Origin of the sequence: Psychrobium sp. 1_MG-2023, assembly GCF_030689115.1 — a bacterium.
Lineage (GTDB): Bacteria > Pseudomonadota > Gammaproteobacteria > Enterobacterales > Psychrobiaceae > Psychrobium.
Map to the genome: position 1 here is coordinate 1 of NZ_JAUYVJ010000034.1, position 44767 is coordinate 44767.

Consider the following 44767-nt stretch of genomic DNA (forward strand, 5'->3'; position numbering starts at 1 on the left):
TGCTTTTTTCATGTGAATCTCCTTGCAGTTAGCATACGAGAAAATTCTACGTTTGACTTCGATTATTTTAGGGGAGGGTTACCACATCAGCTCGGTCATTGGAGTAGAATGTAGACTGTTCAGCATGCTTCCAAAGGGTATTTAAATCTCTTAGCTGCGCAGCCTTAAAATAGTTCCCCCCAGCGTTAAGATTACTCATCACATGTGCATATTCATTATAATTATTAATCATTTTTTCTACACAGCGACTCTCATTTGCATTAGATGCAAAAGAAACAATTATTGTCACTATAATTAAAAATTTATTACTAGTTCTCATACTCAAATATTTCACATATTCATGAACATCAGCCACAAATATACTTAATTTTTAATATATTACCAATATCAAAGATCTCTGTTATTTCATAAGAAAACAAAAAAGGCTTTACACAACCACAGTAACTTAAGTAATTAAGCTCGCTATATTGTCAAAAAATTTTCACCTATATTTATCTCGATAGACAGTGAAGACACAGGAATTTACCCCGCCAGTCACACAACTGTAATGACACTGCAACCACACTGCCATCTAAGTGCAGTCTTTTTGTCATCTTGATCCGCTAATTTCTTGCGCTAACAAAACACATTAACTTTTTGCACAAAATTATGCAGTCTCTGGAGAGAACAATGGATTTGAAACACGTTTTTAAATTGGGCGCACTAGCAGCAGCAATGGCATTAGCGGGTTGTGGTGGCGGTGACATCAATATCGACACCAAAGATCAACAAGCAGCACCGGCACCAACGACGCCAACACCTACTACCCCAACGCAAAGTGCGCAGCAAGTTGCCTACAGTGGTTTCGCGACACGTAACACTAGCCTGTCAATTGATGGCAAAGAAGTTTGGACTTTAACAGGGTCGCTAGCTCCATCAACAGCGGCTTCAACCATTGGCAGCGGCGACACGGGCGGTCAAAGCAATGAGAAAATTGTGCTGGGCAACGATGTGGTGTGGGAACTTGACGGCGCGGTTATCGTCGGTGGCGACAAACAAGATTCGGTCGATTTAGAAGTACGCGCTGGCACTAAAATTATCGGTGGCAGCAATGCTTACCTAGTTGTTAGCCGTGACTCAACCATTACTGCACAAGGTTCATCAACTAGCCCAATCGTTTTTACCTCGAAAGAAAGCGCGCTAGGTCAACCTGGCGCAGCGGGTCAATGGGGCGGTTTAGTATTACTAGGTAACGCACCAGTAAATACTTGTCCTGACTTAGCTGCTTGTGACGCATCATTTGAAGTGGGCAACCATAACTATGGCGGTAACGACAGCGACGATAGCTCTGGTTTATTACAATATGTGCGTGTTGAGTTTGGTGGTTTTAAAATCAACGACACCCAAGAAATGAACGGGATTAGCTTTGCCGCCGTTGGTGCTGGTACGACGGTTGATCACATCCAAGTTCACCTCAATAATGATGACGGCGTGGAATTTTGGGGCGGTAATGTTTCAATATCTAACGTAGTGCTGACTGAAAACTTCGATGACAGCCTCGACTGGACCAACGGTTGGACGGGTAGCGCGCAACACGTTTACATCCGCCAAGCAGACAACGGTTCAAACCGTGGTATCGAAGCAGATAGCAACAGCGATGCCGCAGCCTCACCACAATCTAAACCAGCCCTCGCCAATGTCACTATCGAAGTAGCCAATGGCAGCAATAGCGGTGGCGACGATGCCGAAGGCGTATTATTCCGTAAAGGCACTGGTGCCAACGTTTATAACCTATTAGTTAAAGGCGATGTTGACTCTGGCGAATGTCTAGAAATTAACGACGATAACACAGTGATCAGCACCCAAGATGGCAACCTCACGGTTAACAACAGCCTGATTGACTGTGTTGAACCCTTTAAAAACGCCAAAGTGGATGCTGAAGAAGGCCGCACTATGGCGCTAGACGTTGAAGCGTGGTTCCTAGGTCAAGACGGTAACCTAGCGGGTGCCTCTGACTTAAACGGTTACATGCCAAACAGCTCGTCTGTGGCATTAACGGGCGGGGCCGCTGACCTAAATACCATGGATTCACGCTTAACAGATGCTCAATACATTGGTGCATTTGATGGCAGCAATGATTGGACTGAAAACTGGACAACAGCGATTCATGGCGATGTCGCGCCAGCGCCAAGCGCATTACCAACATTAACGTCTTGTCCTGTGGGCACAGCCACTGAAACGGTCACTCCGGGCTTATACAACGATAGCGATGTTACATTAGTTTGTCGCTTAGAAGGCAACATCACTTCAGACATGACGCTACTCGCGGGTGACAACGTGATGTACAAACTAGACGGCGGCGCCGTGGTTGTTGGTGGTGATAACGCTAATTCAGCGACATTAGGTATTCAAGCGGGCGCACAAATCTTTGCTACGGATAATAGCTACATCACGGTCAGCCGTGGTTCAAAAATTATGGCGAAAGGCAGTGAAGCACACCCAATCGTGATGACATCAGAGCAAGATGTTATCGCGGGCGCAACCGGTGAACGCGGTCAATGGGGCGGTCTAGTGCTCCTAGGTAACGGTCTAACGAATAAGTGTGATGACGCGAGTAACTGTGACGTTGCCTTTGAAGTCGGCGACTTACCTTATGGCGGTAACGACAACACCGATAGCAGCGGTCAACTAAGCTATGTGGTGGTGAAATACGCTGGCTTTAAAGTGAATGATACCCAAGAAATGAACGGTATCTCATTTGCAGCGGTGGGCAGTGGTACGCAAGTGGATCACATCCAAGTACATGCTAACGGCGACGATGGCGTTGAGTTCTGGGGTGGCGCGGTTAACATGAAATACGTTTACCTAAGCGACAACTTCGATGACAGCCTTGATTGGACTAACGGCTGGCAAGGTAAAGCACAGTTTGTGTACATCACGCATGAAGACGGCAGCGCTAACCGTGGTATCGAGGGCGACAGCCACAAAGGTACTGGTGATACGCCAATGTCTCAACCAGTTATCTCTAACCTAACTATCTTACCGGGTGTCGACACGGCCAATGCCAGTGGTGATAAAGGTGAAGGTATCTTACTTCGCGTTGCAACTGCGGCATCACTCAACAACGTGTTAGTACAAGGCCGTAAAGGTGCAACAGGCGATACAGAGTCGGGTGAGTGTCTAGAGCTTGACGGTACTTATGCTGACCTTGTTGATAACGTGACTAACGGTAACTTATCCATTAGCCATTCAGTGATTGACTGTAACGAACCATTTAAATACAGCTCTGATAACGCGGCCACAGCCGATGCAGTAGACGTAGCAACATGGTTTGCAGGTCAAATGGGCAACGCCACCACCAGCGTTAGCCTCAACAACGGCATGCCACTAGCCACTGAAACCAAGTTACTGGGTCAAGGTAAAGACATGAGCAGCACGGATTCATTCTTTGAAGCGACTAACTTTATCGGTGCATTCGACGCACAAAACGACTGGCGCAAAAACTGGGTATTCATCCCACAATAATTGCCATCCCGAGCGCTTTGCTTAGTGTTCATCACTGACAAAGCGCTCAAGCACTCTTTACTCTAAAGCCGCATCAAGGCGGCTTTTCAATGCCGATTGTATTAGTTAAATAGTGTAATGGGTATTTAATCACATACAGGATATGTAGGTATGAAAACTAATCCTCACACAGCTGCTTCTAGCAACATTGAGCCTATCAACATTCAGTCTAGAAAAAGTAAGCCAAACTTTAGCCAACACAAACTAAGCCACGCTATCGCCTCAGCGCTCTGTGCAGCAACGCTATTAACCGCGCTGCCAGCCCACGCCACAGAAAAAGACATCGACGAGGCAAAAGAAGACTTTCCTATCGAGTCCATCGCGATTATCGGTCGTCTTAATAGTGCCGCTTCAGAGGCAATGGAAGAGCGACGCGAACAAATCGCCGTGGCGGACATCATGGGCATTGAGCAACTGGCCCGCACTGGTGATAGTGACGCCGCCGCAGCGCTGCGCCGCGTTACTGGCCTCACACTTAAAGATGGTAAATTTATTTATGTGCGCGGTTTAGGCGAACGTTACTCAAGCACCTCGTTAAATGGCGCGATTGTGCCATCACCAGACCCAACCCGAAACGTGGTGCCGTTAGATATGTTCCCTTCATCGGTGATTGAGTCGCTATCAGTACAAAAAAGTGCCACCGCTGATATGCCAGCCGCCTTTGGTGGTGGTCATGTTGATATCCGCACTAAAAGTATTCCCCTTGAACCCTTCTTCTCGGTTGCGGTGGGCACAGCGCATAACACCAATGATAGCAATGACGCCCTAAGCTATCGTGGCGGCAACGACAACAGCGGTAAAGATGATGGCTTGCGCGACCTGCCAAGCAGCATCGAGCAAACTTACAATCAATACGGCGGCATCAGCCCAATCGATATCGTCACTGGCTCGGCGGGTAACATTGACTTTACCGCGGCACAGCAACTTAATCGCGAACTGGCTCTGGATATTTATCGTGATATGGATATCACCAGCGAAGACACCGACCAAGGCGCTAATATTGACCTTGCTGTAGGCAGTAACTGGGATATAGGTGATGAATCGGTATTCGGTGTGCTAGCCGCCGCTTCATACAAGAAACAAGCGAAAAACTACACCAAACGAGAAGTCGAGCTCGACGGCGACGACCAACAAGCCCAAATCGAAAACTCAAAAAATGTTAATGGCACCGACGCCAGCGTGCGTTTATCAGCGATGCTTAATTTAGGTTTTGAATTAAACGATGATCACAAGATAGAAACCTTCACTACCTATCTACGCGACACCTCTGATGATGTATCAATCTCAATCGAAGAAACCGTCGATACCCTCGGTGAACCTAATGCGCTGCAAGTCTATGGCGTTAATTACGAAGAACGCAGCTTGATCAGCAATCAAATTAAAGGGCAGCACTACCTTAGCGATTGGTGGGATCTTGAACTAGCATGGCAATATTCAGATGCGAGCTCATCGCGCGCTGCGCCCAATGAACTGGGTTACACTTACAATGTGCTACTTGATGACAACGACGCCATCACGAGCCGTCACCTTAACACGCAAGATGCCCCTAAATATGTGTATAGCCAATTAGATGATGACACCATCAACTACGGCTGGTCACTGACTCTGCCGCTTGAGTTTGATATCACTATGGTCAACGTGAAAGGTGGTTATCAATATTTTGAGCGTACTCGTCAAAGCAATGCCACCCGCCTAGGTTTTGATGTTGATCTGCGTCCATCGGATAGCGATGGCAACATCTTAGCGCAGTCCTTTGGCGATATCTTTAGTGATGACAACATTACCAATGACCGTTTAGGACTAGAGTTACAAGACGCTTCAACCGATACCGAAGATTATGTCGCAGCAGAAATCATTGATGCCGCCTTTGTCAGTGTTGATTTAAACATCGATGACGAATGGCGTATCTATGCAGGCTTGCGTTACGAAGACTTTAGACGTGTGACTTTACCTATCGATCCTGACGGTGATATTTCTGATGAAGGTGGTCGTTATCAAATCACCGACTACATCATCAAACAAGATGACTGGTACCCTTCCCTGTCACTCACTTGGGTTGAAAGCGATGAAACCCAGTGGCGTTTAGGTTTAAGTAAAACCGTGGTGCGCCCTGATTTACGTGAAGTCTCACCTGTACGTTTCCAAGATCCAGTCACTGGCTTTGACTTTTTCGGTAATCCACAACTTGAAAGCTCTGACATTTACAATCTCGATGCGCGCTGGGAATGGTATGGTGAAGCAGGCAACAGCTTTAGTGTCGGTGCATTTTACAAAGACATCGACGCGCCAATCGAACCAATTCAACGTATCTCAGAAGCGGGTCGTCAGCTTAAATTCTACAACGCCGACTCAGGTAGCATTTACGGTATCGAAGCAGACTTTCTCCAGCACCTTGATGTGTTAGGTGATGATGAAAGCCTGTGGCAATATTTCTTTGTTACGGGTAACGTGACGCTGAGTGACTCTGAAATCAATATCGCCAGCAGTGGCGAAATTGACCCAACTAATCAAACACGCCGCATGACAGGTCATTCACAATGGGTGACTAACTTGCAGTTAAGCTTTGACTCACCAAGTGAAGCCCATAGCGCCACATTGGTTTATAACGTCTTTGGCGAGCGTATCGCCTACGGCGGCCGTGGTGGTCTCGACGATGTTGTTGAGCAACCATTCCACAGCCTCGATTTAAGTTATAGCTACTTCCCAACAGACGCGATGGCAATCAAACTTAAAGCGCAAAACTTATTGGATGAAACCGCCGAATACCTACAGCAAGGACAACAGGTTTACGCCAAAGATCCCGGCTCGCAGTACTCGCTGCAATTTAGTTATAAGTTTTAGGCTCGCAAACAAAACAGCGAGTATTATCGTAATCAAGCTACCTCATGAGCAGGTGGCTTGATTATTTAACTAAACTCACTGCAAGGACATGCTCAATTTTCTGCTTTTTACCATTCCAAAGGTATTTGTAATGGCCACCTTGTACCGGAATAGCCACCGCTTTAGGTTTAAACGCGGCAACACACTCACCACCGACATCACGCACACTGCGATAAATCAGTCCATTACTACCACTAGCGCGTTGTGTTTTAGCAAATTGCTGTGATGGTTCGTAATGCTCTTGATACAAAAAATCGAATTCTTGCCCCCGAACATCATCTAAGGGCAGTGCAACTTTATTAATATAACAGCGCATCGTCATTTCAGTATCAGGCTCATTGGTCGCCTTGTAAAACTGTTCACGGTGATAAATGGTCTCTGCAAATGCCGTCTGTAGAGTTTTAGCACCATAATACACGCCGTATTCAAAACCATCGGTAAATCGCGTTGCTATACCGATGTGAGTAAAGGCCGCCATAATGGGAGTCGTACCAGCACCACTAATGCGCTCTTCTTTAGGCACCAGCGCCAAATCACCCACTTGCTCACGCAATCGGTCATTCGTTAAAGATTCAAGAGCAAACACTATCTCTAAGTCTTGTGGTTTAGTGACATGCTCGAATAAATCAATCGGTGGAAAATGACTAGGCACTAAACGGAATAATTGTTCCCAATCGGGTAAACAAGTTTTAACCTCGTTGTGCATCAAGATACCTGCGCATATCACTGAGGTGGATCATGCTGCCTTTGAGCATAAAAGACAGAGCGGTTTCACCATTAAATGCTTGATTTGGCTTTGATAGCCACGCATCAGCTTGCTCTCGAGTAGGAAATAAAATGCCCAGCGCTTTATATACCCCCATGATGTAAGAAATCCGTTCTAATGTATCAACCGACAGTGTCGATGCTTTACCTTTTTTCCAATTATAGAAAGTCGATTCGGCAGGTTTACCCAGCAAGATAATTTGATCCTTACCCTTAACCCGCCACGCTTTCATGATATTAAAAAAAACCTCTAAAGCCACTTGCGCCACTTGTTGTGGTTGCTGCTCTAAAACAGCCTGTGCTTGCTCTTTCATTACTCGGCTCCCAATTTTCACCTTAACACCAGCATACTCCAGTAATGGACTCATATCAATTTTAACACCACAATTGCAGTACATTAATAAATATCATCAACCGAGTATCAATCCCAATGGAATACCAATCGCCATACCGATCAATATACCTGAAATGAAAAACCTTTGAGGCTGCCTAGTTAATTTTCCTTTGCTTGACCATGCATTTATATTATTTGACATGATTTTTCTCCATTCAATTAAAAAGCACTAAGAACTTCCTCGCTCTTAGTGCAGTGCATTTATCGTGAGCTAACAGCTCGATGTCGATTTCGCCATAAGCTAGCAGCATAAGAGGCTGTTAACGACACACTAACTCCTATCATCAAAACTGGAAACCATACTGGTGCGGAACCTGCTATAGCAACTCCTGCACCAATTGCCACAATAGACAAATTCCCACCTATTGCAGCTTCTTGTGATACACCTCCATTTACTTGATTAACTTCATCAATAGTTAGTTGACGCATAATATTATTCTCCCTATTCGGTTATACCGAGTTAATTTTGCTACTTTTAGCAATGATATAGCAGCTATTTCCCTTAAAGGAACAAAGTCAAGCCGCTTCCTTTTTCTAGTCCCTATGACTTCGTCTACTAGAAATCCTTTAGAATGATGGTTCCACACTGACAATAAGCTCAAGCTAGTTCAGAAAACCCATCGCGTCAAAGAAATAAAAAGGATTTTTTAAGGGCATTATAGAAATTTAAATACTACTGAAATAACAATGTGTAAGAGTAAAACGTCACGATTTAGCTTTGGGTGATAATGGTAGTTTAGGCGAATGGCTCGCCGATGATGCCTATATTTATATGCGAGAAAACCCACAGCAAAACCATTCAAGTCACGACCCCCCGACCCTGATGGCATTTTACGCGGTGGCTGGCGCCAATATGATTGGCGCTATAATCGCTCGACCTCTCGCATCCGCTGTCAACCGCCGATACAGGCTGTAGTGCGCGTTTGGCAATTAGTTTGGAAGAGCTGGCAGCGCTGTAGAAACCTAACAGAAATCCCGGCAAAAACACTGCCGGGATGATAGGTGTTGTAGTGGCAAGAGTGACAGTGTGGTTAGACAACATTTATGACCTCACCACTCGTCGTCCTGAAGCGCTTTTATTCAGGACCTCGCTTTACTGTTGCAACAAAAGCGAGATCCCTGCTAAAAGACTGCAAGATTGATTGTTATAACGATTTGTCACATTATTAAGGCTAAAAGCCTACTCAGTGCGTTTCATCGCTTTATGGTACACATCGCCTCGTTCCCGCTTGCCAACGGCGAACACAGTGACAATAACGATGTCATCTTCAACTTTGTACACTAAACGATAGCCAGATTGACGTAATTTAATCTTATACATGTTGTCAGCACCAGCGAGCTTTGAGACTGGCACATGTGGCACCGCTAGCCGTTCAATTAACTTCTTTTTAAACTGCTGTTGCAGGGTGGAGCCAAGCTTATTCCACTCTTTAAGTGCACTCTTTTTGAATTCGAGTTTATAGGTCATCAATGTTTACCGAAATACTCTCTTCCGATTCGCGCTCCTTGGCAAGAGCAAGTAACTCAAGGTCTTCAAGTCTATCCATCATCATCTCGTATGCTTGCGCAGGTACGCAATAAAATGCAGGCTCATTTCGGTTTAATACAGCAACAGGTTCGCCGCAAGCACTTGTTGCCACTTTCATTGGGTTAGCTTTTAATTCGGTAATACTGGCAGCAACATCAGCTAAAATTCTAGAGGTCATCAATTCGGTCTCTTAATCGATCTTTATATTGGTTATGTTAGTCGCAGCAAAGCGAGATAACAAGAACTAAAAGTGCCGGAATGACAGATTATTAACGCTAGTAAACCCAAATTTAAAGCCATGACGGTATGTTATTAGCAAGCGTTAAACCGCAGGGATGCGGTTTTCGAGCGTGCCATGGATGGGCTTGAGCAACTTGTGGTTAACATGCCGTTGTGGCTTGGCTTAGTGAACAACTTAAAGGTTCGGTAAGCCGTTAGAGATCCCGGCTAAAAGACTGCCGGAATGACGGATTATTAACGCCAGTAAACCTCAACTTAAAGCCATGACGGTATGTTATTAACAAGCCTTAAACCACAGGGATGCGGTTTTCGAGCGTGCCATGGGTGGACTTGAGCAACTTGTGGTTAACATGCCGTAGTGGCTTGGCTTAGTGAACAACTTAAAGGTTCGGTAAGCCGTTAGAAGTTCCGGCTAAAACACTGCCGGAATGACGGGGTTTTAAGGCCATGTCGGTGTGGTTGATTTTCCGGAATGACAGTATTAAATTGCAGGCATAAAAAAAGCACTCCTTAGAGTGCTTTTTATACTTAAAACGTAAGAAATATTACTTCTTAGATTTAAGTGAACCAAAACGTGATTTGAACTTGTCAACACGGCCGCCAGCGTCAGCAACTTTTTGCTTACCAGTGTAGAACGGGTGACACTCTGAACATACGTCTAGTGCTAAATCTTTACCAACTGTTGAACCAACGTTGATTACGTTACCGCAAGAACAAGATGCCTTGATTCCAGCGTATTCTGGGTGAATACCTTGTTGCATTAGAAAAACCTCTAATTAGTTCGCATCGCTATCAAACCCGAAGTCTGACACCATACGAAGATTGTAAAATAATAGGGCGCGAATTATATAGCATTGATTTTGATCATGCTAGTCGATCGAATAAATAATCCGCTTCTATTTCACATATAATCTGATTACACTAACCCTTGTCCTTTAATATAGTCCTCGTTAGTATTGAAAACCAATGACCCACACCACGCTTGTTGAAGTAGCGGTCCCCACGCCATTACGTAGAAAGTTTAGTTATTTATGCCCAAGCGAATTTGCGCTGCCCAGTGTTGGCGCGCGGGTGGAAGTGCCCTTTGGCTCACGCACGTTAATTGCCATGGTCACCGGATTACTCGAAGAGTCAGAGGTTAACCGCGATAAATTAAAAGCGCTCACGCAGGTGCTCGATGATGATTCATTGCAGCCCATAACAATTCATAAGCTCTTAGGCTGGGCGAGTAATTATTATTTATATTCCTTAGGTGAGATTTATCACCAGTCAATGCCAGCGTTATTGCGCAAGGGCGAGGCAGCGACCATAGCCCCCATCTTGCAGTGGCAATTAACTGAACAGGGACAGTCTACCGAGCCAGACAGCTTAGCCCGCGCTAAAAAACAACAACAGTTAGTTAGTCTGCTACACCAAGGGCCGCACACCCCAGCGCAATTAAAACAGCAAGACATTAGCAGCGCGACGATTAAAGCAGTGGAGAAAAAAGCACTTATCGAGCAAGTGGCCAAACCGCTAGCTGCGCCTTGTAGTTGGACTGATGAACAGATTAACCATGATGATCGGTTGGTGCTTAATAAAGAACAAGCGATTGCGGTGGCGGCAATTAATATTGAGCGCGGATATAGCTCCAGTCTCTTATTAGGTATCACTGGCAGTGGTAAAACTGAGGTCTATTTACAAGCCATTGAGCAAGTGATTAATGCGGGCAAGCAAGCGCTGATCATCGTGCCAGAAATAGGCTTAACGCCGCAGACGCTACACCGTTTTCAGAGCCGCTTTAATGTGCCGATTGTGTTTTTACATTCAGGGCTCAATGATAAAGAACGCCTCGACGGTTGGCTTAAAGCACAGCAAGGCCAAGCAGCGTTAATCATTGGCACCCGCTCGGCAATTTTTACTCCGCTTAAACGCCCCGGTATGATCATTGTTGATGAAGAGCATGATAGTTCGCTAAAACAACAAGACACCTTTAGATACAACGCCCGTGATTTAGCCGTAGTACGTGCCAATATTGAACAAATTCCATTGGTGCTAGGCAGTGCGACGCCCTGCTTTGAAACGCTGCACAACGCGAAACTCGGTAAGTATCAACAGCTAACCTTAAGCAAACGCGCGGCCAATGCCAGTGAAGCGAGCCATCAGATCATTGATATTAAAGGGGTGCAGCTGCAAAGTGGCTTATCACCGCAGTTAATTCAGTTAATGGAGCACCACTTATCACGCGGCAATCAAGTGATGCTATTCTTAAATCGTCGTGGCTATGCCCCCGCTTTATTGTGTCATGAATGTGGTTGGCTGGGTGATTGCCATCGCTGTGACGCCCATTACACCGTGCATCAACGTTATCGCTATATTCAGTGCCATCATTGTGGCGATCAGCACGGTATTCCAACTCAATGCCCCGGCTGTGGTAGCACCCAACTAGTCACCGCGGGTGTCGGCACCGAACAGCTCGAACAAACCGTTAATGAATTGTTTCCACAGTATAAAAGTGTGCGTATTGATCGTGATAGTACAAGGCGCAAAGGCTCGCTAGATGAATCGCTTGAGGGGATCAACAACAACGACTACCAAGTATTAATCGGCACGCAAATGTTGGCTAAAGGGCATCACTTTCCCGATGTGACCTTGGTGGCGTTACTCGATGTTGATGGTGCGTTATTTAGTGGTGATTTTCGCGCCAGTGAAAAACTCGCTCAATTATATTTACAAGTCTCTGGCCGTGCAGGCCGCGCCAGTAAACCCGGTCAGGTGGCGCTACAAACCCATCATCCCGAGCATCAACTATTGCAACGCCTCAACAGCGAGGGGTATTCATCGTTTAGTGAAGATGCGTTAACCGAGCGCAAAATTGCCCAACTGCCCCCTTATTGGCACATGGCGCTGCTACGTATCGAGTCGCACAACCCACAACACATCACAGTATTTAATCAAGTCTTGCAGGATATCGCGCAGCTAATTTTGCAACAACTGGTCAGCAAAGAATCCCCGCTGCGCCAAATCGGCCCAATGCCCTCACCGATGGAACGCCGCGCGGGAAAATTCCGCTGGCAGGTGATCTTCGAAGCCAGCAAACGCAGCCAGCTGCATAAATTTCTCACCGTCCTCATCGGCGAACTCGATAAACACAAAGCCAGCCGCTTAGTGCGCTGGTCTATCGATGTCGACCCGATTGATATGGTGTAGGTCATGCTGTCGATAAGTGTCGCGACTTGAATGCCAAGTCGCCGTCAATCCGTCCATGGAGGCTCTGGAACAACATCCCTGTTGTTCAAGCTTGCCTTATCAAATCGCAACACTTTTTAGTCAGTGAGCCGCACTGGCATTTAAGGGAAAATTTTTAAAAGTCAATCACTGGTAGCTACCACCTATCTCCCGTTTTTAGTTGCCTTTTAGGAGTCAGCTGTTAGGAAAAAAATTCAGGGACGAATTTTTAGATTTTTACGCAGGGATGCGTATAAAAATCGGTTCCGTTAAGACAGCTGGCTACTAAAAGAAAAGCAACTAACTTACGGGTCGCCTTTGCAAATAACCCCCCTGTTATTTGTCCTACGGACCAGCTAAGCTGTCTTAAATCGTTCCAGACGATTTAATCTTTTGGTTACTTTTCTTTGGCGAAGCACAGAAAAGTAACTGGTGTGCTTGAGTCAACACAAAATGGATCACAGAACTTAAATAGCACATCAAATTATCAGAGCAATCAATCAAGAAGACACAATAAAAATAATAAAACTATAAAATGTAATTTTTTAGCAAATATGCTACCAATGCCGCTAGAGGCAGGCGCTGATTTACGATAGACTTATGGCTTTATTGTCGCCGAATTGAGGCGATAACGACGATTTAAACAACACTAGTGGTGCAAAACCTGATGAAAGAGAATATCCAACAATTACTTGAACAAACTGTCGCAATTTTAAAGCAAGAAAATATTTTGCCAGCAGAAGCGGCTCCACGCATTCAAGTAGACCGAACTAAGGATAAATCTCACGGCGATTTCGCCACTAATCTAGCGTTAATGACTGCGAAGCCAGCAGGCAAAAACCCACGCGAATTAGCTCAGCTTATTTGTCAGCATTTACCACAGTCAGCCGTGATTGCAAAAACTGAAATCGCAGGCCCAGGCTTTATTAACTTCTTCGTTGCTGATAACGCCTTAACCGACCAGCTGGAAGCCGCTTATCAAGACGCTAACTTAAATGTGAGCCAAGTTGAAACACCACAAACCATCGTGGTTGATTACAGTGCGCCAAACCTTGCTAAAGAGATGCACGTGGGTCACCTGCGCTCTGCGATCATCGGCGATAGCGTAGTACGCACATTAGAGTTTTTAGGTCACAAAGTTATTCGCCAAAACCATGTCGGCGATTGGGGTACTCAGTTTGGTATGCTACTGACCTACATGGAGCGCTTGCAACAGCAAGGCGGTGAGATTTCAATGGAATTGCACAACCTTGAGCAATTCTACCGCGCAGCAAAACAGTGTTTTGATGAAGATGAGTCATTCTCGACCCGTGCCCGTGAAATGGTTGTAAAATTACAGTCTGGCGACGAGCAATGCAAAGCCTTATGGCAGCAATTTATCGATATTTCTTTAAGCCATTGTCAGGAAACGTACGACCGTTTAGGCGTGAGCTTAACTCGTAAAGACGTGATGGCTGAAAGTGCTTATAACGACGATTTAGTGGGCGTGGTTGAATCACTAAAAGAGCAAGGCTTGTTAGTAGAAAATGATGGCGCACAATGTGTTTTCCTTGAGCAGTTTAAAGGTAAAAACGACGAGCCATTACCAATCATTATTCAAAAAACTGGCGGCGGTTTCTTATATGCCACTACCGATATGGCGGCAACACGCTACCGTAATGACGTATTAAATGCTGATCGCGTACTATATTTTGTTGATGCGCGCCAAAGCCTGCATTTCCAACAAATCTTTGCCCTTGCGAAGAAAGCCAAGTTTGCTCGTGAAGAGATGTCACTTGAGCACATGGCGTTCGGTACGGTGATGGGTGAAGATGGCAAACCATTTAAAACCCGTTCTGGTGAAGTAGCAAAACTTGCTGACTTGTTATCAGAAGCACAACAACGTGCCTTTGATTTAGTGAAGTCGAAGAATCCAGACATGGATGAAGCTGAATTAAAAGCCATTGCTGATGTGGTGGGTATTTCTGCAGTTAAATACGCTGATTTATCTAAAGCCCGTACTAGTGATTACACCTTTAGTTTTGATAGCATGTTGAGCTTTGAAGGTAACACCGCACCATACATTCTTTATGCTTACACTCGTGTCGCGAGCATCTTTGCTAAAGCAGGTGTGGATGCTGATAACCTCAGCGGTGAAATCAGCCTAGATACCGAGCAAGAAAAAGCCTTAGGCACTAAGTTAATGCAATTTAACGATGCGCTAGGTAACGTTGCAGCCAAAGGTTTACCGCACGTGATGTGTACTTACCTTTATGAGTTAGCGGGTTCATTCTCTAGCTTCTATGAAGCTTGTCCTATCTTGGTAGGTGATGATGAAGCGGTTAAACAAAGTCGCTTAAAATTAGCGGCATTAACGGCTAAGACGCTACAACAAGGCTTATCATTATTAGGCATCAAGACGCTGGAGCGTATGTAATCAATGCCTGATCACGCAAAGAAAGGCCGCCCGAAAAAGCCTAATCAAGGTAAAAAATCGGGCACTAAAAAAGCAGCTCAAGCGCAACCTTCGCCACGCCCACGTTTATTCGTAATGCTGGCGGCGGTATTGATCATCAGTGCTGCGTTCGGTTACTTCTTAATTAAAATTGATGGTAGTGCTGAAACGGTTGCCATTGAACCTGCACCTGTCGTTACAGCGAAACCAAAACCGGCACCGAAGCAAAGCCAAGAGCCATTACCGCAAGCACCTAGTGGCGGCTGGCAGTATGAGAAGCTCGATCAAAAAGAAGTTGCCGTTGAACTGCCAGAACAACAAGAGTCAACTCGCCCTTATCGCCTGCAATGTGCCAGCGTCCGCTCACGAGCACAAGCTGAAGAGTTAAAAGCGCGAATAGCATTCCAAGGTCATGAGTCGTTTATTAAAGCGGTGCAAGGCTCTAAAGATGTTTGGTATCAAGTGTACCTCGGCCCGTTTGATCGTAAACGTCAAGCCGAAACGGTGCGTCATAAAATGCAACGCGCCGACATCAATCACTGTAAGATCTTTTTCTGGCAGGGATAATAGTAAATACCACCAACGTCGTTCCGGCAGTCTTTTAGCCGGAACCTCTCATTCAACAACAAAAGCGAGATCCTGAATTAAACACTTTCAGGACGACGACATTAGCTTCCCAACACTCTTAGCAACACCGTTCTGGCAAGTCCACCAACGTTGTTCCGACATGTCCACTAACGTCGTTCCGGCAGTCTTTTAGCCGGAACCTCTCATTCAACAACAAAAGTGAGGTCCTGAATTAAACACTTTCAGGATGACGACATTAGCTTCCCAACACTCTTAGCAACACCGTTCTGGCAAGTCCAACAACGTCGTTCCGGCATGCTTTTAGCCGGAACCTCTCATTCAACAACAAAAGCGAGATCCTGAATTAAACACTTTCAGGACGACGACATTAGCTTCCCAACACTCTTAGCAACATCGTTCAGGCAATTCCACCAACGTCGTTCCGGCATGCTTTTAGCCGGAATTTCTCATTCAACAACAAAAGCGAGATCCTGAATTAAACACTTTCAGGACGACGACAGTTATTCATTCTAACAAGCTCACAGGCGCTTAATTTTATTTATCCCCTTGAAAAAACGCCCACTACCCCCATTTCTATTTTAACCCAAGCAAACGATGACTCGATTGTTCAATCGTTTTGCCATTTATTTTTAGGTGGGGCAATAAGCCCAACCGTTTATTATCAAGAGGACAGATAATGACTACGATAGTATCTGTACGCCGTGAAGGTAAAGTTGTTATTGCTGGTGACGGTCAAGTATCACTAGGTAACACTGTAATGAAAGGCAACGCACGCAAAGTACGTCGCCTGTACAACAATAAAGTATTAGCAGGATTTGCTGGCGGCACCGCCGATGCATTTACTTTATTTGAACGTTTTGAAGCTAAGTTAGAAATGTATCAAGGTCATTTGACTAAAGCGGCGGTAGAGCTGGCTAAAGATTGGCGTACCGATCGTGGCTTACGTAAGCTTGAAGCCTTACTAGCGGTTGCTGATAAAGAAGCATCGTTAATAATCACGGGGAACGGTGATGTGATTCAGCCTGAAAATGATTTAATCGCGATTGGTTCTGGTGGACCTTTTGCTCAAGCTGCAGCCACGGCACTACTTGAGAATACTGACCTTGATGCCAATGACATTGCAACACGCGCATTAACCATCGCTGGTGATATTTGTGTTTATACTAATGGTAATCAGACCGTTGAAACACTAGACGCTAACGACGAGAGTAAATAGAGAGAATCCTATGTCACAAATGACTCCAAGAGAAATCGTATCAGAATTAGATGCACACATTATTGGTCAAAGCGATGCTAAACGCGCTGTTTCTATTGCACTGCGTAACCGCTGGCGTCGGATGCAGCTTAACGATGAGCTGCGCCAAGAAGTTACGCCAAAAAATATCTTAATGATTGGTCCAACGGGTGTTGGTAAAACTGAAATCGCTCGTCGTTTAGCCAAACTGGCTAATGCGCCTTTTATTAAAGTTGAAGCGACTAAGTTCACTGAAGTAGGTTATGTTGGTAAAGAAGTTGACCAAATCATTCGTGATTTAGCTGATGTGGCATTAAAAATCACTCGTGAACAACAAATGAGTAAAGTACGCTTTGCCGCGGAAGAAGCCGCTGAAGAACGTATTTTAGATGCTTTATTACCACCAGCACGTGGCGGTTTTGACGAAGAGCCAAACAAAACAGATAGTGGCACGCGCCAAGTATTCCGTAAGAAATTACGTGAAGGCCAGCTTGATGATAAAGAAGTCGAAATGGACATTGCCTCACCGCAAGTGGGTGTTGAAATCATGGCTCCTCCGGGCATGGAAGAAATGACCAATCAATTGCAAGGCATGTTCCAAAACCTGAACACCACGCCAAGCAAAAAGCGTAAGTTAAAGATTAAAGATGCGTTAAAACTAGCGCAGGAAGAAGAAGCTGCTAAATTAGTTAATCAAGAAGATTTGAAAGACCAAGCTATTGAAATGGCTGAGCAGAACGGCATCGTATTTATCGATGAAATCGATAAGATTTGTAAGCGCGGTGAAGCGTCAGGTCCAGACGTATCACGTGAAGGCGTGCAACGTGATTTACTTCCATTAATCGAAGGTTGTACAGTTTCAACCAAGCACGGCATGATCAAAACCGATCATATCTTGTTTATTACTTCAGGTGCTTTCCAAGTGGCCAAGCCATCGGATTTAATCCCTGAGCTACAAGGTCGTTTACCAATTCGTGTTGAATTAAGCGCGCTTTCAAGCGATGACTTTATTCGTATTTTAACTGAGCCGAATGCATCGCTAACTGAGCAACACAAAGCATTATTAGCCACCGAAGGCGTGAACGTTGAGTTTACCGAAGATGGCATTAAGCGCATTGCTGAAGCCGCGTGGCAAGTAAATGAGCGTACTGAGAACATCGGTGCACGTCGCCTACACACGGTATTAGAGTGTTTAATGGAAGAGATTTCATACCACGCTTCTGATCGCAGTGGTGAGAGCATTAGCATTGATGCTGCTTATGTTGATAAGTATTTAGGTGATTTAATTGAGAATGAAGACTTAAGCCGCTTCATTTTATAATTACAGCTACATTAACAAATAATAATAAAAAGCAGGGTTCGCCCTGCTTTTTTATTGCCTTTTTATTGATGATTGCTCTATCATTCTTATACTAAATACATTAAGTGAGTGGTCTTGTTGTTCCTTGGGAAAAGGCGCTCGATTGACTAATAGCTGACTATTGGGATTGAAAGCAACGCCGTTCCAGCTTATTTTAACTGGCACAAGTGGGCAAATATTTAATGCAATTGGTATTACAACAACGGAATGGCGCTAACTATGATATCAATTACTGATGCACAACTTCATTGTGATTCTTCACTTGTAAAGGTTTGCTTTGATGATAACTCTAATCACTTTATTTCATTTGAGCTATTACGAATTTATTCACCCATGGCTTGTAAAGTCCCTGATGGACACCAACAACCACGACTGGTAACAGATAAAGCCTTTGTTAGAGTTGACAAGATGACTCACTTGCCTAAAGGCGGACTCACTATCACCTTTGATGATGGACATTTTAGCGGCATATTTGAGCCACATTACTTATTGAAGTTATGCCAAGAGCAAGATAGTTTGTGGTGTGATTACCTTGCGCGCTTTAAAGCCGCACAACAATGGCGTAACAATACCATTAGCGCGCAAGTGCTGTATTGAACAACAACGTTTTTCCGACAGCTCCCACATCGTCATTTAGGCAGGCCCTACACCGTCGTTCCGGCATGCTGTTAGCCGGAATCTCTCCTTAACAACAAAAGCGAGACCCTGAATTAAACACTTTCAGGACGACGAGGTCAGGCACCTCACATCATCAGGACGACAAGGTGAGGCACTCCACATCGTTGTCGTTCCGGCATGTTGTTAGCCGGAATCTCTCCTTGAACAACAAAAACGAGATCCTGAATTAAACACTTTCAGGACGACGAGGTGAGGCACCTCACATCATTATCGTTCCGGCATGCTGTTAGCCGGAATCTCTCCTTAACAACAAAAGCGAGATCCTGAATTAAACACTTTCAGGACGACGAGGGTAAGGTGAGGCACCTCACATCATTGTCGTTCCGGCATGGTGTTAGCCGGAATCTCTCCTTAAACAACAAAAACGAGATCCTGAATTAAACACTTTCAGGACGACGAGGGTAAGGTGAGGTACTCCACATCATTGTCGTTCCGGCATGTTGTTAGCCGGAATCTCTCCTTAACAACAAAAGCGAGATCCTGAATTAAACCCTTTCAGGACGACGAGGGTAAGGTGAGGCACTCCACATCGTTGTCGTTCCTGCATGTTGTTTGCCGGAATCTCTCCTTAACAACGAAAGCGAGATCCTGAATTAAACACTTTCAGGACGACGAGGTGAGGCACTCCACATTATCAGGGCGACAAGTTGGCTTTCCAACATACTCAACATCGTCATATTAATATGATGACGTTTTACTCTTCAGCCTGTGGCTCACGGCTCGCCTTGCGCATTTGTACTAGGTAATAGATATTCGTTAACGCGATAAAAGCATTCAGTAATAGCACCGGCATAGAACCAATTAAACCGCCATATACTGATAACAGTGATGCACCGAGTAAATTCCAGCTCCGTAGCTTCATTAAATCTTTAAGGGTTAAGGAGTAGGCTATGATCACCGATGCGAAAATTCCAAACCACTCAACCGCATTCATCTCATCCATCTTGCCACCTTCTAGTTCATTAATTATTATTAGTATCAAAACCAGTCTAACCAATGCACCTGAGTCGTAACACTAACGATGATGAAAATTGCGTAACAGCTCAAATTAAAGCGCAGAAACGTGCCCTACATCAATGAAAATAATGCTTCACTTATTCGATACTTAGTCTAGTATTGAACATATACCCAAGCGGAGAATAGCATGCAATATAATACATCTGAACTATGTGATATTTATCTAGAAAGTGTTGATGTGGTCGAGCCAATGTTTGCCAATTTTGGCGGCACTAACTCATTTGGTGGTGAAGTCACCACGGTAAAATGTCATGAGGCAAATGGACAGGTTCGAGATGTGCTTCAGCGCAATGGTGAAGGTAAAGTGCTGGTGATTGATGGCGGCGGTTCACTACGCCGTGCCTTAGTCGATTTTGAGCTCGCTGAAATTGCACTCGAAAATGGCTGGGAAGGAATTATTGTATTTGGCTGCATTCGTGATGTTGATTTAGTCGATGAATTAGATATTGGCATTCAGGCGTTAGCCTCGATTCCTGTATTAGCCAGTGATAGTAATGATGGTGATGCCGACATTCCAGTGAACTTCGGTGGCGTGACTTTCCTACCTGAAGATCATGTTTATGCTGACTCTACCGGCATTATCCTCTCGCCAGAACCGCTTGATATTGAGTAGTTACTCGTAAACTAATCATCAGTTAGGCAATTAAACTTGCCTAACTTGCTTTATAATCACTCCCCATCCCCATTGTTTTATTGTCTAGAAGTATTTATTTATGAAAACTCTTGTTGTTGCCGATCAACCTTACCTTAATCAGTATTTAGCGACCCGCCCTGGCGAGTGCAAAGTTGGTGAGCAGCTGCAGTTGCTACCACAAGGTGAGTTAAGTGGCGGCTTAGCTAAGCTCGCCAAAAAAGGCATACGTTTTGTATTACTTGGTGTGCCGGAAGATATTGGTCCTAGGGCTAATTTAGGTCGCGGTGGAGCTGATAAAGGCTGGGCTGCTTTCTTGTCGCGCTTTGTTAACTTACAGCAAAATGATTTTATCCGCGCTAATGAGATTGCCCTATTAGGTCATATCCACTGTGATGATTTACAGCAACAAAGCAAGTCGCTTGAGCTTAATAACGATGATGATCTAGCCACTATTCGTCAACATGTCGGCACGTTAGATCAACGCTTAGCACCCGTGATTAAAACGATCGTCGAGCAGGGTTTATATCCTATCGTTATCGGCGGCGGTCATAACAACGCTTTTCCGATCTTACAGGGAACGAGTCAAGCCAAGGGCACTGCGATTAGCGCGATTAACCTTGACCCACACACCGACTTTAGAGCACTGGAAGGCCGTCATAGCGGTAATGGTTTTAACTATGCCGCTGAGCAGGGCTATTTAGGCCGTTATTTTTCGTTAGGCATGCATGAGTTAAAGAACTCGGCAGCGAATATTGCCAGCTTAAATAGTAAACACTTTCCATTTATTAGTTACCAACAAATTTATGTACGCCGCGAGATGACTCTGGCGCAAGCGCTGCAAGATGCGCAATGTTATTTAAGTGATGGCAATAAACCAATTGGGGTTGAGCTAGATGTTGATAGCATTTCCTTTATGCCTGCCAGCGCCTATACCAACGCGGGGGTTGATTTAGCCGACGCACAATTTTATGTACATGCCATGGCAAGCATCGAACAAAGCTGTTACTTACATTTAGCAGAAGGTGCACCAATTCAACACCCAGCAGGCATTGACGCTGGTAATAGTGATGTTGGCCAAGGCCTAAGCGCATTAGTGGCTAGCTTTATTCAAGCCAAGCAAGAAATTGGCGAGTAACGACTAATCGACTTGCCATTTCGCTTTAATTTGTTCAAAGATAGGCAAGGTGACAAGACGCTCAAATTGCTTCTGGTAGCGAGAGACTAATGCCGAATCGCTGCCTTTGCTTAATGCAACATAGACATTACTTTCTAGCTCTGTCACCTCAATCAATGGAACCAGTTGTGAAGAATCGATTAACTTCTTTTTTGCTAGCTCGTGTAATACCACAGGCGAGGAAATAATTAAGTCAATTCTGTCTTTAAGCAACATGCCGATGTTTTGTTCGTATTGCCCCGTAAGATATACATGCTTAAAATCATTACGCTCTAAGTAAGCAGCGGTCGTGTAAGCTTGAGGGGTACTAATACGATACTCTTTTGCTTGCTCGATGGAGTCGAAAGGCTGGGGAAACTTTGAACGTAACCCCCAAATATAAATACGCTGAGTAGTTAACTGCCCTACCCAATGAAACTTATCTTCGCGCTCTCTATTACGAATTAATGAGTAAATCAGTACATTGGGCTCAGTGAGCGCCGTTTTATAAGCGCGCGCCCAAGGTAATACCTGTGTTTGAGGCGTGTCTTGAGTGAGCGCAAACAATTGAGATATGACATCCACAGAGTAACCGTCAAGATTACCGTTATTTTTTACTATTTGAAATGGGCTCAGATGCTCTGTGACAACCTTGATCGTTTGTGCTCTAGCCGCGTTAATAAAGCAACTAAAAATGGCAATGACACAGACGGCTAAACGGGAAATAATGACAGGCTCTAAGACTTGAAAAACAAGGGTATTAATATAACATATTACTAATGTACTTCAAGTTTGGAGCACTAGCCCACGAGGTAAGTTCCTGTGCCAAATGCGATATGCTCACCTTGTTCATTATGTAGTTCCATCCGCGCCACAGCCACTTTATTACCCGCCCTAATCACCGTTGCGGTTGCAATAAATTCTTGGCCACGACCCGGCCTGAGGTAATCAATGCGCAGGTCAATAGTGCCTAGATTTTGCAAACGTTGAGTGACTGTTTGCTCGGTTATGTGCTCCATGTTCTCAATCACCTGAGCGAATACCATCATGCCACCCGCGACGTCAAGAATGGTCGCTGTCACACCGCCATGCAAAATACCATGGATAGGATTACCCACTAATTCGGGTTTCATTTGAATACTTAACTCTACACTATCAGCAGTATAGTGGTTGATTTTCAAGCCGATAAGTTGATGGAACGGCATGTTTTGCTGGAACACTTCAGCGATTGTTTGGCGAATTTGAGTCGAAGTAAGCACTTGTTCCATGATTGTCCCTCGTTAAATGAATAGCTTCAGTCTAAAGCAATACAAACAATTTAAACAAGCATTTTAATGAGACAATTGTTGCCCTGTGCATTACACTACACACATTATTTAAGACTCAAAATAAGTTGCGATTACAGTGTCCTCACCTTCTGCACAATTATCTTCTCCACAACAAATACTTAGCCAAGTATTTGGTTATAGTGAGTTTCGTGCGGGACAGCTTGATATAATCAATCATGCCGTTAGTGGTAATGACTGTTTGGTGATCATGCCAACCGGCGGCGGTAAGTCATTATGCTTTCAAATCCCCGCATTATTAATGCCGGGGCTGACCATTGTTGTGTCGCCATTAATTTCGTTGATGAAAGATCAGGTCGATACACTACAGGCCAATGGAATAAATGCGGCTTACCTCAACTCAAGCCAAACTAGAGAAGAGTCTCTCGCGGTGCTTAACGCGATGCAATACGGTGAACTCAAACTCATTTATGTTGCGCCAGAGCGACTGATGCTACCAAGCTTTCTCGATCGCATTCAACAGCTACACATTTCATTAATAGCGATTGATGAAGCGCATTGTATTTCACAATGGGGTCATGATTTCAGGCCAGAATATGCAAGTCTAGGCCAGATAAAGTCCGTTTTACCCCAGCCGCCAATCATGGCATTAACGGCAACGGCTGATGATGCAACACGCCAAGAGATTTCATCGCGCTTGAATTTAAACAACCCGTTTTATCATCAGGCGAGTTTTGATCGGCCTAATATTCGTTATACCTTGTATGAAAAATACAAACCTTTCACTCAGTTATTACAATATTTAAAAACTCAACCGGAGAACTCCGGGATTATCTACTGTACTACGCGTAAGCAAGTGGAAGAAACGGCACTGAAGCTTCAGCAACAGAATTATTCAGTTCTGGCATATCATGGTGGTATGGAGCACAGCCAACGACAAAGCGTGCAAGAAAGTTTTATTCGTGGTGATACCGACATTGTAGTGGCCACAGTTGCTTTTGGGATGGGAATTGATAAACCCGATGTGCGCTTTGTGATTCACTATAACATTCCTAAAAATATTGAGTCCTACTATCAAGAAACGGGCCGCGCTGGACGTGATGGCATGAACGCAGAAGCGGTAATGTTATTCGATCCTAGCGATATTGGTAAGGTACGTTTTTTAATCGAACAAGGCAATAACGAAGCCCAGCAACAAGTTGAGCATCAAAAGCTGAATGCGATGGCTGCATTCGCCGAAGCTCAGACCTGTCGTCGCCAAGTGTTACTCCATTATTTCGGTGAATACGGTACTGAAAAGTGCGGTAACTGCGATATTTGCCTCGACCCACCGAAACATTTCGATGGCACCGTGGTCGCGCAAAAAGCCCTCTCCTGTGTCTATCGTGTTAAACAAAGCTTTGGTGTCGGTTATGTCATTGATGTACTGCGCGGCTCTAAAAATCAACGTATTTTAGAGTATGGTCACGATAAACTAAGTACTTATGGTATTGGTGTTGAGCATAGCAGTGAGTATTGGCTCAGTATTTTCCGCCAGCTAATTCATCTCGGTTATTTGCGCCAAGATATCACCCGCAGTTCAGTATTAGTTCTTAACCCTGACGCGCGTGCAGCGTTAAAAGGCGAACAGCGTATTGAACTAGCCGTACCACGATTACAGGCCATCACTAAGAGCACCTCCAGCAATCGCTCTCGTAAAGATGATTATGATTACGATGAAGTGTTATTTGCCAAACTACGTAAATTACGTAAGAAAATTGCAGATGAGCAAGGTGTTCCACCGTATGTGGTATTTAACGATGCTTCGCTGGCAGAAATGGCCGAGCAACAACCACAAACGCCATTCGAGCTGCTACGAATTAACGGGGTTGGCGAACGTAAATTAGAGAAGTTTGGTGACCCGTTCCTCGATGTGATCCGCAGCTATCAGTTTAATTAGTCCAGTTACATTATTCCTCACCCTATTGAATCTTAAGTTAAATCAAAAAATCATCAGTTAGCTAAAGTTCCATCGATTGGTGGATATGGCTATTTGTAATTATCTGTTACCATAACTAGTATTAAAGTTCTTACCGCTCTCACCAAATAATGGAAAGGTGCTATGTTAAAAAAAATACTCCCTCTAACTACTTTAAGCCTTAGTTTAGTTGCTACATCTGTGTTAGCTGCATCGGATACCCGCTCTCATGCGATGGGCGGCACGTCAGTTGCTTCATCAAATTATTTGTCGGCGACCCTGAGCAACCCATCGCTAATCGCTAAGCAAGCCAAAGCGGAAGATGACTTTGGCATTATGTTGCCAAGCATTAATTTCCAAGTACAAGACAAAGGTGAGTTACTGGATAACATTGATAACTTTCAAGATAGCTTTGATCATTTATCCAATCTATTAGAACAAGCTGAATTTGGTAGTTTCCCATCTCCAGAAGAGCTTACCCGCGCGCGAGCACGCCTAGCGACCGATTTAGCGCGCCTAGATAGCATCGCTTTGATCGAAGGTAACATTGCCGCAGCAATTGCTTCACCAAACCGCTATGGTGGTATGGGGCTTCACTTCAATACTGAGTTTGACTTGTTAGTAAACGTTGATATTGCTGAATCCGATGTAAATACCATCGCCAATTCTAATACACCTGATGAGCTCGACCAACTAGACTCTGAAGCACAAGTCGTTGGCGCTGCGATTAGTGAAATTGGCTTCTCTTACGGCCGCGAAGCTGAAATCAAGGGCACTAAGTTTAACTGGGGTGTCACTCCAAAATTCCAACAAGTTGATCTGTTTAACTACGTTGTTGGTGTACAAAGTTTTGATGAAGACGATTTTGACGCCAATAACTTTAAGACGACTGATGAGCAGTTCAATATCGATATTGGTTTATCAATGGAAGTTTACAAAAACGTGACGATTGGTTTCACCGCAAGCAACTTAATCGAGAATGAGTTCTTAGCCGTTGAACACAATAACCGCCGTCCATTATATGTTGTCGGCCCTGAGTACAAGTTAGGCGCAGCCTATCAAAATGATTTCCTAACCGTTGCAGCAGATATTGATTTAAATGCACCAGAAGGTTTAAGCCTAGAACCTGATAGCCAATATGTTCGCGCAGGCTTAGAGCTTAACGGGTTCGATTGGGTGCAACTACGTTTCGGTTACTCTCATGACCTTGAAGGCGAGCAAGACGATTTCGTTAGTGTTGGTCTTGGCTTCTCACCATTTAACGTGGTTAAGCTTGATTTAACCGCACAAAAAGCCGGTGATAATGAAGTGGGCGTAGGTTTACAGCTGTCTGTAATTTTATAAGCACGTAAAAGTCGTCGCCCTGAAATTTTTTGTTCAGGGCCTCGCTTTATTGTTAAGAGAGATTCCGGCTGAAACACTGCCGAAAAGACGAATAAGTTGTCGTCCTGAAAGGATTTTATGCAGGACCTCGCTTTATTGTTAAGAAAGATTCCGGCTAAAAGACTGCCGGAATGACGAACAAGTTGTCGTCCTGAAAGTGTTTTATTCAGGACCTCGCTTTATTGTTAAGAAAGATTCCGGCTGAAACACTGCCGGAATGACGAACAAGTTGTCGTCCTGAAAGTGTTTTATTCAGGATCTCGCTACCTTGTTAAGAGAGGTTCCGGCTAAAACACTGCCGGAATGACGCTGAGTGGGCACTAATCCCAGTTTAAAATAACTTTACCAGACTGACCTGACCCCATCGCATCAAAGCCTTGCTGGAAATCATCAATGTGGAAGTGATGAGTGATAATTGGCGAGATATCAAGACCCGATTGAATCAAACTAGCCATCTTATACCAGGTTTCAAACATCTCACGGCCGTAGATCCCCTTGATCACCAACCCTTTAAAGATCACCTGATCCCAGTCAATCGACATATCTGATGGTGGAATACCTAGCATAGCAATACGACCGCCATGGTTCATATTATCTAGCATGCTTTGAAAAGCCATTGGAACACCAGACATTTCCATGCCAACATCGAACCCTTCGGTCATGCCAAGCTCATTCATCACATCTTCAAGGTTTTCTTCAGCAACATTAACCGCACGCGTTGCGCCCATTTTTTTCGCGAGTTCTAGGCGGTATGGATTAACATCAGTGATCACCACATGACGCGCACCAACATGCTTACAAATTGCTGCGGCCATAATACCAATAGGGCCAGCACCAGTAATTAAGATGTCTTCACCGACTAAATCAAACGATAACGCCGTGTGAACCGCATTACCAAATGGGTCAAAGACAGCGGCTAAATCATCTGAAATATCATCAGGTAGTTTAAATGCGTTAAACGCTGGGATCACTAAAAACTCAGCGAACGAGCCTTCACGATTCACCCCGACACCTGTTGTATTACGGCACAAATGCGTACGGCCACCGCGACAGTTACGACAATGACCACAAGTGATATGCCCTTCACCAGAAACACGATCGCCAATCTCAAAGCCTTTCACTTCTTGGCCGATACCAACCACTTCACCGACATATTCATGGCCAACAACCATAGGTACTGGGATAGTACGTTGTGACCAATCATCCCAGTTATAAATATGCATATCAGTACCACAAATTGCGGTTTTACGAATTTTAATTAATAGATCGTTGTGACCAAGCTTAGGCTCTGGCACATCAACCATCCAAATGCCTTTTTCGGCTTTTAATTTACTTAGTGCTTTCATAATTAGATAACCTTAAGCTCTTTACCTACCTCAATGAAGGCAGCAATGGCACGGTCTAGTTGCTCTTTGGTGTGCGCCGCAGACATTTGAGTACGAATACGTGCTTGCCCTTTAGGAACTACAGGGAATGAGAAACCAATAACATAGATGCCTTTCTCTAATAACAAATTAGCCATATCAGACGCTAGCTTTGCATCTCCAAGCATCACAGGAACAATCGCGTGATCAGCACCAGCGAGGGTGAATCCAGCGGCTGTCATTTGCTCGCGGAAGTATTGTGCGTTTGATTTAACACGGTCACGAAGCTCTTGGCCTTCAGCCAGCATATCTAATACTTTGATTGATGCGCTAACAATCGCTGGAGCTAATGAGTTTGAAAATAAGTATGGACGAGAACGCTGACGTAACCACGCAACGACTTCTTTACTAGCAGAAGTGAAACCACCCGATGCACCGCCTAGTGCTTTACCCAGTGTACCCGTGATAATGTCAACGCGATCCATCACTTCACAATATTCATGCGTACCACGACCTTCTTCGCCAACAAAACCAACGGCGTGAGAGTCATCAACCATCACTAATGCATCATATTTGTCCGCTAAATCACACACACCCTTAAGGTTTGCGATAACGCCGTCCATTGAGAATACACCGTCAGTGGCGATTAATTTAAAGCGTGCGCCAGCTTCTGTTGCAGCGATTAACTGCTCTTCTAATGCCGCCATATCGTTATTAGCGTAGCGGAAACGTTTTGCTTTACATAAACGAACACCGTCGATGATTGATGCGTGGTTTAATGCATCAGAGATAATCGCATCTTCTGGGCCTAATAAGGTTTCGAATAAGCCTGCATTCGCATCAAAACATGAAGAGTATAGAATGGTGTCTTCCATGCCTAAAAAGTTGCTTAATTTGTCTTCAAGGGTCTTATGAATGTCTTGTGTACCACAGATAAAGCGAACTGACGCCATACCAAAACCATTGTTATCTAAGCCTTGCTTAGCCGCTTCAACTAACTCAGGATGGTTAGCTAAACCTAGGTAGTTATTAGCACAAAAATTCACTACATCGCCCGCAGCAACTGAAATACCAGCCTGTTGCGGCGAAAGCAATTGGCGCTCTTCTTTATATAAACCTTCAGCTTTAACTTGAGTGAGTTGTTGATTAAAAAAATCATTAAATGCGGTAGACATAATGCCTCCTTAAAGAAAATAAGTAGCACAACAACTGTTCAATTTTAGGACAATTGTTGCAAAATATCCTGCTAGTTTAGTTGGAATCAGCAGCTAAAGCAGCTAGAAATGATGTTTTTGAGAGCAATATTAGATTTTCTCAAGGTAAAGATATCCTTACACCCGCAAATAACTGAAAATACTTAATATATTAACAACAACAATATCGATTAATTAGAAAATCTAATCCAAGTGCGTACCGATGCTCTGAGCTTCAACCGATTCTTTATAGTCAGATTCTATTTTTGAGATGGCTTCTAGACCTGATGGGGTTAAATAGCCCTTAAAAATGCCAATCACTTTAAGCACGCCATCGGAGATAGTTGCTTTAGTAATTTCTTGTTGAGTTTGAGTGTGTTGATAACTGATCCAGAAAGTCACCACCAGTTTTAAAGTGTGCGCCAAATCTTCAATCATTTCATCTTCAATCGTCGTATAACCTTGACCACGCATCTCTTTTAAAATACCAACCATACGCTGATTCAGTGCTTTTTGTGCTTCGAGATAGCGCTGATGTAATACATCATCACGAGCCAAAATATCCGGCAAGTTGGCATAAAAGAAACGGAACTGCCACATCGAGTAGAATACACGATCGATGTAAAACAGCATTTCATCCATCCCCACACTACTTGAGTCGCGCGGCTGAAACATTTGTGCGAGGTTTTTTTCATACAATTTGTAGATAGAACGGATGATGTCATCTTTATTACGGTAGTGATAATATAAGTTGCCTGGACTGATCCCGACATGAGCGGCAATATGATTGGTGGTGACATTACGTTCACCCTGCAAGTTGAAAAGCTCAATGCTGCCTTGGATAATTTTATCTTTTGTTTTCATTAGTAGTTTTTCACTATCTTATTATCAATACGTACCGTAATCGACTGTTAGGATCTTTTCTATTTCGAAAGAAACAACGTATTATGAGCGCTATTACCACTCGGTGAAGTCAATGTAACTTGTTATGCGAGACGAAGCAAAATAATGAATCGATTTTTTTATACCCTACTCATCTACTTAGCGACACCGATTATTTTATGTTACTTGGCGTATCGAGCATATCGGAGCAGCGACTACCGTGGGCGTATTGGCGAGCGCTTTGCCTTATCCCCCTTAAAGCCAACTAAACCAGCAATATTGATTCATTCCGTTTCCGTCGGCGAAACCATCGCGGCTACGCCATTAATCAATCAGATCATTAAACGCTACCCAGATTATCAGGTCGTGGTAACGACCAGTACACCCACTGGCAGCGCAACGGTAAAAAAAGCGTTTAGTGACCGAGTTATGCATTGTTACTTGCCGTTAGATTTACCCGGCAGCATGTCACGTTTTCTTGAACAGTTAAAACCTGAGTTGTGCATTATCATGGAAACAGAACTATGGCCAAATCTCATTCATCAATTAGATAAGCGCCATATTCCGACGTTATTAGCAAACGCGCGCATGTCACAAAAGTCCGCCACTGGCTACCTTAAAAAAGCCAAGCCGTTGATGGCAGAAATGCTCAATAAGCTTGATCAGGTATCTGCCCAGTTTGACAGTGATGGTCAGCGTTTTATCGAGTTAGGCCTACCAGCAGAACAGTTAAAAGTAAGTGGCAGCATCAAGTTTGATTTAACCATTAGTGACGAGCTAATCGAGCAACAGCGACAACTTAAACAACAATGGGCCAGTGAGCGACCTGTCTGGCTTGCTGGTAGCACTCACCCGATTGAAGACCAACAACTGTTAGCTTGCCATCAGCAGCTTTTGACCCAGTTCCCCAACTTATTATTGATTATAGTGCCAAGGCACCCTGAGCGTTTTGACGATGTCGCGCAGCATTGTCAAAACACAAGATTTGACTTTGTTCGTCGTAGCCAAGGTATCGCGCCATTGGCGACAACACAGGTTGTAGTTGGTGATACCATGGGGGAGTTATTGCTGTTTTGCGGGGTTAGTGATGTCGCCTTTATCGGGGGCAGCCTAATTGAGCGTGGCGGTCATAATCCACTCGAACCAGCAGCCTTAGGTGTTCCAGTGCTAATGGGACCTCATGTTTATAACTTTAGCGATATCAGCGAACGTTTGGTCACCGCTCAAGGGATGCAGCAAGTCAGTGATAGTGACGAACTAACCCAACGCTTAACAGAATTATTTAGTGATCAAGACCAGCTCGATTGCATGGGCAGAAATGCCAAAGCTTTAGTACAAGAAAACCAAGGCACACTGGAGCGTTTATTAAGCTGGGTGGATAAAAAGCTAACGCGAACCTAATTGATAATCTCTCGATTATAACCTCGCATCAGGCTATCCCAGTTTTGCGACGTAAAGTTAAAACGGTCGAGCTTATTTTTCTCTTTATTAAATGAGCGTAATAAGCGGTCAAGGTTATCCTGACACCATTGACCTGCGGTGGCTTTAATTTCACCGCGATCAAAGTCAATCAAACACGGCTTATCGTTACCATCTAATAAGATATTATGCGCATTAAGATCCGCATGATAGACCTTATGTTGATGGAATAAGGCAATGGTCTCACCAATAGCTTGCCATTGCTCACAAGGCAGTGGTGCTTCTGTTAATATCGCGACCAAGTCTCGGCCACCATCAACCATTTTCATTAATAAGTCAGCACGATAGACTAAACCGTTACGCACTACTTGAGCAGCAATGGCACGACACGCAGGTAAATTAAGTTGTTCTAGCTGATGTAACAATGTGAACTCTTTATAAGCACGGCTCGACTTCAGTCCAGAAAATAAATAAGCGTCATTAATAAGCTTACCGATTAAACCACCACGATAATAATGGCGCAGCACCATTGGCGCTTGCTCATCACCCACAAACCACGTGACATTGCGACCGTGAGATTGCCCTAAAATTTTTCCCTGCTCTTGCCAATAAACGGCATCAAACCACGACGGGGTTACATCAAGTTGTGGCGAGCTAATCAGCCAACGATTTTTTAATTGTGTGATTTGAGGTTGCAATGGGATCTTCCAATGATTTTTTACGCATTCTAGCATTTGCGCCAATATAATTGCAGTCTCTATTCGTGTTAGAATCGAGCGATATTGACAGCCACTAAAGAATTAACGCCATGAGTTACCCAGGGGATCAGCCACAATCCATTTGTATTTTACGCCTTTCAGCAATTGGTGATGTTTGTAATAGTGTTGCCGCCGTGCAAGCCATTCAACGACGCTGGCCTGAAGCCCAAATTACTTGGGTCATTGGCAAGGTTGAAGCAATGTTGCTTGAAGGGTTACCAGGCGTTGAGTTCGTTATTTTTGATAAAACAGCAGGTTTACAAGGCTACAAAGATCTGCGCAAAGCATTTAAAGGGCGTAAGTTTGATGTGCTATTGCAAATGCAAGTGGCATTGCGTGCAAGCTTAGCCAGCTGGTGTATTAAAGCAAAATTCAAAGTTGGCTTTGATAAAAAGCGCGCCAAAGAAGGCCAATGGTTGTTCGTCAATCGCCGTATTCGTGGTCAAAAGGCCCCTCATGTTTTAGATGGTTTCATGGAGTTTGCCCATACCGCTGGTGTCACTGACCTCGAACCTCGCTGGGAAATGCCACTGCCACAAAGTGATGAGCAATGGGGCATTGACCACATTAACCCTAAAAAACGCACCTTGATTATCTGTGCTGCGGCAAGTAAAGCCGAGCGTAATTGGAATAGTGAAGGTTATGCAGCAATTAATGATCATGCTCAAGCAAGGGGCTGGCAAGTTATCTTATGTGGTGGCCCCACTGACTTCGAAATTGAGTTAGCACAAGAGATTGAGCAGCTTGCCAAAGCGCGTCCTGAGAATTTAGTCGGTAAGAGCTCATTAAAACAATTACTCGGTCTGCTTAAACATGCTGACTTGGTCATTGCTCCTGACACTGGACCTGCGCACATGGCTGTGACAGTCGACACGCCAGTGATTGGACTCTATGCTCATAGTAATCCGGGTCGTACCGGCCCTTATTCATGGCAGCAATATGTGGTCAGTGTTTACGAGCAGCACATCATTAGCCAACAACAGCGACCTATCAACTTAGTGAAATGGGGCGTACGCGCTAAAGGTGACAAACTAATGAATGACATCACCTTTAAAATGGTCAAAGACAAGTTTGAGACCGTCATTTTAGATCGAGGCTTAACTAAAATCACTGATCAACGATTTGAGCACCCGTTGCTATAAACGCAGTTAAAGGCGCGGTATTGACTGGTATTAAATAAAGACTTACACCATAATACTTTGCATATCTTTTAATGCAGCCTACTAAGGAGCATTGCATGCCAAATTCTGTTGTTTATGTATCTGGAACCTTCGATTTATTCCATAGCAACCACCTTAAGATGATTAACTATGGCCGCGGCTTAGGCGATACGCTCATTGTTGGTGTCAGTACCGATGAGCTGGTGTGTTCATATAAGAACCCACCCGCCATACCGTTTGAGGAGCGAATTGCCATTGTTGAGGGATTAAAACACCCCGATGTAGTGATTCCACAACATACCCTTGAGCATGTCGAAACCGTGCAGAATCTTAATATCGATATCTTCGTAATTGGTGACGACTGGAAAGGAAAGTATGACTACCTCAAAGAACACGGCGTCAAAGTGTTCTACTTCCCTTACGGTAAAGGGGCCAGCTCGACAGGCCTTAAAAAACAAATATTTAATGATTATAAAGCACTATTAGATAAAAGTGATAACCACCCGATACCGGACCCAGAGAGTAATAATGAAGCCTAAGTTATTAATTACTGGCGGCCAAGGTGATTTATCACAGGCACTTAAGCAATGCCTGTCGGCGCAATATGATGTTTTTACTCCTGGGCGTGACGAGTTAGATGTTACTAATCCAAACAGTGTCGAGCAGTATTTTGAGGGTAAATCCTTTGATGCGGTGATAAACAACGCGGGGACGCTTTACTCGTCGCTAATTGCCGATTCAGAGCCGAGTCAGTGGATCAACGATATCAATGTTAATCTGATTGGTAGCTATCTCACCTGTCGTTTTGCGATTGCTGCCAACCCCAAGGTTAAGATAATCAATGTTGCCTCTACGGCGGCATACGCTTCCTATAAAGATTGGTCATCATACTGCTGCTCTAAGGCAGGTGTACTGACTTTTTCTCATTGTTTAAACAACGATGGTTACGAAGTGTATTGTTTATGTCCCGGTGCCATCGATACCAAGCTACGCGACGGGCTAACGATTGCCAATAATAATGTCATGACATTAGAAGAAGCAGTAGAACCTTTTAAGGCTGTATTTTCTGGTGAATATACCAGCGGCGATGTCATTTTCTATCGGAAAAACCATCTAGAGCTCAATCCTTAATTAAAAAGGCTATGTACGAATTAGCTCGTTATAGGTATTTTTATCATTTTAAATTCAATATATTAAATATAAAAGACTGCTCTTCAACGTGAGGTATGCCCCGGTATTAATTGCCTTTAAGGGGAGAGCTGTTAGGAGAAAAATTCAGGGACGATTTTTTAGATTTTGGCGCATGGATGCGCATCAAAATCGGTAACGTTAAGACAGCTTTTCACTTAAAGATCAGCAATTAAATTACGGGTCGCCTTTCTTTTGGTTACTTTTCTTTGGCGAAGCAAAGAAAAGTAACTGGTGTGCTCGAGAAAGCACTAGATTATTCAGCAACTCGTCTTAGCACATCAAATATCAGTCGTGATTAACGAATCGCAACAGCTAACTAGGGCATAGCCATTAAAAATGGCCTGTGATCACAGGCCTTTCTATTATTCGTACTACTTGATTAAGACCAGTAACCTAGCTTGCGCCGCATCTTTAAATTCCTAAAGATATTTAATGGCTTTTTCTTCAAATGACCACGCCCATGCTCAAGCATGTGATGTGTCGCATCAAGTACACGTTGACTTGAATTGCCATCGTTATACGGGTGTAATCCCTGCGCGTAATCAACAATATGCTGAGATAACTCTGTAGACGGACTTAATCCCAACTCTATCGCCGCTTCTAACCCTTCGGGCGCATTTATATCAATTAAGTAATCACCGGGCTGAGAGTTATTAAGTGTCACAGCAGGTTTCCCTAACAGAGCAAACTCACCAATAATTGATGAGGTATCTGAGACCATCACATCCGCTGCTTGAAGGATATGCGCAACATCTGTATCTTCAACGACATGAAGGTTTTCAAGTGCTAACGCTTTATATTTAGCCACCCACTGCGGATCCATCTTCGGATGAAACTTAATCACCCATTGCCATGGCTTGCTTTTAGCTAAGCGTACAATTTCATCATACAACGCAGGTACCGATGTTAGTGCGGGTGAAAACGTTGGTGCAAATAATATAACAGGCGCTTCAGTCTGCTCAGGCCATTGGTAAGGAGCGCTACTAAATAAAGTATCAAGCTTAGGCCAACCCGTTTCAACCACATCAAAATAACCGTGTTGCTTGGCAAGTTCCTTAAAGCGTCCTGTGGTGGCAGGTCCATGCGGGCAATATAAGTCAAAGCAACCACGAATAACAAAGTGACCTTTCTTTTTCCACTCCAAGCCGTGAAATATTTGCACTTTAAGCCCCGGAATAAAGCTCGGCACAATGTTACCCGGAACATATGTGGCTGTCGGATTAAAATTAACGGCCTCTCTAGCCTCTGTAGTGTAGCGTTCTGACGGCTTAAAGTGACTTAACGTCACTTCATCACCATAAACAAACCACAGCACTTGACCACCTTGAGCGGTAATTAACTGTTGTAAAGGGCGCAAAATCTCAAACGAGTAATTTTGCGCAATAAAAAATAAATAATGTGGTGCAGGATTTTTATTAATCATTTAACACTTCCCAATTGACTGGCTTAAAGCCTACCACTGCCTCGAGACAGCTAAGCTAGAAAAGCTTTCACCATTAACATCTTTGCCTGCATATAAGTGAAGTCCTAAGAACTGTCCTGAATACTGCCAGTGATAATCTAATTGCAGATAATGACCACGCTCATAGGTGTTTGGCGAGACGTCCTCTGAATTAACATTTTCAATCGTATTATACTCAGCAGATAGACGACCACCAATATCAAGGTCGCGGGTGTATTTAAACCCTAATATTTTCGCGCCAATTGTGTCATCACTGATTTTTTCATCGCCCCACCAATGGCCCATTTTATGACCTTCATTGCTATAACCCTGATTATAAAGGTGGTGGGTATACCAGCGATCTTCAGCATATTGCGCGGTAATATTTAATGACTCACGTTCCGATAGATAAGGTAAAAACAAACCCAATGTATAGGTTTTATTCCCAAGTTTATAAGCCTTATAGTCATTAGTGTCTTCACCAGCGATTTCAACAATAATGCTATAGGGGTTGTTTTGCCATGACAGGTCAAAACGGCTCGCCAATGCGGCTTGCTGATTACCTAACTCTTCATTACAGTCTTGAAGGTCGGTATTACCACCGCAGTTATCACTATTCACTGGATCAATGATCGCATCCCAAATGTCACTTAAGCCAACTTTTCCTCGGCCACCGCCACCAAACTGCATGGTACGGCTTGCCGAAAATGTCCACCAGTCAGTGAATTTACTGCTTAGATGCATGGTTAAAAACCCTGGCTTACCCGTGGTTGCTTCACCATCAAACATAATGCCATCAACTTCAGCTAGCTCGCCAAAGCCCAGCTCATACATAATATCCCAGTCGGTTAATGGCGTGACATTAGAGAAAGTAACGCCAAGCATTGGTAGCGCTTGAGTCGATAGAAGCATAGAGCTATCTTGCAATGGCGATAGCCAATGCTCACGATAGCCAACATCAACTTGAAACTCTTCAACACCAAATGATAGGTAATTGCCAAACGGTAAAAATTTTTCATTTTTATCATAACCGCCGCCGATATTGGCGATAAAGTACTTGCTCGGCTGCCAAAAGCCACTAAATTCAGCGTAATAGCTACTGTCAGTGCTGCGACCACGAGAGTTTGGTAACGTTTTTTCAGTAGAGCTACTAACCCGTAATTCAGTTTCAAGGTGTGTGATACCATGAGGTTTTTTGTAACGTTTAATGTAACGATTAATACGAGCGTGCAGTTGGGGGTGGCTCTCTTTTACCTGATCAAGGTATTGCACCATGGTGGCAATATGATAAGGTTTTTTTAATGCAGGATAACCCGTTAGACTAACGAGACGCTCGACTTCAAGCTCAAATGTTGCATTAAGCTTAAGGGGTAAATACGGTGAAACTCCTGCGTGCGCCACAGGGGCCATCATCAGAAAGGTCAGGGGAAAAAGCAAAGCGCGACAGCGTTTGAACATTAGGAATTCCGATCATTCATCTAGTTAAAAATTGCGCGGCTATGGTAGCAAAATAAGCAACTTGTCGCTATAACTACATTATTGAGCATAAGCTTGATAATATGAGCAAAGATTTTTTTATTCAAAGGTATGTCATGAACAACACTGCAATTTACCCTGGTACATTTGACCCTGTGACCAACGGCCATCTCGATTTAATTGAACGCGCTGCAAAAATGTTTCAACAAGTGATTGTCGGCGTCGCCAATAGCCCGAGTAAAAAGCCTTTGTTTAATCTTGAAGAACGTGTTGATCTCGCCAAGCAAGTCACGGCACATTTACCTAATGTGATTGTGGTGGGCTTCTCTGGCTTATTAGTCGATTTCGCTAAAGAGCAAAATGCCAATTTTTTAGTTCGGGGTTTACGTGCGGTATCTGACTTTGAGTATGAATTCCAATTAGCCAATATGAATCGCCGTCTGCACCCCGAGCTAGAAAGTGTATTTTTAACCCCAGCAGAAGAAAACTCGTTTATTTCATCTACCCTTGTAAAAGAAGTTTCTTTGCACGGAGGCAACGTTAACGAGTTTGTGCCAGCGATTGTCACCCAGCAACTGTTAACTAAATTTCCTCGCTCATAAGCTTTCTTTAAGTGAGTGAATGCTAAGTGGTGTATTCACTCACAAAATTTAATGCTGCTCTATATACTGCACAATACGCTTTGAGGCTAAGCCATCAGTAGGCCCTACATGATCATGAGTGTATTGCGTACGCTGAGCTTGATACTCTTGGGGTTGCGCCAACTGTTGCGGAATCGCCTTAAGCAACTCTTTATACCCTTGCACGTGCAAACCAATGTCCTGATACAGCACATTGTCCTTACCAAAGCGTTTTTCAAAACGATAACGAAATGGACCGCGATAAGACCACTTCAACTTAAAGAAATTACACACAATCACTGGTTTATCGAGCGCTGCAAACTCAAACAACGTACTCGATGCTTCACTCAGTAAAATATCAGCATGCTTCATAAAAGGCAGTAAAGATAAGTCCTGCTCACTCGCCACATAAGCATTAGGGTAAGTAGACCATTTTGCCAATTTAGCGCGCTGCTTTTTATATTGTTCACGAGTATAGGTAAAAGTATGAGGCTTAATCAGCACGTTATAGTTAGCAAAATCTCGCGGCCAATCATCAGGAAAGCATTCTAACGAGCTTGGATTAAACGTTGGAGCGTATAAAATGGTTTGCTTGTTCGGATCGAGATTTAATGCAGAAAAATCAAGTCCAGTTTCGGTGTCTTGATACATTGGATCAAGTTTAGAGTAACCGACCTGAACAAAAGTGTCATTAGGGTAAAGTGCTTGAATTTTTTCCAAGCGCATAGCACCTTCCATAAAGCGTACCGTCATCGGCGTCACCGACTTATGGTAATAACTTGGCTTAGGACCAACGCCATGACCTAACTGTGCTGTTTTACTAGATTGATGAACATCATCAAGATATGAAAATGCGTTACCAAAAAATATCCAATCTGGCTTTAACTCTACATACAACTGCGCTGCTGCTTGTTCATTTTCAACCCAAGAGAAATCAACACCTAACTGAGCGAATAGTTGTTCAAAAACATCAGCTTTATTTTTGTTACTATAGCAAACAAACTTAACTCGATGTCCTTGCTGCCTTAATTGTTCACAGATAGGTAAATACTGCGGTAAATAATAAACATTAACCGTATCAAAAATGACAAACATAGCACTAACTCGCAGGTAAAAAGCTATTTTAGTCACCAAATTAACATTTATCAATCGATGTTGTAGACGCTTGTTACGTATTTATCTAAAATCAATCCATTAACACTTAATAGAGTACGCGATATGCCACAAGCGACATTAAAAAAATTTGGTTACCCCGAAAGCCTGATCAAAACGTATCAACACTGGCATGTATTATTGCGTCCGGGGCAACCGACCCTTGGATCTCTAATCCTGATTTGTAAGGATGATGTCCATCATTACTCCGATATTTCAGCAGAAGCAGCTAGCGAGCAAAAGCTCATTATTAATGACATCGAAGCTGTATTAAAAAAGCGTTTTGACTTCTGTAAGATTAATTACTTGATGTTAATGATGGTTGATCCAGCTGTTCATTTTCACGTGATCCCTCGTTATGAGTTTCCTGTAGCATTTTGCGATGACGAATTCAGTGATAGCCACTGGCCCGGCGCACCGGATTTAGCCGCTGATTTAGCATTATCTCCGGTGTATCAACAAGAGTTGTTAACGACACTTAAAGCCGATTTTGCACAGCTAAATCCAGCCAGCAATGAAACGAATAAGAAATACGCGCGCGTATTCACCTCCGGCTGCTTTGATATTTTCCATCAAGGTCATTTAAACATCTTAAAGAAAACTAAAGAGCTATGCGATTATCTCATTGTGGGTGTTTCAACTGATGAGCTGATCATTAAATCAAAAGGTCGTCCACCAGTGATCCCTTTTGAAGAGCGTATTTCAATTTTAGAAGCGAATAAATACGTCGATGAAGTGATTCCACAAATAGACAAAAACAAACAGAAAATCGTCGATCAATACAATATTGACGCCATCTCTGTGGGCTCCGACTGGAAAGGTAAATACCCTCCAGTCACTTGTGACATGATTTACTTTGATTACACGCCGAATGTAAGCTCGACTGTTTTAAAGCAAAAATTAAATATTACGCCAACTAAATAGATGGGCTCACGCCATTTAGCTGTTCAACCAAAGCGAGGTCCTGAATCAAACACTTTCAGGACGACGATATCTGATAAACACCAACACGTCGCTCCGGTATGTTCTTAGCCGGAGTCGTTCTTGTTCTAGTACACTACCATTATTGTTTAGGCTGACATACTGGACAAAAAACACTGGCTCTTTGCCCAAGTTTCACTTCTTCGAGCACTGTTTCGCAGCGTAAACATTTTTCCCCTCCACGGCCATAAACATACAGCGACTGAGCAAAATAGCCCGGCTTACCATCGGTTTGACTGAAATCTTTGAGGGTGGTGCCGCCTTGCTTAATCGCAGCAGCCAGCACTTGCTTTATAACAACCACCAACGCCATTAGCTTTTCGACTGGTACTTGATTGGCTGGAGTCTGTGGATGAATGCCAGTCAAAAACAGCGACTCATTAGCATAAATATTCCCCACACCCACCACCACAGGATTATCCATAATCACTTGTTTAATGGCTGCTTTACGTTTATTGCACATCACCATTAAGTGTTCGCTATTAAAAGCGTCTGTAAGCGGTTCAGGACCGAGTTTAGCAAAAACACTATGCTCGGTATCAGGTTCGCTAAACAACACAGCACCAAAGCGCCTAGGGTCATTTAAGCGTAAAACTTTATCACCAATGCAAACATCAACGTGATCATGCTTTTTTAACGCTGTCGAGGCCGCAATAACTCGCAAGCTGCCCGACATGCCTAAATGGATAATGATATGACCTATCGCCGTTTCAATGACCAAGTATTTAGCGCGGCGTGAGATACGTAAAATGGTTTGCCCAATCAACGACTGCAATTGTTGTTGTGGAATATCCCAACGCAATTTAGGCGTACGCACGACAATATCTGTGATAGTTTTACCCGTCAGGTGTTCACTGACTCCCATACGGCTGACTTCAACTTCGGGTAACTCAGGCATTACATTTTACTCTCTGGCGTTATTGATTCTAGCGCCATTAATTGATTCGGGGCAACACGCCAGCTTTGTTGGTTTAGTACGTCGGTGATTAACCCTGCTTGTGGCTGAATCCAGAAACGCTGTGGCTCAGTGCTACCCGCTAGCCACACTTTAACTCTATAGCCCGCCTCATCGCTGTCAGTTAACGTGACTTCACCTTGCAACGCTAACCACGTATTAATCACTTGTTCCGTTAATTCGGTAGTTAAATGGTTTGCCGGCGCAACACGCCAACCGCGCCCTAGGCGCTCAATAGAATAATTTGGATACTCAAGGGTTAAGATCATACTCTGCTCAGGTAAAATGGGCACAATGTCGCCTTCGGCATTATCGACCAACTTATCACCCATTAAGTTAAAAATAATGATCATGGCCATGCAAGAAAACATTAATACATTATTCCACCCTCGTTTAGATAAACCCACAGTAAACTCCTCAAGCATTGATTTAATAGCAGGCATAAAAAAACCCAGCAATGCTGGGTTTTTATCACATTCTGTAAAGAATAATCAATTACTTGATTTTAGCTTCTTTGTACATAACGTGCTTACGAACAACTGGGTCGTATTTTTTTAGTTCTAGCTTTTCAGGCATAGTACGTTTGTTTTTGTCAGTAGTGTAAAAATGACTACTAGCACTTGAGACTAATTTAATTTTATCGCGCATTTTCTAATTCCTTAAACCTTTTCACCACGAGTACGCATTTCTGCTAATACTGCGTCAATACCTTTCTTATCGATAATACGCATACCTTTTGTAGTTAAGCGTAATTTAACGAAACGGTTTTCACTCTCAACCCAAAAACGGTGAGTGTGAAGGTTTGGCAAAAAACGACGACGTGTGTGGTTTTTTGCATGAGAAACGTTGTTACCTGTTGCTGGTCTTTTACCAGTTACTTGGCATACTTTAGACATGTCTGTCCTCCAAAATAATCTTCTAAGCTCGAGCTTTTTATGTGCCTCGTTTGGCCGTCGCCCGAGGCACAAATGAGGGCGCATGTTATACAGTACAACACACACCAGATCAAGTAATGTTCAATAAAGAGGCATCTTTTCTTACTTTTTTAGCAAAAAACAGGGTATAGCTCTCAAAATCGCGGCAATTCTACCAGAAAAGATCCAATTAAAGTAGACCATGATCAGCAAAAGAATAAGGTGTTTTTTTACCAATGATAAAATGGTCTAAAACAGAGACATCAATTAACGCTAACGCCTGTTGAATTCGCTCAGTAATTCGACGATCTGCTTGGCTGGGTTCTGCAATCCCCGAAGGGTGATTATGACTTAAAATAACCGAAGCTGCGTTATATTTAATCACCTGCCGCACCACTTCACGCGGATAAACACTCGCCGCATTGATCGTGCCACGAAATAATTCCTCACATTCGATCAGCTGATGTTGATTATCTAAATAAATCACCACGAACGCTTCATAAGGCAACTCTCGTAATTGCATGGTTAAATAATCGGCGGTTAAAGCCGAGCTGGTCAGGGCAATCGGCTCACTGAGTTGCTGTTTAAAATAACGCTTACTCATTTCTAGCACTGCTTGCAGCTGAACATATTTAGCCGGCCCTAACCCCAACGGTTGACAAAATTCATCTTGTGTCGCCGCCAGTAATTTAGCCAAACTACCAAACTGAACTAATAATCGATTGGCAATATCAACCGCAGAATAGCCCTTAACCCCCGTGCGTAAAAATATCGCTAGTAGTTCGCTATCAGATAACGCACTTGCACCTTGTGTAATGAGCTTTTCTCTTGGCTGTAGTGCCTCAGGCCAGTGTTTAATTGACATACTCTCCCTCCTTGGTTAGCCCTTTATTATGGAACAAAAAATAAAAAACGGATGAATTTCGTGATATGTTATGGCCAAACAATTATTCAATAGCCTGTATCAATGACTGCTCAACAAACATTACAAAACAAAAACATTGTGCTTGGTATCACCGGGGGCATAGCCGCTTATAAAAGCCCTGAAATCGTTCGTCGTTTAAAAGATCAAGGGGCAGACGTTCGCGTTGTGATGACTGCGGGTGCGAAAGAGTTCATTACGCCATTAACCTTACAAGCGGTTAGTGGCAACCCGGTTGCTGACAGCCTTTTAGACCCTGCAGCAGAGGCCGCGATGGGACATATTGAGTTAGCTAAATGGGCTGATTTAGTCATTATTGCACCAGCCTCATCAAACACTATTGCCGCGATTGCAGCAGGTCTGGCCGGAGATTTGCTCACCACCCTATGTATCGCAACAGCGGCACCTATTGCTATTGCGCCAGCAATGAACCAACAGATGTATGCGGCAGCGGTGACGCAAGAAAATATTGCGCGTTTAACCAATCGAGGCGTACATATTTGGGGGCCTGCCAGTGGCGAACAAGCCTGTGGCGATGTCGGTCAAGGGCGCATGATTGAAGCGCTAGAAGTAGTTGAACAGACACTTAATTTCTTTACACCAAAGCCACCAGCATTTAAGTTATTAATTACTGCTGGGCCAACACGTGAAGCCATCGACCCAGTACGTTATATCAGTAATCATAGTTCAGGGAAAATGGGGTTTGCTATTGCTAAAGCAGCGCAGGCTTTAGGCGGTGAAGTCACTTTAGTGAGCGGGCCAGTCGCTCTAACCACTCCGCATAGCGTAAATCGTATTGATGTAGTTAGTGCAGAGCAGATGCATCAACAAACATTAGTCAACGCCCCACAGCATGATATTTTTATTGCCTGTGCAGCCGTCGCTGACTACCGCCCAGCATTAGTATGCGAGCAAAAAATCAAGAAAAATGATGATGATATGGTCGTTAGCATGGTCAAAAACCCTGACATTCTAGCCGACGTAGCAGCATTAACTGAGCAACGCCCATTTTGTGTTGGTTTTGCTGCAGAAACCCAAGACGTCGAAACCTATGCTCGCGGCAAATTACAACGCAAGAAGCTTGATTTAATCGCTGCTAACAACGTCAGCGTTACAGGACAAGGTTTTAATAGTGATGACAATGCGTTAACACTTTACTGGCCTAACGGTCAGTTAGATTTACCACTCACGAGCAAAGATATGTTAGCAAAACAGCTAGTGTTAGAAATTCTTAAGCATTACAATACTCAACACTAAACGTTGGTCACTTAGCTCATCAGTGTTTTTAATTTTAGTCGTATTAAATTTTAGTTAGTAGGATGACTCGCCACATGGCTGCAACGAAAAAATCGAACCGTCGTGAACAAATTTTACAATCTTTAGCCCACATGCTTGAAATACCGGGAAACCGTATTACCACAGCAAAATTAGCCGCTGAAGTTGGGGTCTCAGAAGCCGCGCTTTATCGCCACTTCCCATCAAAAGCACGAATGTTTGAAGGGCTAATCGAGTTCATTGAAGACTCAATTTTGTCACGCGTTAACATTATTACGAGCGAAGAGAAAAACACCCTATTACGCTGTCACCACTTAATTCAATTAGTCTTATTATTTGCTGAGAAAAACCCTGGCATCACTCGTATCCTAACTGGGGACGCTCTATTGGGTGAGCATGACCGTTTACGTGAACGCATTAGCTTATTATTCGAAAAGCTAGAAACACACCTCAAGCAAATCCTACGTGAGCGAAAACTACGTGAAGGAAAAAGTTTTGATATTGACGAAGCAGCGTTAGCTAATATGCTATTAGCTTATGCCGAAGGGCGAGTGAATCAATATGTGCGCAGTGGCTTTAAAGTTAAGCCAACTGACGGCTTTGAACAACAATGGCAACAGTTTGCTAAGTTGCTAGGTTAGCTATCAAACGCGAGGCCTCTGCTCAGCCTTTCAGGTAGGCTTTCCGGTAGGTTTTTAGCCGAAATCTCTCTTAATATCCTAAAACGAGACCCTGAATAAGAAACTTTCAGGGCGACGAAAGGCACAAGACTACTTAACACCG

At 43.8% G+C, this 44767-nt stretch carries 42 protein-coding genes; 20 read left to right on the top strand and 22 right to left on the bottom strand.

What is annotated here, in order from left to right; all coding sequences use genetic code 11:
• Nucleotides 1-67 precede the first annotated feature (67 nt).
• Complete coding sequence (locus Q8W26_RS15270) at nt 68-355, bottom strand: hypothetical protein (RefSeq protein WP_101213673.1); 288 nt, start codon at nt 353-355, stop codon at nt 68-70.
• A gap of 314 nt (nt 356-669) precedes the next feature.
• Between Q8W26_RS15270 and Q8W26_RS15275 the strand changes: the two genes are divergently transcribed.
• On the top strand, nt 670-3504 hold the full coding sequence (locus Q8W26_RS15275) for a hypothetical protein (protein ID WP_101213672.1): 2835 nt from the start codon (nt 670-672) through the stop codon (nt 3502-3504).
• Between the two features lie 150 nt (nt 3505-3654).
• Complete coding sequence (locus Q8W26_RS15280; protein ID WP_101213671.1) at nt 3655-6384, top strand: TonB-dependent receptor domain-containing protein; 2730 nt, start codon at nt 3655-3657, stop codon at nt 6382-6384.
• Nucleotides 6385-6445: 61 nt separating this feature from the next.
• Here the strand turns inward: Q8W26_RS15280 and Q8W26_RS15285 are convergent, their stop codons facing one another.
• The 6 genes from Q8W26_RS15285 to rpmE form a co-directional block, all read right to left on the bottom strand.
• Nucleotides 6446-7129, bottom strand: a complete 684-nt coding sequence (locus tag Q8W26_RS15285) for an RES family NAD+ phosphorylase (protein ID WP_101213670.1) — start codon at nt 7127-7129, stop codon at nt 6446-6448.
• On the bottom strand, nt 7113-7556 hold the full coding sequence (locus Q8W26_RS15290; RefSeq protein WP_305473733.1) for an MbcA/ParS/Xre antitoxin family protein: 444 nt from the start codon (nt 7554-7556) through the stop codon (nt 7113-7115). Before Q8W26_RS15290 ends, Q8W26_RS15285 begins: the two co-directional genes overlap by 17 nt.
• Before the next feature lie 227 nt (nt 7557-7783).
• Nucleotides 7784-8011, bottom strand: coding sequence for a hypothetical protein (locus tag Q8W26_RS15295; RefSeq protein ID WP_101213669.1), 228 nt, complete (start codon nt 8009-8011; stop codon nt 7784-7786).
• 751 nt (nt 8012-8762) lie between these two features.
• Nucleotides 8763-9050 carry a type II toxin-antitoxin system RelE/ParE family toxin gene (locus Q8W26_RS15300; RefSeq protein ID WP_101213667.1) on the bottom strand — a complete coding sequence of 96 codons (288 nt, stop codon included), beginning with the start codon at nt 9048-9050 and terminating at the stop codon, nt 8763-8765.
• Nucleotides 9040-9288 (bottom strand): type II toxin-antitoxin system Phd/YefM family antitoxin, encoded by a 249-nt coding sequence (locus tag Q8W26_RS15305; protein WP_101213666.1) that lies wholly within the window; start codon nt 9286-9288, stop codon nt 9040-9042. Before Q8W26_RS15305 ends, Q8W26_RS15300 begins: the two co-directional genes overlap by 11 nt.
• A 607-nt stretch (nt 9289-9895) precedes the next feature.
• Nucleotides 9896-10111: a 50S ribosomal protein L31 gene (rpmE, locus tag Q8W26_RS15310; protein WP_101213665.1), complete on the bottom strand. Its 216-nt coding sequence runs from the start codon at nt 10109-10111 to the stop codon at nt 9896-9898.
• Nucleotides 10112-10316: 205 nt separating this feature from the next.
• Between rpmE and priA the strand changes: the two genes are divergently transcribed.
• The 6 genes from priA (at nt 10317) to Q8W26_RS15340 (ending at nt 18770) form a co-directional block, all read left to right on the top strand.
• The gene (gene priA / locus Q8W26_RS15315; protein WP_101213664.1) at nt 10317-12539 is read left to right on the top strand and encodes a primosomal protein N'; all 2223 of its coding nucleotides are present in this window, start codon (nt 10317-10319) and stop codon (nt 12537-12539) included.
• A gap of 685 nt (nt 12540-13224) precedes the next feature.
• A complete protein-coding gene (argS, locus tag Q8W26_RS15320) occupies nt 13225-14973 on the top strand; it encodes an arginine--tRNA ligase (protein ID WP_101213663.1) in 1749 nt (582 codons plus the stop codon).
• A 3-nt stretch (nt 14974-14976) separates the two neighbouring features.
• The gene (locus tag Q8W26_RS15325) at nt 14977-15558 is read left to right on the top strand and encodes an SPOR domain-containing protein (protein ID WP_101213662.1); all 582 of its coding nucleotides are present in this window, start codon (nt 14977-14979) and stop codon (nt 15556-15558) included.
• Between the two features lie 697 nt (nt 15559-16255).
• The gene (hslV, locus tag Q8W26_RS15330; RefSeq protein ID WP_101213661.1) at nt 16256-16795 is read left to right on the top strand and encodes an ATP-dependent protease subunit HslV; all 540 of its coding nucleotides are present in this window, start codon (nt 16256-16258) and stop codon (nt 16793-16795) included.
• A 10-nt stretch (nt 16796-16805) separates the two neighbouring features.
• On the top strand, nt 16806-18134 hold the full coding sequence (gene hslU / locus Q8W26_RS15335) for an HslU--HslV peptidase ATPase subunit (protein WP_101213660.1): 1329 nt from the start codon (nt 16806-16808) through the stop codon (nt 18132-18134).
• A 258-nt stretch (nt 18135-18392) separates the two neighbouring features.
• A complete protein-coding gene (locus Q8W26_RS15340; RefSeq protein WP_305473734.1) occupies nt 18393-18770 on the top strand; it encodes a gamma-butyrobetaine hydroxylase-like domain-containing protein in 378 nt (125 codons plus the stop codon).
• Between the two features lie 775 nt (nt 18771-19545).
• On the opposite strand, the gene Q8W26_RS15345 is transcribed toward Q8W26_RS15340, so the two are convergent.
• Entirely contained in the window at nt 19546-19848 is a 303-nt protein-coding gene (locus Q8W26_RS15345) for a hypothetical protein (protein ID WP_370694290.1), read from the bottom strand.
• Between the two features lie 147 nt (nt 19849-19995).
• Here Q8W26_RS15345 and rraA point away from each other — a divergent pair, with 147 nt between their 5' ends.
• The gene (rraA, locus tag Q8W26_RS15350; RefSeq protein WP_101213657.1) at nt 19996-20481 is read left to right on the top strand and encodes a ribonuclease E activity regulator RraA; all 486 of its coding nucleotides are present in this window, start codon (nt 19996-19998) and stop codon (nt 20479-20481) included.
• A 100-nt stretch (nt 20482-20581) separates the two neighbouring features.
• Nucleotides 20582-21637: a formimidoylglutamase gene (locus Q8W26_RS15355; RefSeq protein WP_101213656.1), complete on the top strand. Its 1056-nt coding sequence runs from the start codon at nt 20582-20584 to the stop codon at nt 21635-21637.
• 3 nt (nt 21638-21640) lie between these two features.
• Here Q8W26_RS15355 and Q8W26_RS15360 read toward each other — a convergent pair whose 3' ends face one another.
• Both Q8W26_RS15360 and Q8W26_RS15365 read right to left on the bottom strand, forming a co-directional pair.
• On the bottom strand, nt 21641-22429 hold the full coding sequence (locus Q8W26_RS15360; protein ID WP_101213655.1) for an ABC transporter substrate-binding protein: 789 nt from the start codon (nt 22427-22429) through the stop codon (nt 21641-21643).
• A 26-nt stretch (nt 22430-22455) separates the two neighbouring features.
• Nucleotides 22456-22923 (bottom strand): thioesterase family protein, encoded by a 468-nt coding sequence (locus Q8W26_RS15365; RefSeq protein WP_101213654.1) that lies wholly within the window; start codon nt 22921-22923, stop codon nt 22456-22458.
• 136 nt (nt 22924-23059) lie between these two features.
• Here Q8W26_RS15365 and recQ point away from each other — a divergent pair, with 136 nt between their 5' ends.
• Together recQ and Q8W26_RS15375 are read left to right on the top strand one after the other, a co-directional pair.
• Complete coding sequence (gene recQ, locus Q8W26_RS15370; RefSeq protein ID WP_305473736.1) at nt 23060-24880, top strand: DNA helicase RecQ; 1821 nt, start codon at nt 23060-23062, stop codon at nt 24878-24880.
• 162 nt (nt 24881-25042) lie between these two features.
• Entirely contained in the window at nt 25043-26242 is a 1200-nt protein-coding gene (locus Q8W26_RS15375; protein WP_101213652.1) for a conjugal transfer protein TraF, read from the top strand.
• A gap of 359 nt (nt 26243-26601) precedes the next feature.
• On the opposite strand, the gene tdh is transcribed toward Q8W26_RS15375, so the two are convergent.
• The 3 genes from tdh to Q8W26_RS15390 all read right to left on the bottom strand — a co-directional run bounded on the left by tdh (nt 26602) and on the right by Q8W26_RS15390 (nt 29702).
• A complete protein-coding gene (gene tdh / locus Q8W26_RS15380) occupies nt 26602-27627 on the bottom strand; it encodes an L-threonine 3-dehydrogenase (protein ID WP_101213651.1) in 1026 nt (341 codons plus the stop codon).
• Between the two features lie 2 nt (nt 27628-27629).
• A complete protein-coding gene (locus Q8W26_RS15385; protein WP_101213650.1) occupies nt 27630-28820 on the bottom strand; it encodes a glycine C-acetyltransferase in 1191 nt (396 codons plus the stop codon).
• 222 nt (nt 28821-29042) lie between these two features.
• Nucleotides 29043-29702: a TetR/AcrR family transcriptional regulator gene (locus tag Q8W26_RS15390; protein ID WP_101213649.1), complete on the bottom strand. Its 660-nt coding sequence runs from the start codon at nt 29700-29702 to the stop codon at nt 29043-29045.
• Between the two features lie 144 nt (nt 29703-29846).
• On the opposite strand from Q8W26_RS15390, the gene waaA reads away from it, so the two are divergent.
• Nucleotides 29847-31121, top strand: a complete 1275-nt coding sequence (gene waaA / locus Q8W26_RS15395) for a lipid IV(A) 3-deoxy-D-manno-octulosonic acid transferase (RefSeq protein WP_101213648.1) — start codon at nt 29847-29849, stop codon at nt 31119-31121.
• Here waaA and Q8W26_RS15400 read toward each other — a convergent pair.
• Nucleotides 31118-31837 (bottom strand): 3-deoxy-D-manno-octulosonic acid kinase, encoded by a 720-nt coding sequence (locus Q8W26_RS15400; protein WP_305473737.1) that lies wholly within the window; start codon nt 31835-31837, stop codon nt 31118-31120. The genes waaA and Q8W26_RS15400 overlap by 4 nt on opposite strands.
• Before the next feature lie 110 nt (nt 31838-31947).
• On the opposite strand from Q8W26_RS15400, the gene Q8W26_RS15405 reads away from it, so the two are divergent.
• The 3 genes from Q8W26_RS15405 (at nt 31948) to Q8W26_RS15415 (ending at nt 34188) form a co-directional block, all read left to right on the top strand.
• Complete coding sequence (locus tag Q8W26_RS15405) at nt 31948-33039, top strand: glycosyltransferase family 9 protein (RefSeq protein ID WP_101213646.1); 1092 nt, start codon at nt 31948-31950, stop codon at nt 33037-33039.
• Between the two features lie 95 nt (nt 33040-33134).
• Nucleotides 33135-33596, top strand: coding sequence for an adenylyltransferase/cytidyltransferase family protein (locus tag Q8W26_RS15410; protein WP_101213645.1), 462 nt, complete (start codon nt 33135-33137; stop codon nt 33594-33596).
• On the top strand, nt 33586-34188 hold the full coding sequence (locus Q8W26_RS15415) for an SDR family oxidoreductase (protein ID WP_101213644.1): 603 nt from the start codon (nt 33586-33588) through the stop codon (nt 34186-34188). The genes Q8W26_RS15410 and Q8W26_RS15415 overlap by 11 nt, the downstream gene beginning before the upstream one ends.
• Nucleotides 34189-34627: 439 nt before the next feature.
• Here the strand turns inward: Q8W26_RS15415 and Q8W26_RS15420 are convergent, their stop codons facing one another.
• Together Q8W26_RS15420 and Q8W26_RS15425 are read right to left on the bottom strand one after the other, a co-directional pair.
• Nucleotides 34628-35671: a CDP-glycerol glycerophosphotransferase family protein gene (locus Q8W26_RS15420; RefSeq protein ID WP_101213643.1), complete on the bottom strand. Its 1044-nt coding sequence runs from the start codon at nt 35669-35671 to the stop codon at nt 34628-34630.
• Between the two features lie 30 nt (nt 35672-35701).
• The gene (locus Q8W26_RS15425; RefSeq protein ID WP_101213642.1) at nt 35702-37147 is read right to left on the bottom strand and encodes a capsule assembly Wzi family protein; all 1446 of its coding nucleotides are present in this window, start codon (nt 37145-37147) and stop codon (nt 35702-35704) included.
• Between the two features lie 134 nt (nt 37148-37281).
• Here Q8W26_RS15425 and coaD point away from each other — a divergent pair, with 134 nt between their 5' ends.
• Nucleotides 37282-37767 carry a pantetheine-phosphate adenylyltransferase gene (gene coaD / locus Q8W26_RS15430; protein ID WP_101213641.1) on the top strand — a complete coding sequence of 162 codons (486 nt, stop codon included), beginning with the start codon at nt 37282-37284 and terminating at the stop codon, nt 37765-37767.
• A 48-nt stretch (nt 37768-37815) separates the two neighbouring features.
• Here coaD and Q8W26_RS15435 read toward each other — a convergent pair whose 3' ends face one another.
• Nucleotides 37816-38880, bottom strand: a complete 1065-nt coding sequence (locus Q8W26_RS15435; protein ID WP_101213640.1) for a CDP-glycerol glycerophosphotransferase family protein — start codon at nt 38878-38880, stop codon at nt 37816-37818.
• A gap of 123 nt (nt 38881-39003) precedes the next feature.
• Between Q8W26_RS15435 and Q8W26_RS15440 the strand changes: the two genes are divergently transcribed.
• Nucleotides 39004-39861 carry an adenylyltransferase/cytidyltransferase family protein gene (locus Q8W26_RS15440; protein ID WP_305473738.1) on the top strand — a complete coding sequence of 286 codons (858 nt, stop codon included), beginning with the start codon at nt 39004-39006 and terminating at the stop codon, nt 39859-39861.
• A gap of 139 nt (nt 39862-40000) precedes the next feature.
• Here Q8W26_RS15440 and mutM read toward each other — a convergent pair whose 3' ends face one another.
• The 5 genes from mutM to radC form a co-directional block, all read right to left on the bottom strand.
• On the bottom strand, nt 40001-40816 hold the full coding sequence (gene mutM / locus Q8W26_RS15445) for a bifunctional DNA-formamidopyrimidine glycosylase/DNA-(apurinic or apyrimidinic site) lyase (RefSeq protein ID WP_101213639.1): 816 nt from the start codon (nt 40814-40816) through the stop codon (nt 40001-40003).
• On the bottom strand, nt 40816-41316 hold the full coding sequence (locus Q8W26_RS15450) for a hypothetical protein (protein WP_101213638.1): 501 nt from the start codon (nt 41314-41316) through the stop codon (nt 40816-40818). Before Q8W26_RS15450 ends, mutM begins: the two co-directional genes overlap by 1 nt.
• A 52-nt stretch (nt 41317-41368) precedes the next feature.
• A complete protein-coding gene (rpmG, locus tag Q8W26_RS15455; RefSeq protein ID WP_101213637.1) occupies nt 41369-41521 on the bottom strand; it encodes a 50S ribosomal protein L33 in 153 nt (50 codons plus the stop codon).
• An 11-nt stretch (nt 41522-41532) separates the two neighbouring features.
• Nucleotides 41533-41769 (bottom strand): 50S ribosomal protein L28, encoded by a 237-nt coding sequence (rpmB, locus tag Q8W26_RS15460; RefSeq protein ID WP_101213636.1) that lies wholly within the window; start codon nt 41767-41769, stop codon nt 41533-41535.
• A gap of 208 nt (nt 41770-41977) precedes the next feature.
• Nucleotides 41978-42652, bottom strand: coding sequence for a DNA repair protein RadC (gene radC / locus Q8W26_RS15465; RefSeq protein ID WP_101213635.1), 675 nt, complete (start codon nt 42650-42652; stop codon nt 41978-41980).
• A 102-nt stretch (nt 42653-42754) separates the two neighbouring features.
• On the opposite strand from radC, the gene coaBC reads away from it, so the two are divergent.
• A complete protein-coding gene (gene coaBC, locus Q8W26_RS15470; protein WP_101213634.1) occupies nt 42755-43966 on the top strand; it encodes a bifunctional phosphopantothenoylcysteine decarboxylase/phosphopantothenate--cysteine ligase CoaBC in 1212 nt (403 codons plus the stop codon).
• Nucleotides 43967-44040: 74 nt separating this feature from the next.
• Nucleotides 44041-44625, top strand: a complete 585-nt coding sequence (gene slmA, locus Q8W26_RS15475; protein WP_101213633.1) for a nucleoid occlusion factor SlmA — start codon at nt 44041-44043, stop codon at nt 44623-44625.
• The last annotated feature ends 142 nt before the right edge of the window (nt 44626-44767 follow it).

Excerpts from the sequence above, each read along its gene's own strand:
- Q8W26_RS15285 (WP_101213670.1), bottom strand. The coding sequence starts at position 7,129 with ATGCACAACGAGGTTAAAACTTGTTTACCCGATTGGGAACAATTATTC.
- Q8W26_RS15450 (WP_101213638.1), bottom strand. The coding sequence starts at position 41,316 with ATGCCTGCTATTAAATCAATGCTTGAGGAGTTTACTGTGGGTTTATCT.
- Q8W26_RS15365 (WP_101213654.1), bottom strand. The coding sequence starts at position 22,923 with ATGGAACAAGTGCTTACTTCGACTCAAATTCGCCAAACAATCGCTGAA.
- Q8W26_RS15425 (WP_101213642.1), bottom strand. The coding sequence starts at position 37,147 with ATGTTCAAACGCTGTCGCGCTTTGCTTTTTCCCCTGACCTTTCTGATG.
- coaD (WP_101213641.1), top strand. The coding sequence starts at position 37,282 with ATGAACAACACTGCAATTTACCCTGGTACATTTGACCCTGTGACCAAC.
- tdh (WP_101213651.1), bottom strand. The coding sequence starts at position 27,627 with ATGAAAGCACTAAGTAAATTAAAAGCCGAAAAAGGCATTTGGATGGTT.
- hslV (WP_101213661.1), top strand. The coding sequence starts at position 16,256 with ATGACTACGATAGTATCTGTACGCCGTGAAGGTAAAGTTGTTATTGCT.
- Q8W26_RS15405 (WP_101213646.1), top strand. The coding sequence starts at position 31,948 with ATGAGTTACCCAGGGGATCAGCCACAATCCATTTGTATTTTACGCCTT.
- argS (WP_101213663.1), top strand. The coding sequence starts at position 13,225 with ATGAAAGAGAATATCCAACAATTACTTGAACAAACTGTCGCAATTTTA.
- radC (WP_101213635.1), bottom strand. The coding sequence starts at position 42,652 with ATGTCAATTAAACACTGGCCTGAGGCACTACAGCCAAGAGAAAAGCTC.
- mutM (WP_101213639.1), bottom strand. The coding sequence starts at position 40,816 with ATGCCTGAGTTACCCGAAGTTGAAGTCAGCCGTATGGGAGTCAGTGAA.
- slmA (WP_101213633.1), top strand. The coding sequence starts at position 44,041 with ATGGCTGCAACGAAAAAATCGAACCGTCGTGAACAAATTTTACAATCT.
- Q8W26_RS15375 (WP_101213652.1), top strand. The coding sequence starts at position 25,043 with ATGTTAAAAAAAATACTCCCTCTAACTACTTTAAGCCTTAGTTTAGTT.
- hslU (WP_101213660.1), top strand. The coding sequence starts at position 16,806 with ATGTCACAAATGACTCCAAGAGAAATCGTATCAGAATTAGATGCACAC.
- Q8W26_RS15415 (WP_101213644.1), top strand. The coding sequence starts at position 33,586 with ATGAAGCCTAAGTTATTAATTACTGGCGGCCAAGGTGATTTATCACAG.
- Q8W26_RS15280 (WP_101213671.1), top strand. The coding sequence starts at position 3,655 with ATGAAAACTAATCCTCACACAGCTGCTTCTAGCAACATTGAGCCTATC.
- Q8W26_RS15390 (WP_101213649.1), bottom strand. The coding sequence starts at position 29,702 with ATGAAAACAAAAGATAAAATTATCCAAGGCAGCATTGAGCTTTTCAAC.
- Q8W26_RS15300 (WP_101213667.1), bottom strand. The coding sequence starts at position 9,050 with ATGACCTATAAACTCGAATTCAAAAAGAGTGCACTTAAAGAGTGGAAT.
- rpmE (WP_101213665.1), bottom strand. The coding sequence starts at position 10,111 with ATGCAACAAGGTATTCACCCAGAATACGCTGGAATCAAGGCATCTTGT.
- rpmB (WP_101213636.1), bottom strand. The coding sequence starts at position 41,769 with ATGTCTAAAGTATGCCAAGTAACTGGTAAAAGACCAGCAACAGGTAAC.
- Q8W26_RS15275 (WP_101213672.1), top strand. The coding sequence starts at position 670 with ATGGATTTGAAACACGTTTTTAAATTGGGCGCACTAGCAGCAGCAATG.
- rpmG (WP_101213637.1), bottom strand. The coding sequence starts at position 41,521 with ATGCGCGATAAAATTAAATTAGTCTCAAGTGCTAGTAGTCATTTTTAC.
- priA (WP_101213664.1), top strand. The coding sequence starts at position 10,317 with ATGACCCACACCACGCTTGTTGAAGTAGCGGTCCCCACGCCATTACGT.
- waaA (WP_101213648.1), top strand. The coding sequence starts at position 29,847 with ATGAATCGATTTTTTTATACCCTACTCATCTACTTAGCGACACCGATT.
- Q8W26_RS15325 (WP_101213662.1), top strand. The coding sequence starts at position 14,977 with ATGCCTGATCACGCAAAGAAAGGCCGCCCGAAAAAGCCTAATCAAGGT.
- rraA (WP_101213657.1), top strand. The coding sequence starts at position 19,996 with ATGCAATATAATACATCTGAACTATGTGATATTTATCTAGAAAGTGTT.
- Q8W26_RS15435 (WP_101213640.1), bottom strand. The coding sequence starts at position 38,880 with ATGTTTGTCATTTTTGATACGGTTAATGTTTATTATTTACCGCAGTAT.
- Q8W26_RS15410 (WP_101213645.1), top strand. The coding sequence starts at position 33,135 with ATGCCAAATTCTGTTGTTTATGTATCTGGAACCTTCGATTTATTCCAT.
- Q8W26_RS15420 (WP_101213643.1), bottom strand. The coding sequence starts at position 35,671 with ATGATTAATAAAAATCCTGCACCACATTATTTATTTTTTATTGCGCAA.
- Q8W26_RS15440 (WP_305473738.1), top strand. The coding sequence starts at position 39,004 with ATGCCACAAGCGACATTAAAAAAATTTGGTTACCCCGAAAGCCTGATC.
- Q8W26_RS15290 (WP_305473733.1), bottom strand. The coding sequence starts at position 7,556 with ATGAGTCCATTACTGGAGTATGCTGGTGTTAAGGTGAAAATTGGGAGC.
- Q8W26_RS15340 (WP_305473734.1), top strand. The coding sequence starts at position 18,393 with ATGATATCAATTACTGATGCACAACTTCATTGTGATTCTTCACTTGTA.
- Q8W26_RS15355 (WP_101213656.1), top strand. The coding sequence starts at position 20,582 with ATGAAAACTCTTGTTGTTGCCGATCAACCTTACCTTAATCAGTATTTA.
- Q8W26_RS15305 (WP_101213666.1), bottom strand. The coding sequence starts at position 9,288 with ATGACCTCTAGAATTTTAGCTGATGTTGCTGCCAGTATTACCGAATTA.
- Q8W26_RS15385 (WP_101213650.1), bottom strand. The coding sequence starts at position 28,820 with ATGTCTACCGCATTTAATGATTTTTTTAATCAACAACTCACTCAAGTT.
- coaBC (WP_101213634.1), top strand. The coding sequence starts at position 42,755 with ATGACTGCTCAACAAACATTACAAAACAAAAACATTGTGCTTGGTATC.
- Q8W26_RS15295 (WP_101213669.1), bottom strand. The coding sequence starts at position 8,011 with ATGCGTCAACTAACTATTGATGAAGTTAATCAAGTAAATGGAGGTGTA.